Here is a 56571-nt window from a genome sequence, read left to right as displayed (position 1 = left end):
TTTTTCGCCACCAGCAGTACGCCCGAGGTATCGCGGTCCAAACGGTGAACCAACTCCAGGAAGCGGGCTTCCGGGCGCAACGCACGCAGAGCTTCGATGACGCCAAAACTCAGGCCGCTACCGCCATGCACCGCAGTGCCGGAGGGTTTATTCAGCAGCAGCAGGTGATCGTCTTCATACAGAATGCAATGGGCCAGCGCGGCCACTTTATCCAGTTTGGCCGAGACCGGCGCGTCTTCACGCTCAGCAACACGCACTGGCGGCACACGCACCACATCACCGGGCGCCAGCTTGTATTCCGCCTTGATGCGTCCTTTATTAACGCGCACCTCGCCCTTGCGCACGATGCGATAAATCATGCTCTTCGGCACGCCTTTTAAGCGGGCAAGTAGAAAGTTGTCGATTCGCTGACCGGCTTCATCGTCAGAAATCGTGATTAGTTGTACTGCAGGAATGTTCGTTTTCATGGGGCAGGATTCTAAATAGAGCGCGTAAATAGCGCCACTTCTTTTTATGTGCTTAACTGTCTCTCTGACTGCAGGCGAAATCTCAGCGGACAATAAGGCAGCAAGCCGGTTTGAACGTTTGCGATTTCTTCCGCAGTTAAGGAAAAGTCACCTTGCTATAACAGTATCAGCAGTGGAATAATGCGTTTACTTTCCACGTTGATTCTCGTTAAACAGGGAAAACTGTGGAATTATAAAATTTGTCTGATGGCACAAAAACGCAGCAATGGCGTAAGACGTAATGTGAAATCAAACAATTAGCGGGCTGCGGGTTGCAGCTTGGCCGGCAAACGGAATCAGATCTGTCGACGTAAATCAGAGGCTATTCCCCTAGTAAAAGTGCTGTTTTTCACAAAGAAATACAGGCTTACCGAGATAATGCGCCCCTATGCAGGCGACAACCGTGAGGTTGACGGCTTTGCGAGAAGACACGGGGTTTTCGGTTTTAATCCGGCCATGAGGTTATTTTGCCCGCAGCTTTGTCGATAATGTAAAAATAACGAGTAAGTTAAGATGAAAAGAATGTTGATTAACGCAACTCAGCAGGAAGAGTTGCGTGTTGCCTTGGTAGATGGACAGCGGCTGTATGATTTGGATATTGAAAGTCCGGGTCATGAACAGAAAAAAGCGAATATTTACAAAGGCAAAATCACTCGTATAGAACCAAGTCTTGAAGCAGCGTTCGTAGATTACGGCGCCGAACGACATGGTTTCCTCCCTCTTAAAGAAATCTCTCGCGAATATTTCCCAAGTAACTACTCTTCTCATGGTCGCCCAAACATCAAAGATGTGCTGCGCGAAGGCCAGGAAGTGATCGTTCAGGTTGATAAAGAAGAACGTGGTAACAAAGGCGCTGCCTTGACCACCTTCATCAGCCTGGCCGGCAGTTATCTGGTGCTGATGCCGAACAACCCACGTGCCGGTGGTATTTCACGCCGCATTGAGGGTGACGACCGCACCGAACTGAAAGAAGCTCTTTCTTCCCTGCAACTGCCAGATGGCATGGGTCTGATTGTTCGCACCGCGGGCGTGGGCAAATCTGCCGATGCGCTGCAGTGGGATCTGTCATTCCGCCTGAAGCACTGGGAAGCAATTAAAAAAGCCGCTGAAGGCCGCGCTGCGCCATTCCTGATCCATCAGGAAAGCAACGTTATCGTGCGTGCATTCCGCGACTATCTGCGCCCAGACATCGGCGAAATCCTGATCGACAACCCAAAGGTTCTCGATCTGGCCAAAGAGCACATCGCTGCCCTGGGCCGTCCGGATTTCAGCAGCAAGATCAAACTGTACAGCGGCGAAATCCCTCTGTTCAGCCACTATCAAATCGAATCCCAAATTGAATCCGCGTTCCAGCGTGAAGTTCGCCTGCCTTCCGGCGGTTCGATCGTTATCGACTCAACCGAAGCGCTGACCGCTATCGATATCAACTCCGCGCGAGCAACCCGCGGCGGCGATATCGAAGAGACTGCGTTCAACACCAACCTGGAAGCGGCGGACGAGATTGCTCGCCAGCTGCGTCTGCGTGACCTTGGCGGCCTGATCGTTATCGACTTTATCGATATGACCCCGGTTCGCCATCAACGTGAAGTGGAAAACCGTCTGCGTGACGCCGTCCGTCAGGACCGTGCACGTATCCAAATCGGTCGCATTTCCCGTTTCGGCCTGCTGGAAATGTCGCGTCAGCGCCTCAGCCCATCACTGGGTGAATCCAGCCATCACGTCTGCCCGCGCTGTAACGGCACCGGCACCATCCGTGATAACGAATCGCTGGCACTTTCCATTCTTCGTCTGATCGAAGAAGAAGCGCTGAAAGAAAATACCAAAGAAGTTCACGCCATCGTGCCAGTACAGGTGGCATCTTACCTGCTGAACGAAAAGCGTGAATCGGTGAGCGCGATCGAAAAACGTCAGGGTGGCGTGAAAGCGATCATCGTGCCGAACGATCAGATGCAAACCCCGCACTACTCGGTACTGCGCGTGCGTAAGGGCGAAGAAACACCAACCCTGAGCTACCTGTTGCCGAAACTGCATGAAGAAGAGATGGCCCAGCCGCTGGAAGATGCACCGATGGAGCGCAAGCGTCCGGAGCAACCTGCACTGGCTTCGTTCTCTCTGGCTGCAGATGCCCCACCACCAGCAGAAGAACCTGTTGTGGCTCAAGCTACCGTCGCCGCTACTGCTACCAAGCAAACCGCACCAGCCGCTGCCAAGCCGGGCTTGTTGGGCCGTCTGTTCGGTGGTCTGAAAGCGCTGTTTGCCGGTGAAGAGCAGCCGGTTGTCGAAGCCAAACCTGTGGTTGAGGCGCCGAAGTCTGAAGGCAACGGTGAAAACCGCCGTCAGGATCGTCGTGGTCAACGTCGTCAGGGTACCGGTCGTAAAGATCGTGGGGAGCGCGGAGAACGTGGTGAGCGTGGCGATCGTCCAGAACGTGGCGAGCGTAAAGAGCGCGGTGAAGGTCGTGATAACCGTGAGCCGCGTGAAAATCGCGAACCTCGCGACAACCGCGAAGGCCGTGAAACACGCGAAGTGCGTGATGAGCAGCGTCGTAACCGCCGTAATGCGCCACAAACCACTGCTGCCGTAACCGAAGAGCCGCTGTCTGAAGAAGCCGCCAAGGCACAGCGCGAAGAGCAGCAACAGCGCCGTGACCAACGTGCCGAACGCCAGCGTCGTCGTCAGGAAGAGAAACGTCAGGCTCAGCAGGAAGTGGCCGCGCTGGAAAGCGTAGAAACCGCAACCCCTGCCAACGCCAGCGTTGACGAAGATCTCGAAGAACGTCAGATGCAGAACATGCAGCGTCGTCAGCGTCGTCCTCTGTCGCAGAAAATTCGCGTGCTGTCTGCGGAAGAAGAACTGCATCGTGCAGCGGAAGAACTGCTGGCGCCAAAAGCACCGGTAGTGAAAGCCCAGGACGTGAAGCCAGCCCAGGTTGAAGACAGCGTTAAACTGCTGCCGGAAACCCTTGAGGCACAGGGCGAAGATGATGCACAGGATAACCGCGCTAACGGCGAAAACGGCATGCCACGCCGCTCACGTCGTTCTCCACGCCACCTGCGTGTCAGCGGTCAACGTCGTCGCCGTTACCGTGACGAGCGTTACCCGACCCAGTCACCAATGCCGCTGGCAGGTGCTTTCGCCTCTCCAGAGATGGCTTCCGGCAAGGTGTGGGTGAGTTACCCTGTCACACAAGCCGCGCAAGTGATTGAAGAAGCAGAAGTTCAGACTGAGGCTGTTGAAATCGCTGCCGACAACGTCATGGCACAGGAAGCCGTCAGCGTAGCCGCTCCGGTTATTGCCCAAGCCGTTGCGCCGGTGATCGAACCAGAAGTTGTGGCCCCGGCAGAAGAACCAGCCCAACCGGTTGTTGAAACCGCTGAGCCTGCAATGGCTGCCCAGGCAGAAGAAACCCCGGCAGCACCGGTGGCTGAAGCGCCTGCAGTGGTAGAAGAAACCGCGGTGGTTGAAGCTGCACCGGTGGTAGAGGAAGCCCCTGCGGTTGAACCTGCCCCAGTGGTTGAAGAAACGCCGGTCGTTCCAGCAGCAACCGTTGCTGAAGAAACTGTCGCTGAACCAGCTCCGGTGTTCGTTGAGCCCGTCGTTGAAGCCGCACCAGTGCAGGAAGTTGCTGCCGCGGTAGTGGTCGAAGAAAAAGCGCCGGTTGTGCAACAGCAACCAGTACCGGTGGCAGATGTGCTGTATAAACACATCGCTACTGCGCCAATGACCAAGGCTCCTGCGCCGGACTATGTACCGGAACAGCAGCAGCAAAGTGATTGGCAGCGCCCTTCCTTCAACTTCGAAGGCAAAGGTTCTGCGGGTGGTCATGCGGCGGCAAACCAGGCTACCGCACCGGCAACCAAACCGCAGCCGGTTAACGATTAAGTTAATCTGCTCCGATAAAAAAACCCGCCAACTCGGCGGGTTTTTTATTGCCGAAAAATCGGCTCAGGCTATTTTCTTCAACTGTTTGATATCCAGCGAGTCCAGCTTACCCTCTAACTGGCTGACGAAATGCTTGAAATGCTCGGTGGCATTGTGTTTTTCCAGTGCCTCAGCGCTTGCCCAACGCTCAAAAAATACGAAGGTACCCGGCTTTTCCAGATCGCGGTGCAGATCATATTGCAGGTTACCCAGTTCCTGGCGGCTTGGATCGATAATCGCATGCACTACATCGCTGACGGCGGACACAAACTCGGGTTTAGCCTGTAAGGTGGCAATAACACGTACTTCCATTTCTCTCTCCCATTCCACATGATTAACGTTGATAACCTGACAGTTATGACGCAGGTATCATTCAAATCCCTGTCACTATGCCCCCGAAAGCCAACTGATTTCAACTTGCCGTGAACAAACAGATGCATCGCAAGCGCTTTACGCTTATCCTTACACCCCGGCGTGAATAACCCCCATTATTCGCTTTTACGTAGACCCGTTTCTAACCGCCGGAGCCTTGCAACATGACCGCACAACCTCAAGCCCTAAAAATTCGCCGCCCTGACGACTGGCACATCCATCTGCGCGATGACGACATGCTGAAAACGGTATTGCCTTATACCAGTCAGGTCTTTGGCCGGGCGATTGTGATGCCGAACCTGGCTCCGCCAATTACTACCGTCGCCGCGGCTTGCGCTTATCGTGACCGTATTCTGGCAGCGGTTCCTCAGGGACATGATTTCACCCCGCTGATGACCTGCTACCTGACCAATTCACTGGATGCAGCCGAACTGGTCAACGGGTTTGAGCAAGGCGTGTTCACCGCCGCCAAGCTGTACCCGGCCAATGCCACTACCAATTCCAGCCACGGCGTCAGCGATGTTAAAGCCATTTACCCGCTGTTCGAGCAAATGCAGAAAATCGGCATGCCACTGTTGATTCACGGTGAAGTGACCGATGCCGCCGTTGATATTTTCGATCGCGAGGCTCGCTTTATTGAGCAGGTCATGGAGCCGATTCGTCAGCAGTTCCCAGAGCTGAAAATCGTCTTCGAGCATATCACCACCAAAGAAGCGGCGCAGTACGTGCAGGAAGGCAATCGTTTTCTTGGCGCGACCATCACCCCTCAGCACCTGATGTTTAACCGCAACCACATGCTGGTTGGCGGTATCCGTCCGCACCTGTTCTGCCTGCCAATCCTGAAACGCAATATTCACCAGGACGCGCTGCGCAAAGCCGTTGCCAGCGGTTCGGATCGCTTCTTCCTCGGCACCGACTCCGCACCACATGCCAAACACCGCAAGGAATCCAGCTGCGGTTGCGCCGGCGTATTCAACGCTCCCAATGCGATCCCGGCTTACGCCAGCGTGTTCGAGCAACTCGGTGCGCTGGATCATCTGGAAGCCTTCTGCTCATTGAACGGCCCGCGTTTTTATGGCCTGCCGGTCAATACCGATTTCATCGAGCTGCAACGCGTAGCGACGACTCAGCCGGAAGAGATCGCCATGGGCAGCGAAACGGTCATTCCATTCCTGGCCGGGGAGAGTCTGAGCTGGTCGGTGAAAGCATAATTATCTTTTTTTAATCCAGCCTCTTGCCCCCGCGCACGGTTAACTGTATAAATATCCAGTAAATCGCTTCGGGGGCAATTATGCGTGTTGAAGTCACTATAGATAAAACCAAACCGCTACCGTCAGGGGCCATCGAAGCTCTGACCAGTGAGTTGAGCAAGCGGGTAAACCGCCAATTTCCAGACACTGTGGTTCAGGTCCGTTATGCCGGTTCCAATGGGCTTTCGGTTCTGGGCGGCCTGAAAACAGATAAAGATCTGATCGCGGACATTCTCCAGGAAACCTGGGAAAGTGCTGACGATTGGTTTAGCGCAGAATAATACTGCAATGTAGTTTTTGCCGGGGGTCGCTCTCCGGCTTTTTTGTATTTGGAACCCGGCACAACGCGGTTTAATTTTCCGCTGGAAGAAAAGCCTTATCTGGTCTGTACTGAATGCTTTAACAGGAGGTATTTAAGATGGCCCCGGACAAGGTAAAAACCGAAGAAGCGATGACCTTTGGCGAGCTGCTGGCGCTGATTGCCGACCAAAAACGGCGTTTGAGCGTGCTGGAGGTGGCATTTTCCTATCTGGCTTTTGGTCTGGACGACAAAGCCAATCAATTGCTAATTCACAGTTTGAAGCTGGAATCGCAAAACCAAAATCGTGATGCCGAAACCCAGCAGCACTTTGCCCATCTGGCCCTCGAGCTGGAAAAACGATTGCACAGTGTTCCACGCCCCCCCGATGTTGAATGAATGTGATGTCTCCGTTCTCACGTCTTTGCGTACCGACGTGTCGAGTAATCACTCAAATAAATAATTATTTTGCAAAAGAAGGCAGGAAAGTCTCCACCGCTGTAGCCAGATGCGTATACTGTAATTGCTCACATGATGATGGGCCGCATTGATCCTCGTTAGTCACTCACGGTAGTCACTACTCAATAAGGGGTCTTTATGGACAGAAATGATGAAGTAATTCAGACACACCCGCTTGTTGGTTGGGATATCAGTACTGTCGACGCTTATGACGCCATGATGATACGCCTTCATTACCTGTCTTCACGAGATCAGACACCCGAAGATGCCCAAGTAGACAGAACGCTTTGGCTCACCACAGATGTCGCACGTCAATTAATCAATATATTAGAAGCCGGCATCGCCAAGATTGAAGCAACGGATTACCAGGACCTTGATCGTAAAAAGCACTAATTCACTGTACCAAAATGCCTAAGGCGCCAGCGATTATCTCTGGCGCCTTTTTCTTTGTCTGCGAGCGGCACAACGGGTGCATTGCGGCTTCCAACCTTTTATCATAACGAAATAGCAACGTATAACAGAGAAGGTATGGCACGTGGAATATGACTTAATTGTTGTGGGCAGCGGTTCGGTAGGCGCGGCGGCAGGTTACTATGCGACACGGGCCGGCCTGAAAGTATTAATGATCGACAGCGCCATGCCCCCACACCGTAACGGCAGCCACCACGGCGATACCCGCATCATCCGCCATGCTTACGGTGAAGGCGAAAAGTATGTGCCGCTGATCCTGCGAGCCCAGGCCTTATGGAATGCCCTGATTAAACAAACTGGCGAAGAACTGTTCCAGGACTGCGGCGTTCTGAATATGGGGCCGCTGGATTCTGAATTTATCAACAACGCCCAGCACAGTGCACAAAAATTCCGCCTCAATACGCAAAGCCTTAGCGCAGAACAGATTAACCAGCGCTGGCCGGAATTCAATGCACCGGAAGGCTACGTGGGGGTGTTTGAGCCTGACGCCGGGTTCCTGCGCTCGGAACAGGCCGTTGCCAGTTTCATCAAACTGGCTAAGGATGCCGGCTGCGGCCAGTTGTTTAATTGCCCGGTTAGCGCAGTCCAGCCGATTGACGGCGGTGTGGAAGTGATCACCCCAGAAGGCCGCTTTCAGGGGCGTAAAGCCGTGGTCACCGCAGGGACCTGGGTTAAAACTCTGCTGCCACAGTTACCGATCGCGCCACTGCGGAAAGTTTTTTCCTGGCATCAGGCGGATGGCCGTTACAGCGTCAACAACCGTTTCCCGGCATTTACCGTCGAAGCGCAGGACGGCAACCATTATTACGGGTTTCCTGCCGACAATGACGGCTTGAAAGTGGGTAAACACGATGGTGGCCAACCAATGGAGACACCGGAGCAGCGCAAACCTTTTGGCAGTTTCACCACGGATGGAACTGAGGTTTTCCATTTTCTGCGCCAATTTTTACCGGGTGTAGGGGTATGTTTACACGGTGAAGCATGCAGTTATGATATGAGTCCTGATGAAGATTTCATTATCGATACCCTGCCAGGATGCGACCGCTTAATGGTCATCAGCGGCCTGAGCGGCCATGGTTTCAAGTTTGCCAGCGTGTTAGGTGAGATCGCCGCACTCTTTGCTGAAGATAAAACCCCACCGGTGGATATCACTCCTTTCTCACTGAAACGCTTCATTTAACCCTTTCTTGCTGACTTAATCGCAGCCGCCAACTCGCGCTGGCTGCGGCTTAGCCTTTTAGTTACACACCGAAATCATCATAGTAATCTGAAATCTATCGTAAAAAATATTTCAACGGAAATTTCTGGCGTAAGTATCCGGATTTCCGAATTGATCCCCTGTGGTGTAAGTTCTATTTTACAGTTGATATGCCCCTGCTAATTCTTCGAACAACAAGGACGTCACCATGAAACTGCTTGTCGTGGACGAATGCTGCTTCACTCGGGTCGGGATCGATAACTATTTTACGGACAATGTTTTCGCCCAGATAAAGTGTTGTCACAGCCTGGAACAGGCGACTCCCCTGCTGGAGCACTACCGACCCAGTCATATCCTGGTCAACCTGACCAAACATTGCCGTCATAGTGAAGATGATGCCCAACTGCAGGCTTTTATTGAAGCCACCCCATCGGCATTGCTGTTCATTTACCTGGACACCCCCTATCCCTATAGCGAAGCGCCAATGCGTATCGCCGATCATGCTTTCCTGTTCAATAAAGCCACGCTGCCGGTGACATTACGTATGATGCGGGAAAAACCGGTGTCACTGATGGATTGCAGCGTTGAACATTCGCTGTTCAGCCCGCAGGAATTGACGGTAATGAAGCACTGGATGGCGGAAATGCCCAATTACCGCATCGCAAAAAAGCTGCAAATCAGCTCGCACACCGTCTATGTTCACAAGCGGCACATCACAGAGAAAATCAACGCCCGCAACCGGCTGGAATTTTATTCGCTGTATAACGTGCTGCGTTACTTCTATCCGCCAAGTGTTTCTGCCAGCCCAATGTCATTGTCCTTACTGGCGGTTTGATCAAGGTAGGCTGATTTTAGCGGTGAAATTGGCCTATCTACACGCTTTGCACTATCGGCAGTATTAACGCTGTCCGCAAAAATCTATACTCTGCCAGTCCCTATCTTTTGGCTGGTGAGAATGCTAAACAAAATACTGTCGGCGATCGTCAACAACGTACGCGAACATCTGGTGCTGTATATCTGCCTGTGGCTGGTTTTGTTGGCGCTGGACGTCTATTTCTTCTTTATGCCTTAATGCATGTCGCCCACGTTTCCCCGCTTGCGCTTTAACCGTTTTGCCCCCCCGGAGCAGGTCCCTGGCTATGAAGGCCTTGGTGTCGTGATAAGTCAGGGAAAAGTTTTCTTTACTCCGGAGTAAGCGGTTTACCCGGCTGGCCATCACCGAGAATCACCGCCAGTTTATGCCCACCTTCGGTGGTCTCCAGTGCGATACGGGTAATAATGGTCAGGGGCACCGACAGCAACATCCCCACCGGCCCCATCAGCCATCCCCAGAAGATCAATGACAGGAACACCACCAGCGTTGACAGCCCCAGCCCGCGCCCCATCACACGCGGCTCCAGCATATTGCCAATCACCAAATTGATGGTGATAAAGCCCGCAGCCACTACCAGAGCATCACCAAATCCGTTAAATAACAGAGCCTGAATCAGCGGCGGAACGGCGGCGATCACCGAGCCAATATTGGGAATATAATTCAGCAGGAACGCCAGCAGCCCCCAGATGAAGGCAAAACGCACATCAATAACCGCAAGGAAGGCCCATACGATAATCCCAGTCGCCAGACTGATCGCCGTTTTGATCAGCAGATAACGGGTAACGCCGTCCAGCGCACGCTGTATATTGGCCATACCTTCACTTGGCTTATCCAACGCCTGCTGCAATTTGTAAGGTAATAGCTGCACTTCGAACAGCATAAATACCACGGTCATCAGCAACAGGAAGATATTGGTCATCGCGCCGGAAAACCGGCTCAACAGGCGAGTGATCAGATTCATCGCCGCACTGGGATCGACGTACTGCAGCATCGCCTCGGTGGAAATGGTAATGTTGAAACGGTCGGCGTAGTGCTGTAGTTCGCTCAACTTTTCCAACATCAAGCCGCGATACTGCGGCAATGAGCGAGCAAATTCGTTCAGAGATGCCCCCAGCACACCGACAAACAGCATCAGCAACACCACCACAACCACCACCAGCAAGCTCACACCCAGCACCCGGGGTACCCGCCAGCGCTCGAGCTGTGCCACCAGCGGATTCAGCACCATCGCGAGGAACAGTGCCAGCAGGAAAGGCACCACAACATCCACGGCCGCTTTCACGCCGGCAAGAATAATCACTAACATCGCCAGCATAATGGCCAGCCGCAGGCTGCGATCGGTCAACAGGGTTCGGCCCATACATTTCCTTTGCGTTAATAGCGCAGGCCCAAAGGGCCATCAGATGAGTGTTATGTTAGCAAACTCTCCCTTCAGGCCGCAGAGGTATTACTCCGCGAATTAAAATCCCCGTTTTGCCAAATCCTGACTGGAAATAATCGACAATCTTGACTAGGGTTTATTTGTTAAAAAAATTCACAGCACTTACGCAACATGACAAAAGTTGACAATAATATATAAATCCCTTTGTTTTCAACTCATAACATAAAAATAATATGTCTCCACAGTAATCACTTCAACGATTTCACTGATTGACTTAACGCTATCTCAGCCAAATTCTCTGATTAATATTATTAAGAAGTAACATAGTTAAATTTATTATTGATTTTATGTTTCTTAAAGTTTAATTATTGCAGCCGGATAATGAGGAAAGTAAGGAAACAGGATGCTGTGGAAAAATACCGCCAATCGTTTTGGTCATATTTCAGTGCTGATCCACTGGCTGGTCGCACTGACGGTGTACGGCATGTTTGCCCTGGGCCTATGGATGGTCACGCTGGGATATTACGATGTCTGGTATCACCAGGCACCGGAGATTCATAAAAGCATCGGGACACTGCTGTTTATCGTTATGGTGGTTCGGGTCATTTGGCGTTTCGTTTCACCGCCGCCCAAACCTTTGGCCAGCTACGGTCGTTTTACCCGCGTCAGCGCGATCCTCGCCCATCTGGCGTTATATGTCGTGCTGTTCAGCATTCTAATCAGCGGCTATCTGATCTCTACCGCTGACGGTCAACCGATCAGCGTTTTCGGTTGGTTCGACATCCCCGCCACCGTCACCGGCATGGCGGAACAGGCCGATACGGCCGGTACCATCCACCTTTACCTGGCCTGGGTCGTGGTAGTGCTTTCAGTTCTGCACGGTCTGGCCGCGCTTAAACATCACTTTGTTGATCGTGATGTTACTTTGAAACGGATGCTGGGTAGCAGCGCCGATTAACCTTTGGATTTATGGAGATAGCTATGTTGAAGAAAACCGTACTGGGCCTGACCGCAGGCGCAATGCTGCTGAGCGCCGGTTCCGCGCTGGCTGCCGACTACAAGATTGACAAACAGGGGCAGCACGCCTTTATCGAATTCCGCATCCAGCACCTGGGTTACAGCTGGCTGTACGGCACCTTCAAGGATTTTGACGGCGGCTTCACCTTCGACGAAAAAGATCCGTCCAAGGACAAGGTTAACGTCACGATCAACACCGCCAGCGTCGATACCAACCACGCTGAGCGTGATAAACACCTGCGCAGCGCCGAGTTCCTGAACGTGGAAAAGAACAAACAGGCCAAGTTTGAATCCACCGAAGTGAAAAAGAACGGCGAAGGCTATGCGGTGGTTGGTAACCTGACGCTGAATGGCGTGACCAAGCCGGTCACACTGGATGCCAAGCTGATCGGCCAGGGTAATGACCCGTGGGGTGGCTACCGTGCCGGCTTTGAAGCCAACGGTAAAATCAAGTTGAAAGACTTTGGCATCACCACCGATCTCGGCCCGGCATCGCAGGACGTGGAGCTGATTATTTCTGTGGAAGGCGTTCGCGCGAAGTAATGCTTACTAAAGCGCGGCAAGGCTGCCGCGCTTATCAACAACTCAGTTTGCCGAGTCTTTATCTTCTTCCGGTGCCGGAATGTGCATCGTGGTCTGCAATAACCCTTTCGACTTATTGAAAATTTTGATGCCATTTTCACGGCCGGCTCGGCGCGCGCGCTGTTCTTCACGCGGCAACTTCAGCTCTTCGCGGCAGATCTCGCTGCAGCAACCTTCAAATTTGGCCGCACAGCTCGGGCACTGAATAAACAACAGGTGACAGCCGTCATTCAGGCAGTTGGTGTGAGTATCGCAAGGCGCACCGCACTGATGACAATTGGCGATCACATCGTCAGAAATTCGCTCGCCCATACGCTCGTCAAACACAAAGTTTTTGCCAACAAACTTCAGCGGCAACCCCTGTTCTTTTGCCTTACGCGCATACTCGATAATGCCGCCTTCCACGTGATAGACGTTCTTGAAGCCGTTATGCAACATATAGGCACTGGCTTTTTCACAGCGGATCCCGCCGGTGCAGTACATGACAATATTTTTGTCTTTATTGTCCTGCAGCATCTCAACCGCCATCGGCAGCTGATCACGGAAAGTGTCCGACGGCACTTCGATGGCGTTTTCAAAGTGGCCGACTTCATATTCGTAATGGTTACGCATATCGACAAACAGCGTATCCGGATCGTCAATCATCTGGTTAACGCGATCGGCTTGCAGATACTCACCGACGTTCGCCGGGTTGAAGCTCTCGTCATCGAGGCCGTCGGCAACGATGCGTTCACGCACTTTCAGGCGCAGCACCCAGAAGGATTTTCCATCGTCTTCCAGGGCGATATTCAGCCGAACCTGGTCCAGCGCCGGATGTGAGGCAAAGAGTGCGGCTTTGAACGCCTCGAATTTATTCTGCGGCACGCTGATTTGCGCGTTGATCCCCTCTTTCGCCACATAAATGCGGCCGAACACCTTCAGCTTGTCGAACTGAACGTACAGGCTGTCGCGAAACGCTTTGGGATCTTCGATGGTGAAGTATTTATAAAAAGAAACTGTGGTGCGCGGCTCGGTTTCCGCCAGCATGCGCGCCTTCAGTTCCTCATTAGAGATTCGGTTATGTAACACTGGCATGGTGTACTTTCCTGTCTTTCGGGAGGTGACTGATTTAAACACGCGCCGACCGCCGGCCCACGCGCGGCGCACATAATACCCGATGATGTGAAGCGCTGGCAACTTGACGCTGCTCGCAAATCCCGATACTCCTGACAGGAGTTTCCCCCCTATTTATCACGGTTCAGGAGGACGTCATGAGGCAGCTATTTACCCCCATTGCGCTGGGAAAACTGAATTTACCCAACCGTATTATTATTGCACCGATGTGCCAATATTCTGCCGACCACGGCAAAGCCACCGAGTGGCATACCCTGCATCTTGGGCATCTGTCCTTGTCCGGTGCCGGCCTGCTGATTGTCGAAGCCAGCGCGGTCGCCCCCGAAGGGCGCATTACGCCCAGCGACCTCGGTTTGTGGGGCGAGGCTACCGGGGCGGATGCTCAGCGCCCGCCCCGGCATTCGGTAAAACCGGAAATCACCGTTCCCGCAGCCAGGGCGATCCCCGCCACCAGCAGCAACGGATTAAACTGCAGATGCGCCCCCAGGCTGCCCAGCAGTGCTCCGCTGACCAACAATCCTGCACTCAACCATGTAGCCAACATAAGATCTCCCTAATAAATTGCGCAAGATAATACGCGTCTGTCGAGTATGAATTTTATCCTTTAGAGCCATTTAGCTTAATTTCCAGCCACTTTATATCCGTTCATCATTAAAAATGATGTTTTAATGCGGTGCCTTTTCACGTTCTTCGATAAAAATGCCACAATAGCCGGTTATAAACGGCAGAAAATAAACGTTTGGTCAAAAATCCTTCGCAGGAGAGACCATTCGAGAACTCTGTTATTATCATTAAATGACTGCTTCTAAGCTGAGAACACATGACTCAAGTTCCTTCTTTTAATCGCTCTTTACTGCATCCGCGTTATTGGCTCACCTGGCTCGGCATTGGTTTGCTTTACCTGTTGGTCTTGCTGCCTTATCCGATTATCTATCGCCTAGGCACCTCGCTTGGCCGTTTTTCCATGCGATTTCTCAAGCGCCGCGTGGCAATAGCCCAACGTAATCTGGTGCTGTGCTTCCCGGACATGCCGCAAGCCGAACGCGATGCGTTGGTGGTGCAAAATTTTGAATCCGTCGGTATGGGCCTGTTTGAAACCGGTATGGCGTGGTTTTGGCCAAACTGGCGTATCGAACGCTGGTTCCAGGTTAGCGGGCTGGAACATATTCAGAAGGCACGAGACAACCATCAGGGGGTTTTGCTGATCGGTCTGCACTTCCTGACGCTGGAACTGGGTGCCCGTATCTTTGGCATTCATAATCCAGGCATCGGCGTTTACCGGCCGCATGACAACAAGCTGATGGACTGGCTGCAGACCTGGGGCCGCATGCGTTCCAACAAATCGATGCTGGACCGTAAGGACGTAAAAGGCATGATCCGCGCGCTAAAGCAGGGGGACATCATCTGGTACGCCCCGGACCATGACTATGGCCCACGTAGCAGCGTGTTCGCCCCACTGTTCGCCGTAGAGAAAGCCGCCACCACCACCGGCAGCTACGTGCTGGTGAGAATGGGCAAGCCAGCCATTATTCCCTTTACCCCGCGCCGCCTGCCGGATGCCAAAGGGTATGAGCTGATTATGCAGCCGGCGGTGGAAAACTTCCCGCTGGATAATGAGCTCGATGCCGCCGCCTTTATGAATAAGGTGGTGGAGAAGGAAATCCTGATGGCGCCGGATCAGTACATGTGGCTGCACCGCCGCTTCAAAACCCGCCCGGAAGGCGAGCCTTCACTCTACTGACTTCTGACCCGCCGTTTGGCGGGTTAGTTTTTTATGCCGCAGAGCTTGAGAATCGGCAGTAACGGTGGGATGGTAAAGCCTTCGTAGTTCATCCTGGAGCCGTTATGTACATCGTTAGCCTGACCTACCATCGCCCGATAGAAGAAGTCGACAGCCACCTCGAGGGGCATATCGCCTGGCTGAAAAAATATTTCCAGGACGGTACCTTCATTGCCTCCGGCCGTAAGAACCCGCGCACCGGTGGTGTGATCCTGGTAAAAGGTATCGAGCGTGCGCAGTTGGACATCATTGTCGGGCAAGATCCTTTCAACGCCGTAGCCCACTATGAAATTACCGATGTCGCCCTCTCCACCACCTCCAGCGGTTTTGAACTGCTTGCCGGGCTTTAAATTCGCCTTTTTCCGCGCGTACAGCGCGGAATACTGCCAATATTCTATTTTTAAAACTTTATTTCATTTCCGGTATATCTCACCCCACATCAATTGATGCCACCTATAATTAAGCGCATACTTACCAGGCTAACTTTTTTTGCTTTGCACGATTGACTGCTCTTGCAAACATAGCCCTCTACCTTACGCAACAGGAACTTATGGCTCCGGCACCCGAACTCATCAACTGGAAACGCAATCTTTTTGTCGCCTGGCTGGGGTGTTTCCTCACCGGTGCCGCCTTCAGTCTGATCATGCCATTCCTGCCGCTGTATGTAGAAACCCTCGGTGTTACCGGCCACCAGGCACTGAATATGTGGTCTGGGCTGGTATTTAGCATTACCTTCCTGTTCTCTGCGATTGCCTCCCCATTCTGGGGCGGTTTGGCCGATCGCCGTGGGCGCAAACTGATGCTGTTACGATCGGCATTGGGCATGTCGATAGTGATGCTGCTGATGGGCATGGCGCAGAATATTTGGCAGTTTTTGGCGCTACGCGCGGTGCTGGGCCTGCTCGGCGGTTTTATCCCCAACGCCAATGCGCTGATTGCCACACAGGTGCCGCGCAATCGCAGCGGTTGGGCACTGGGTACCCTGTCCACCGGCGGCGTCAGCGGTGCATTGATTGGGCCGCTGATTGGCGGCCTGCTAGCCGACCAGTATGGCCTGAGGCCGGTGTTCTACATTACCGCCGGTGTGCTGCTGACCTGCTTTGTGCTGACGCTGCTGTATGTCAAAGAGCAGTTCACCCCGGTGCAGAAAAAAGACATGCTGCACGCCCGTCAGGTCTTCGCGGCGCTAAAAAGCCCCAAGCTGATCCTCAGCCTGTTTGTCACCACCATGATTATTCAGATTGCCACCGGATCCATCGCACCGATCCTGACGCTGTACGTCCGTGATTTGGCCGGTGACATTCATAATCTGGCCTTTGTCAGCGGCCTGATCGCTTCAGTACCGGGCGTCGCCGCGCTAATGAGTGCGCCACGGCTGGGCAAACTGGGCGACAGGATCGGCCCGGAGCGCATTCTGGTGTTTATGCTGATCGTATCGGTGCTGTTACTGATCCCGATGGCGTTTGTGCAAACCCCGTGGCAACTCGGCGTACTTCGCTTCCTGCTAGGCGCTGCCGATGGCGCACTGCTGCCGGCGGTACAAACCTTGCTGATCTACAACTGCACCAATCAGGTTGCCGGGCGGATCTTCAGCTATAACCAATCGTTCCGCGATATCGGCAACGTCAGTGGCCCGTTAATGGGGGCCGCCGTCTCCGCCAGTTATGGCTTCCGTGCAGTATTCTGCGTCACTGCTCTGGTGGTGCTGTTCAACGCCGTTTATTCCTGGTGGTGTTTGCAACGTCGCCCGACGCGAATGAGAGAAGACACCCTGCAGGAAGAGTAATAGCCGTATTTATCACCACTTCCTTCACTAAAATGGGTCGACGGCCCGTTTACCCTACTTTTAGTATTGATACCTTTCACACCCGCCTTGCCGGCCCCCTTCAGACAAATCTTAGTTTAATTGATTGTTTTTAAAAAAGTTATTAACTTTTAGCGCAATAAACCATCTGTCAATAACATTCCCTCCGCAACCAACATAAAAACCAGGAAAGGAGATGTTTGTCGACTTTTCATCTAAAAAATGGGATACAGGGACTAGACAAAACCACCATCCAGTTATCAAATGGTTAAATAATATCACGCTCAATGTAAACCATTGGCCAAGTGAAAAAAGGCCGACGCGCTTTCCACGGTTAACGGGCGCTGCGGCTGCGGTTTTGTCGGGTAATCCGCACTGGGTGGATCACCTTCCTTAAATACACATACATACCACAGTATAAGCTGCATAAATGCGGCGCATTTTATTGGGAAGACGTTATGCAATCCTCTGTTAATAACCAAGAAAGCCGGACCTTCTTCGGCCACCCTTATCCGCTGGGATCCCTGTTCTTTACCGAAATGTGGGAGCGGTTCTCGTTTTACGGCATTCGCCCATTACTGATCCTGTTTATGGCCGCGACGGTCTACGACGGCGGCATGGGGCTGGCACGTGAGAATGCCTCGGCAATTGTCGGTATTTTTGCCGGCAGCATGTATCTGGCGGCCCTGCCGGGCGGCTGGTTGGCCGATAACTGGCTGGGCCAGCAAAAAGCGGTCTGGTACGGCTCGATTCTGATCGCTCTCGGCCACCTGTCGATCGCACTGTCCGCCTTTATGGGCAACAACCTGTTCTTTATCGGCCTGATGTTTATTGTGTTGGGTTCCGGCCTGTTCAAAACCTGTATCTCGGTGATGGTCGGTACGCTCTACAAGAAAGGCGACAACCGCCGCGACGGTGGCTTCTCACTGTTCTATATGGGCATCAACATGGGCTCGTTTATCGCCCCGCTGATCTCTGGCTGGCTGATTCGTTCCCACGGCTGGCACTGGGGCTTCGGCATCGGCGGTATCGGTATGCTGGTGGCGTTGGTGATCTTCCGCGTCTTTGCCGTACCGGCAATGAAGCGCTATGACAGCGAAGTGGGCCTGGACTCCACCTGGAACAGCCCGGTCGCCAAGAAAAACGGTGTCGGTGCCTGGTTGATTGCGCTGGCGGTCGGCGTGGCGGTGGTTATCACCCTGATTGCCCAGGGCATCATTGTGATTAACCCGGTAGCCGTGGCCAGTATGCTGGTTTACGTGATTGCTGCTTCGGTCACCCTGTACTTCATTTATCTGTTTGTGTTTGCCGGCCTGAGCCGTAAAGAGCGCGCCCGCCTGTTGGTCTGCTTTATCCTGCTGGTGTCAGCGGCCTTCTTCTGGTCAGCCTTCGAGCAGAAACCGACCTCGTTCAACCTGTTCGCCAACGACTATACCAACCGGATGATTGGCGACTTCGAGATCCCGGCGGTGTGGTTCCAGTCCATCAACGCCCTGTTCATTATCCTGCTGGCACCGGTATTTAGCTGGGCATGGCCGGCTCTGGCGCGTAATAAAGTGCGCCTGAGCAGCATCACCAAGTTTGTTATCGGTATTCTGTTTGCCGCTGCGGGCTTTGGCCTGATGATGCTGGCCGCACAGAACGTGCTGAGTAACGGTGGTGCCGGCGTATCTCCGTTGTGGCTGGTGGGCAGTATTTTGATGCTGACGCTGGGCGAACTGTGCCTTAGCCCGATTGGGCTGGCAACCATGACCCTGCTGGCACCGGAAAGAATGCGCGGCCAAATGATGGGCCTGTGGTTCTGTGCCAGCGCACTGGGTAACCTGGCGGCCGGTCTGATTGGCGGCCATGTTAAAGCCGACCAGCTGGACATGCTGCCTGACCTGTTCGCACGCTGCTCGATTGCTCTGCTGATCTGTGCTGCGGTGCTGACCCTGCTGATCGTCCCGATCCGCCGGATGATGGAAAACACTCAGGGTAAAAGCGCACAGAAACCGGCAACCAACGCCTGATAACCGTTTCGCTTTACCCTTCAGCCAGCGCCCGGTGCGCTGGCTTTTTTATTGTTCCCACGCCCGCTGTTGTAACACCGCGTTGGCTATTGGCATTATTTTCTCCGTATCAAGATGAATTCATACAGCGCCATGCCCACCAGCATGGCCGCCACGAACTGCCAGCCGGCCGAAGAACCGGCACCGGCGAGTATCCAGGCCGGTCCGGGGCAAATACCCGCCATGCCCCAACCGATACCAAACAGCGCGCTGCCTGCCAGCAAACGGCCATCGAGGCGGCGGTTGGCTGGGATCTGCATCTCTTCCCCCAACAAGGTGCGCTGTCGCCTGCGCGCCCAGTAAAATGCCGGAGCGGCCACCGCAATGGCGCCCACCATCACCAGAGCCAATGAGGGATCCCAGTGGCCGGTAATATCGAGAAACGCCAATACCTTGGCCGGATTGGCCATCCCGGCAACGATCAGACCGAGGCCAAAAATGGCGCCACTCAGCAAAGCAAACAGGTATCTGAACATGCGATTAGCCTCCCACCCAGTGACGGACTACCCATACCGTGGCAAAACCCAACAGCATAAATACCGCCGTGGCCGCCAGCGAACGCGGTGCCAGTCTCGCCGTGCCGCAAACCCCATGGCCGCTGGTGCAACCGCCACCCAACCGGGTACCCAAACCAACCAACAAGCCGGCCAGCATCAGCCACAGACTGCTGCCGCTGACCGCCATGGCCGGTAAGGGTGCGGCGATACCATACAACCAGGGTGAAGCCAGCAACCCGACAAGAAATGCGACTCGCCAGGCTTTCTCTTTACCCTGGGGTGTCAACAGACCGCCGGTAATGCCGCTAATACCGGCGATACGGCCGTTAAACATCAGCAGTAGTACCACCGCGACGCCAATAATGCCTCCGCCGGCCAGGGCAGATACGGGCGTAAAATGCAGCCAGTCAATGGTCATGATGTCTCTCCCGGTTGTGGGCAATAGAGTTGGTACAGGGTGTTAAGTACTGCCAATGCCTTTTCATCACTTACGGCGTAGTAAATTTGCTTGCCTTCACGACGGGTTGACACCAACCCTTCCTGACGCAATACGCCTAGCTGCTGTGAAAGCGTCGGCTGACGAATTTCCAACGCTTGCGCCAACTCCCCCACCGACATCTCGCCCTGGCTGAGCTGGCACAGTAGCAGTAGGCGATCCTCATTACCCAGCGTCCGCAGTAATGCTCCGGCCTGCGCCGCTGCCTGCCGCATGCTGTCGATATCCATTACTTTCCTCAACAATTTATAAAATAATATATTGTATATTTATAAACTATATTCCTCCACCGCACCATAGGCTGGTGCGAAAGGTTTCAGCATGGCATGCTGCCGTTACGATTTTTCCGCAGACAGGGGATGCCCCGAACAATGCTGCTTTTCCATGACGCTGTGCCCGCCAACCGGTCGATTGTGCCGGTTGCCAAAGATTATCAGCACGGCGATTTCGAGCCGCCCCACTACCATGACTGTGCGCAACTGATTCATAGCCTCAGCGGTGTGGTGCAGGTCAATACTCGTCAGGGAAGTTGGGTGGTGCCCCCCGGACGCGGCGTCTGGCTACCGGCGAGGGTTGAACACAGCCTGCGTATCACCGGCAAGGTGGCCGCAAGAGCGCTGTTGGTCGATCCGCTGGCGCGTGCCGATCTGCCGGCCTGTTGTGAAGTGGTACAGGTTTCCCCGTTACTGCGTGAGCTGATTATCTGCGCGATGGATATCACGGCTGATTACCCCGTAGGGGGACGTGAAGAGCGAATAATGGAGTTGATCCTGGATGAGCTGCGCGTGCTGCCTATCTTACCGCTGAATTTACCTGAGCCGCGTACTGAGGCCCTGCTGAGGCTGTGCCGGCATATTCAGCAATCGCTGGCCCATCCCTGGGAATTAGAGCAGGCAGCCGGTTATATCAGCGTTAGCGGCCGCACGCTGTCACGGCGCTTTCAGCGTGAAACCGGACTGCGCTTCGGTGACTGGGTGCGCCGCGCCCGTTTGCTGGCGGCATTGAACGCCCTGGCCGCCGGGCATTCGGTGCTGGAAGTGGCGCTGAGTCTGGGTTACGACAGCCCCAGTGCTTTCAGCGCCATGTTCCGTCGCCTGCTGGGCGTTGCGCCCAGTGCTTATTTTGCCAAATAGCGTGCGGCAACGTTGAACAGTGCCTGCAGCGAGGCGCTGGCGGAATCGACGTCGATGCCCACGCCATAAGCCGCCTCACCGTGCGCTAGCGTACAGCGGATATAGGCAACGGCGCGACTCTGGCTCTGATGTCCCAGCGTGTGCTCGTGGTAATCCTCTATCGCCAGGCTCAGACCAAAGCGCTGGCGCAATGCATCTACCGCGCTGGATAACAAACCGTTCCCTACCCCCAACAGCCGCTGCTGTTGCCCATCGAACAAAACCCTGGCGCTGAAGCTGTAGGCTTCGACGCTGTGGCTCTCGGTCTGGTAGCTCAGCAATTGCAGGCGCGGTTGCTCAACCAGCCCGTAGCTGAGGCGAAACAGCCGCCACAGCTCTGCCGTGGTCATCTCTTTGCCGCTGCCGTCGGTAGATTGTTGCACCACCTTGCTGAAATCAATCTGCAGGCCACGCGGTAACGACAACCCATGGTTCTGTTCCAGCAGCCAGGCCGCTCCGCTTTTGCCCGACTGGCTGTTAACCCGGATCACCGCTTCATAACTGCAACCGACGTCCGCCGGATCGAGCGGCAGATAAGGCACCTGCCACAGACCGTCCTGCCGTTGCTGTTGGGCGGCGAAGCCCTTTTTGATTGCATCCTGATGCGAGCCGGAAAAAGCGGTGAAAACCAGTTCACCGGCATAAGGATGACGCGGATGTACCGGCAGCTGATTGCACTGCTCTACCACCTCCACCACCTGCTTCAACTGGCTGAAGTCCAGCCCCGGCGCGATGCCCTGGGTATACAGATTGAGCGCCAACGTCACCAGGTCAACATTGCCGGTGCGCTCGCCGTTGCCGAACAGGCAACCTTCCACCCGATCGGCCCCCGCCAGCATCGCCAGTTCGGCACAGGCCACCCCGGTGCCGCGATCGTTATGCGGATGCACGCTGATGGTCACCCGATTTCGCTGACTGAAGCGCCGACAAAACCATTCAATCTGGTCGGCATAAACGTTCGGCGTACTGACTTCCACCGTCGCCGGCAGGTTGATGATCATCGGTCGCCCTGGGCCAGGCTGCCAGACATCCGCCACCGCTTCGCAAATCTCCAGTGCAAACTCCAGTTCGGTAAAACAGAAGGTTTCCGGCGAATACTCGAAGGTCCAGGCAGTTTCCGGCTGCTGCTCGCACTGCTGACGAATACGCAGCGCGCCATTGACCGCCAGCGCCACCGTCGCCGCCTTGTCCTGTTTGAAGACAATGTCACGGAACATCGGTGCGGTGGCGTTATACAAATGCACAATAGCCCGTGGTGCCCCTCGCAGTGCCTCAAAGGTGCGATCGATCAGGTCGTCACGCGATTGGGTCAAGACCTGAATGCTGACATCGTCCGGGATCAACTGTTCATCGATCAACGAGCGGACAAAGTCAAAGTCGGTTTGTGACGCCGAAGGAAAAGCCACCTCAATCTCTTTGAACCCGCACTGCAACAGCAGTTGGTAGAATTGGCGCTTGCGGGCGTTATCCATCGGCTCCGCCAGCGCCTGATTGCCATCACGCAGATCGCTGGAACACCAGCGCGGTGCCTGCTGCAAGGTGCGACCCGGCCACTGACGCTCCGGCAAAGCCACCGGTGGGAACGGACGATATTTAATTGAGGGGTTGGTTAACATGGCACTCTCCTGGGCTGTCATAAGCGATGCCTTATTATTTCCTACCGGGAAATAGCTTGCTCTCGCCTGGCAGACAACCATCGTCGCAAAACGGACAACAAAAAAATTTGCATCCTGCGCCAGTGCAGCAACAATTAATTTTGACGTCAGTCATGACAGTTTGGCCCTGCCAAAATCCTTTCGTTACCCTCACCCCTGGAGACGACTATGAGCCTGTATGCAACCCTGGAAGAAGCAATTGAAGCGGCGCGCGAGGAGTTTATTGAATCCGCCGAGAGCGGTAGCGACGATCAACCGCCGGCAGTGCAACAATTCAATCTGCAAAAATACGTGATGCTGGATGGTGATACCATGTGGCAGGCCGAGTTTTTTGAACAAGAAGGCGAGTCGGTCGAATGCCTGACACTACGCAGCGGTGCGGCGGCTCAGGCTATTTTTGACGGTGATTATGACGAAATCGAAATTAGTGCCGAATGGATAGAAGAAAACACGCTGCACGAGTGGGAAGAAGGTGATTTCCAACTCGATCCGCCGTTGGATACCGAAGAGGGCCAAACCGCCGCCGACGAGTGGGATGAACGTTGAATGATAGCGGGCGGGAGCGAGTAAAATCCCGCCCATAAACTCCCCATAATTTTCAGAGAGGCAGCATGATTATCCGCCAGGCGCAACCCGAAGATTACCCCGCCATTTTGCAACTGCAAACACAAAATACCCCCGCAAATTTAAGCGATAGCCAAAAGCGTCAGGGTTTTATTGTTTCGAGCATGAACGAAGCTCAGTTAGCCCACATTAACCAGGGCCTCGGTATTCTGGTGGCGGTCGAAGACCAAACGTTGGCCGGATTTGTTTGCCTGATGACCACGGACGCACAGCCGCGCCCGCCGGTAGTGGATGCGATGCTGGAAAAACTGGCCGGCGAGTCATTCAACGGACGGCCTTTGAGTGAACAACGGGTGTTTATGTACGGGCCGGTGTGCCTGGATCCCGCCTGGCGCGGTAAAGGCGTACTGAAGCAGTTGTTCGCCGCCGTCAAAGCGCACACCCGGGAGAAATTCGACGTTGGCGCCCTGTTTATTGACGACAGCAACCCGCATTCACTGGCTGCCCACCAGCAAGGATTAAAGATGACGGTGCTGGCGCCCTTCCACTGCGGCCCACAGGGGTACCAGCTGCTGGTGTTTACCACTCGGGAACAGACTTATTCGTAAGGCCCGTGCTGTGCATCAAACGGCAGCATAAAAGTATCCACCACCATCGACAGCGGCACATCGATCACCGTGACATAACGCCAGGGAGTATCGCGCAGATCCCATTGCACACCCGGGTAATATTGATGGCCGTGCCCGGCGCCTGGCACAGTGCGGCTGATAATACTGCCGCAGCCGGTTAACAGCGCCACGCCTGTTGCCAATAATGCCAGCCGAAGAAAAGAAGAGAGATTCACCAAATTGACTCTTAGCCCTGGTTGTTCTGAAAGTAAACAACGCCCGGCGCGAATGTTAACATAGTTTTTTCCTTGCAGATCGTCAGCATTGCGTCAGCGAAGAGCCAAAAAAAACGGGGAACACGCTGTGCGCATTCCCCGTTTGGGCTACCCGGTCAACGCTTAGCGCTGACCTTGCGGATGAGCCCGTTCATTGTGTGGCAATTGCTGGTAATGCTCACGCCAGGCGGCACCTTCCGGCAACAACCAGACACGTTGATGCAGGCGCGACAAGGCAACGGGATCGCTCAACAGTTCCAGGCGTTTGCCCTTCACCAATTTCTCCGGCCCCAGTTGCAACGCCTCATTCACCCGCTCTTCACGATTGCGCTCGATAGCACCACGCAGATGGTGACGCGCAGTCGCCAGCGCAGCCGCCAAAGCATTGAACGACGGGTTAACCACGGCGTGCATAAAGCCATTGGCCAGTGCACGTTCACGGTTAAGCTGCAGATACTCTTCGGTCGCCAGCAGTTCACGCGGAGGAGAATACTCTTCCGGGATCAGGAACAGTTTGGCGCGCTTGCTCTTGATCCCCAGCGTCGCACGGCTCGACAGAGACGAAACGATCGGTGACAGGATCAGTGAGAAGACGATTGGCGACAACCACCACAGGAAGCGCAGATCCAGCCAGGCCATACCACCCGCCCAGACCAGACCGAGCAGCATCTGTGAACCATGGCGCTTAAAGGCTTCGCTCCATGGCGTGTCATCATCGTCACGCTGCGGAGAATTCCACACCACTTCCCAACCGAGGAAGGCGCTGACCACGAACACCGTGTGGAACAACATCCGTACCGGTGCCAACAGCACCGAGAACAGCATTTCCAACAGCATCGACAGGAACAGACGCACACCACCGCCGTATTCTTTGGCGCCTTTCGCCCAGATCAGCACGATACTGAGCAGCTTGGGCAGGAACAACAGCACCAGAGTGGTAGAGAACAGCGCTATTGCCAGTTCAGGACGCCACTGCGGCCAGACCGGGAACAGCTGACGTGGCTGCAGGAAGTACTGCGGCTCCATCAGGGTATGCACCACCTGCAACGCGGTGGACAGCGCCAGGAACATAAACCACAGCGGCGCCGACAGATAGGACATCACACCGGTCAGGAACACCGCACGGTGCACCGGGTGCATGCCCTTCACCAGGAACAGACGGAAGTTCATCAGGTTACCGTGGCACCAGCGACGGTCACGCTTCAGTTCATCCAACAGGTTAGGCGGCAATTCTTCGTAGCTGCCCGGCAGATCATAAGCAATCCACACGCCCCAACCGGCACGACGCATCAGTGCGGCTTCCACAAAGTCATGCGACAAGATGGAACCGGCAAAAGAGCCTTCACCCGGCAGCGGTGCCAGTGCGCAGTGCTCGATAAACGGCTTCACGCGGATAATCGCGTTGTGACCCCAGTAGTGCGACTCGCCCAATTGCCAGAAATGCAGGCCAGCGGTAAACAGCGGCCCGTAGACCCGGGTGGCAAACTGCTGCACACGGGCATACAGCGTATCCATACCCGAAGCTTTCGGCGCAGACTGAATGATGCCGGCGTTCGGGTTGGCTTCCATCAGGCGCACCAAACCGGTGAGACACTCGCCGCTCATCACGCTATCGGCGTCCAGGATCACCATATAGCTGTACTCGCCACCCCAGCGACGGCAAAAGTCGTCGATGTTGCCGCTTTTACGTTTCACACGGCGACGACGACGGCGATAGAAGATACGGCCATGGCCATCTACGTCACGGCACAGTTCCATCCAGGCCTTCTGTTCCGCCATGCAGATATCCGGGTCGTAGCTGTCACTCAGCACGTAGATATCGAAATGTTCAAGCTGGCCGGTGGCGGCAACCGACTCATAGGTCGCGCGCAGGCCGGCGAACACCCGTTCGACGTCTTCGTTACAGATCGGCATGATCAACGCGGTGCGGTGCGCCGGATTGATTGGCTCATCGCCCTTGATGGTGGAGGAGATACTGTATTTGTCTTTGCCGATCAGCAGTTGCAGGAAGCCCATCAGCGCAGTCCAGAAACCGGCCGATACCCAACAGAACAAAATGGCAAACAGGATCAGAATGCCGGTTTGCAATACGTAAGGCAGCAGTTGCAACACAGACTGCATCAAATCCTGATCCAGCATCGCCATAGGATCGATCAGCGCCCAGCCCTGATACGGCAAGATGGTTTTCATGTACCAGGTAGCGATGCCGGTCTGCACCAGCATCAGCACCAACAGCACATAACGGCGCATCGAACCGACCACGCGCCAGCGGTTTTCCGCGGCGGCTTCCTCTTTGGAAGCATGGCGGTTGTGCGGTGAACGCCCCAGCAGAGAATCCCAGAAGCGCGCCACCGGATTGGTACGCCAGGCTTCGGGGAACATGCTGGTACGTTTAATCGGTGGCGTGGCCTTCAAAATACTCCGGCCTTCCACGTCATTGTCAAAATCGTCGTCGCTGACCGCATCCGGCCAGGCGCTTTCGATACGCGCCTTGACCGAGGCCAACGCCACGTCATCCGCCGACAGCGTATTAACGTTGGCATCGGCGGCACCCATCTTGCGATGCAGTGCCTCCAGTGCCTCGGCGTCATCCGCTCCAGGCTGGGGGTTAAGCGCCTCCGACCGCTCAGCGGTCAGAGGCATTGCCGCAAGATAATCCTGGGCAAGTTGAGTAGGCTTATTCATTGGCAGGTAGCTGATAGCTCCAGGTTTCCGACAGGGTCTTATCACCATTGACCAGCGCGGCGCGCATTTCTACCGGCTTCTTGTCGTCTTTCACTTTCAGACGCAGCGTCAGGCGCCAGCCTTTGGTCACTGGATTATAGCGGACATTGTTTTCTACCATTTCACCGTTATCACCGATGCTTACCTGAGCGGCAACCGGCGTAGCACCATCCAGGCCTTTCAGTACCGGCCCGACGAAGTCGACCAGGAATGCCACGCTGCCGTCTGGCTCGCGGATCAGGTTAGACTGCTTCACGTCACCGGTAGAGCGCATGGTCTGGCTGACGTAGGCAATATCCTGTGAATGCAACTTGTCTTCGTCACGGGTGAAATGCAGGCGATAGTTCAGCGCCAGCGGTGTCTTGGCATCCGGCAACACGTCTGGAGTCCAGAAAGCAACGATGTTGTCATTAGTTTCATCCGCCGTTGGGATTTCCACCAATTCAACTTTACCTTTGCCCCAGTCGCCACGCGGCTCAATCCAGGCGCTTGGGCGCAGATCGTAACGATCGTCCAGATCTTCGTAATCCTTGAAGTTACGACCACGCTGCAGCAGACCGAAACCTTTAGGGTTCTCGACCTGATAGGTGCTGACGGACAAATGCTTCGGATTATTCAGCGGACGCCAGATCCACTCGCCGTTGCCGGCATGGATAGACAGACCGTTGGAATCATGCAACGCCGGACGGTAGTTCAGAGTTGGTGAAGGTTGGTTCGGCCCGAACAGGTACATGCTGGTCAGCGGTGCCATGCCCAGTTTGCCGACCTTGTCGCGCAGGAACACTTTAGACTCGACGTCTACCGTGGTATCGCGGCCCGGATAGACCACAAAACGGTAAGCCCCGGTAGCGCGCGGTGAATCCAGCAGCGCGTAAATCACCAGGTGCTTGTCGCCCTGCTTCGGACGTTCAACCCAGAATTCGCGGAAACGCGGGAACTCTTCACCGGATGGCAAGGCGGTATCAATGGCCAGACCACGGGCGGAAATCCCGTAAACCTGCCCTTTACCTACCACGCGGAAATAGCTCGCGCCCAGCAGGCTCATAATTTCGTCGTTCTTATCCGCACTGTTGATCGGATAAATCACCTTGAAACCGGCGAAGCCGAGGTTTTTTACCGAATCCGGATCGTGCTTCACCGAACCAAAGTTGAAGTAGTCCGGGCTGTACTTGATCTGCTTGACGGTGGTCGAGGTGACCTCGTTGATTTTCACCGGCGTGTCGAAGTACATCCCCTGATGATAAAACTCAAGCTTGAATGGGGTTTTCAGCTTGCTCCAATAGGCTTTATCGTGATTGAACTGAATTTGCTGATAGTCCGCGAATTTCATCTCACGGAATTGAGAAGGAAGGTTGCTTTTCGGAGCCTCGAAGCCTTTCCCTGCCAGATCCTGCGCCTGCTTGGCCACATCATCAATAGAAAAAGCCCATGCTGGCGAAGTCAACAGCGTGAACAATACGGTCGCACCTAACCAACGTACGCTCGCGGCGCGTGGTTTCTTGGATAATATATTAACTAGCACATCCCCCCCTATTCGTGTGCTCAAATCATTTAAATCCATATTAATGGATTATTCAGCTTTCCGACAACATGATAAATGGATGGTTCATGTTTATGGCTCATTGTTTAAGCAGCTGACTAAACACCAGCGTAGCAAGCCCCGCAACAAGACGCTATGGAAAAATGTGAAACGCTATAGTAGGGTTTGAGGTTCGATTTAACCATTGCCGACTTATTAAGCGTGTTAATGACCATTCGATAAAATCATCAGCGGTAAACTATGACTAAAGGCAGCAACCAACGCGAGTTTTTCCTCGATTCGATCCGGGCTTATTTGATGCTGCTCGGCATCCCTTTTCATCTGTCCCTGATCTATTCCAGCCATGCCTGGGCGGTGAACAGTGCTACCCCTTCCTTCTCGCTGACAGTGCTGAACGACTTCATCCATGCCTTCCGCATGCAGGTGTTCTTTGTGATTTCCGGCTACTTCTCATACCTGCTCTATGAGCGTTATGAACGCCATAAGTGGTTGAAGGTAAGGCTGGAGCGGGTGGCGATCCCGCTGCTGAGTTCGATCCCGTTAATAACGGTGCCGCAGTTTTTCATGCTGAAATACTTCACCGATAAATTAAACGGCTGGGAAAATTTTTCGCTCTACCAGAAAATAAATGTAACAGTTTGGGAGCTGGTTTCTCACCTGTGGTTTTTATTAACGCTGTCATTACTGACGACCCTTTGCTTTTACCTGTTCAAAAAAATCAAGGCCATTAAAAGTAATACCCCACCCTATCCAATAAATAAAATGACTGGATTAGGAAATATCTCACTGTTCTTTCTTGTTTATGCTTTATTCTATTCGGCCGGGCACCGTATTATTTTAATTTTTGCGCCGTATTTACTCTCCAATGGCCTGTTCAATTTCGTGGTCATGGAGACGATGTTCTACCTGCCGTTCTTCATCCTTGGCGCTTACGCCTTCAAGTACGTGTGGTTGAAAGAGATTTTCCTCAAACCCTCTGTCTGGTCACTGCTCGGTTCACTGCTGCTGTTCATTGCCTACATGCTGAATCAGAAGTATCTGGCCCACAGCAGCTATATGTTTGAACTGGAAGTGCTGATCAAAACTCTGCTGGGGATCCTGATGGCCAACGTGGTTTTCTCATTTGGACATAACCTGCTGAATTATCACTCGCCACGAATCACTTATCTGGTCAACGCCTCGCTGTTTATATATCTGGTGCACCATCCACTGACCCTGATATATGGTGCGTTTGTGACACCACATATCGACAATAACCTGCTGGGCTTCGCGCTGGGTTTGGTGTTTGTCTTCTCCTGTGCCTTCGCCTTATATGAGCTGCACAAACGCGTCCCATTGCTCCGCTTTCTGTTCTCCGGAAAACCGCAATAACTCCACCGCCCGGCCAGAGTTGCGACTTGCCGGGCCAACTCACTGTCATACTCCTATAGATCAGTACCAGTATCATTCGCTCTCCCCCCTGAACTTCCATTTCAGCCGTTGAGCACACATTGCTCACCCCGCTGGTGAAAGTTAAGGCAAAGTTATGCTGGAGCATATTGCCGCTAGTTGTTATAACTGCAATGCATAAGTGGAAATCCACATCCCTGCCTTACGGTAGCGATTGGGCTCAATGAACCCTGAGGGACGGCGTTGTCGTTTTCATTGCGGCAATGTTTGCAGTATCTCCCTTCCGTCACGACAGAGAGGATTTTTAATGACTGATAAAGACACTTCGGCTCCGGAAGCCGTACCAGAAAATGCCACCCTGCTGAAAATTCTGGGTCGGTTGCTTTCCGCACTGGATGCATCAATCAGCGGCAAGGACCGCAGCATTCTGGTCACCGAGCTTTCCAGCCTTAACCTTGACGGCATTTCAGAGTCAGAACGAAAACTGGCTGCCGAGCTGATCAAGCGGGCTTTGCAATCACTCGATCATTAATAACACCACGCCTGCAAACCATTAAGCCTCCTCGCGGGGGTTTAATGGTTTTTCCTTCTCGCCAGTTTATTGTTCGCATAGAACCACAGTAAGCTGATAACTATAGATAAAAGCGAGAAGTTCATCGTTTTCTCCCCACTTCCTCACACTTTCTCCCTTAAATGACAATAAATGCCAAACTGTTTTCGAATCACCCTTGGCGTTTTACCTAAAAAACAGGCTATCATCATGGGGTATCTGCGCCCGCGCGCAACGCCTTTCCCCCAGCCTGCAGGAGAACGTTATTTTGGATGCCAGCACCATTAACAGTTTGTTCATCATCGGTGCCGTGTTGGTGGGAGCAAGTATTCTTCTCAGTTCATTTTCTTCACGCCTGGGTATTCCCATTTTGGTGATCTTCCTCGCTATCGGCATGCTGGCGGGGGTCGATGGTCCGGGCGGTATCGTTTTCAGTAATTACCCGGTGGCCTATCTGGTCAGTAACCTGGCACTGGCCGTGATCCTGCTCGATGGCGGCATGCGCACCCGCGTCAGTTCATTTCGTGTGGCACTTTGGCCGGCACTTTCCCTCGCCACCGTTGGCGTGGTGATCACCGCCGGGCTGACCGGGCTGGCTGCCGCCTGGTTGTTCAACCTCGATCTGCTACAAGGTATGCTGATTGGTGCCATTATCGGCTCCACCGACGCCGCAGCGGTATTTTCACTCCTCGGCGGTAAAGGGCTTAACGAACGCGTCAGCGCCACGCTGGAAATTGAGTCCGGTAGCAACGATCCGATGGCGGTGTTTCTTACCATTACCCTGATTGCGATGATCTCCGCCGGCGAAACCACGCTGAGCTGGATGTTCCCTGTCCATCTGCTTCAGCAGTTTGGTATGGGCATTGTCTTTGGGCTGGGCGGCGGCTGGCTGCTGCTGACCTTGATCAACCACATCAAACTGGCCGAAGGTCTCTACCCACTGCTGGCCGTCAGCGGCGGCATTTTGATTTTTGCGCTGACCACTGCGCTGGATGGTAGCGGCATACTGGCGGTGTACCTGTGTGGGTTGACGCTGGGCAACCGGCCAATCCGTAACCGACACGGCATTGTCCAAACCTTTGACGGTCTGGCCTGGCTGAGCCAGATCGGCATGTTCCTGGTGCTGGGGTTGCTGCTCAACCCGCACGAGTTGTTACCTATTGCCATCCCTGCCCTGCTGCTGTCGTTATGGATGATCCTGTTCGCCCGGCCGCTTTCCGTGTTTATCGGGTTACTGCCGTTTCGCAGTTTTACTCTCCGTGAACGCAGCTTTATTTCCTGGGTCGGTCTGCGCGGCGCCGTACCGGTTATTTTGGCCGTATTCCCGATGATGGCCGGGTTGCCAAATGCGCAGCTGTTCTTCAACGTGGCCTTTTTTGTGGTGCTGGTTTCACTGTTGTTGCAAGGCACGACACTGTCGTTCGCCGCGAAGAAAGCCAAGGTTATAGTACCGCCGGCCCTGGCGCCTATTTCACGGGTCGGGTTGGACGTACACCCGGAAAACCAATGGGAACAGTTCGTTTATCAGCTCTCGTCGGAAAACTGGTGTGTGGGTGCTGCACTGCGTGAATTGAAAATGCCACCCGGCACGCGTATTGCCGCACTGTTCCGTGGCAAAGAGTTGTTGCACCCTAGCGGGAGCACGCGGTTGCGCGAAGATGACATTCTGTGCGTTATCGGCCACGAGCATGACCTGCCAGTGCTGGGTAAACTGTTTAGCCAGGCGCCGGTGGTCACAATGGATGAGCGTTTCTTCGGCGACTTTATCCTGCAGTCGGACGCACGCCTGAGCGATATTTCGCAGGTGTATGGGCTTAACCTGCAAGAAGGTGTGGACGAACAACAAACACTGGGCCAATTCGTCATTAAACTGATTGGCGGCGAACCCGTGGTAGGCGATCAGGTCGAATGGGATGGCCTGACCTGGACCATCGCCGAGATGGATGGCAATGCCATCAGTAAAATCGGCGTAAAAATTGTGACTGACTGACCCGCCCTCGACACCGGTCGCTGTGTGGCAATCCCCGCAGCGACCGCCTCAAAACAGACGGAACTTATAGACCCGGAAAGGTTCTTAAACTCTGTGATTATCAAAACCGGGCGTTTAGCCCCGACGTTTTAGCCTTTACTCTGGGAACGCTGCATAGCGGTGATGGGTATTGATTTGAACAGTAAAACTCGATTTCTATCGGCCATGCTGGGGATCGCACTGACGGTCATTGTGCTGGATCTGGGTATCGCCGATTTGGTCCACAGGCTCTTAATTGGATAATTTTAACGTGGCACAGCAGCAGCAAGAACAAGACATTCTGGGCAAGATACTGATTACCGTCTCCGCACTCTGCCTGATTACCGTGGCGGCGTTACTCATTTGGGGTTTTGTGCTGGATTAACGCCCCGCCTGACGAGCGCAACTTCGCCAATAAAAAAACCGCCGCAGCGGTTTTTTTATTGGCGATGGCGATCAGATCTTGCAGCCTTCGCAATCTGCCTCATCCTCAAGGATCTCGGGCAGTTCTTTTACTTTCTGCGCCGCTTTCTCTTCTGCCTGCGCCAATTCGGCATCGATATCAAAATCGAAAATATCATCACTCATGGTAAATTCCTCACGCTTAACTGGCTTCAATGCATGAGTATAATCGACAACTCTTCAGCCGCAAACCCTTCAGTTGAGCACCGCCACCTGCGGCTGTTCATCCTGTGGCTTCTTTGAATACGCCAGATCGTAAACGTCATAGAAATCAATTTCGCCTTTATTGGCGATGATTTCCTGCATACGTGTTTTCATCGCTGTCCCGATCGAGGGTTCATCCAACAACGCCTTCACCGACTGCGGCGACAGTGCGCGAGTGAAATACCACTCGCCGTTATAGCATACGCGCAGATCAAGCACGCCGATGTCCTCGAAGCGATACACCGGTTTGATTTCAATCAGCAGCATGGCGAACATGAACAACACAAAGGCGGTGAAAGCCAGGAAGGAGATGAAGCCCATATAGGGAACCTGATACATCACGGCGATCACGGCAAAATAGCCGGCAAACATGGCGAGACACAGATAACGGTGATCGCGGGCAAACTCACTGTTAAAACGCAGTTTACCGTCGCGCCCTTCCTGCCTGTTGATCCGCTCGATTTCTTTTACCAAGATGCTCTTAATCGCGTCCATCGCTACAACCTTATGCCTGGGGGACATTATTGCCATCAATAATCATTCCTCAAACTAACACAAGTACAGTTTGCGCAGGTAGATCAGTTAAGCAATTTTAAATGGGTAACTGTTATACCTCTAATGGCTAACGTTGCAGGGAATTTTTACCTTGGGCAAACATAAACATCCGCTGAGCGATATCGTCAGCCTGTTTGATTTTTTGCTTTTGCGGCTCGTTGCAGCGCTGGATGGCACGAGCATAGGCCAGCTCATGCGCCTGGTCGATCATCGCGATAATCTTGTCGCGATCCTGTTTATCCAGATTGCCGAGCATGGTGGTGATAATCGCCTGATAGGCGTTGGAGGCGGCGGTCAGCGACTTTTCTCTGGCTTCAAGTATCGCTACGCGTTGCATTAATTCCTGCAGTTGATCGGACTCTGACATAGCGATCTCCTGTTGCCGGGCAGCATACCTGCCTGATTACAGTTTAGCAAAGATCGCTGGAACGGAAGAAAACATAAAGAAAGGAAGATAAACGGTTACGGTAAAGCACACCCGAAAAACCCAATAAGGAGCCGATAGTGCAAATCAACCCGGGTGCACTTTACGGTAACGGTTCACAAAAGGAAGCTGGCGCGCTATGCAGGACTCGAACCCGCGTCTATCAATTTTGTAGCCAATAAAGCATTTTAAAACCAACCACTCTGCCAACTGAGTTAATAGCGCATTCCTTTGCTTCGGGATGTCATTATCCATATTAATGTTATGGATTCAAGTTTTGGTACTATGAACCGCTGCATTTGCAGAGAAATCTTATATTTTTGACTATTTCGCACACAGATGGATGATTACTTTCATTTTGTGATAGTTGACCATTGAAACTTTTATTTGGCCGTCTGCGGCATGTTTATTGTTAGTTAAAGCGCTGGATGCCACTATAGCGCCTTCTGGGATCATCGTTTTCTGTTATGGATAACACTATGAAAGTCACTCCGCGCCGCTTGGCGTTTATCCTGATCGGTGCTCTGCTGGTCATTATTGCCCTGGTGGTATTCTCTTTACAAAGCCCCCCGCAAGCCGCTTCGGTGACCGCGCCGGTTCGTCTGGGCGATATTGAAAATGCCGTACTGGCCACCGGCAAACTTGATGCGATAGAACGGGTCAACGTCGGGGCACAGGTCTCCGGCCAGGTCAAATCCCTGAAGGTCAAACTTGGCGACAAGGTCACCAAAGGCCAACCTATTGCCGACATCGACGATCTGCCACAGCGCAACGATCTGCGCAACGCCGAAGCGGCGCTGAACGTCGCCAAGGCAGATTTGCAGGCCAAACAGGCACTGTTGAAACAGGCCGAGTCCCGCTTTAAACGCCAAAAGCGCATGTTGAGTGATGAAGCCGGCTCCCGCGAAGATTTTGAGACCGCAGAGGCCACGCTCGCCGCCACCCGCGCCGAACTGATCGCGTTGAATGCTCGCATCGTGCAGGCACAGATTGAAGTAGACAAGAAAAAGGTCGACCTGAGTTACACCCGTATTCTGGCGCCGATGGATGGCATCGTTATCGCGGTGATTACTCAGCAAGGCCAAACGGTGAATGCCAACCAGAGCGCGCCCACCATCGTCAAACTGGCGCAGTTGGACGTAATGACCATCAAGGCGCAGATTTCCGAGGCCGACATTACCCGCGTTTCTCAGGGGCAAAAGGCCTACTTCACCATTTTCTCCGAACCCGATAAACGTTACGACGCCACGCTGCGCACCGTTGAACTGGCGCCAGAATCGGTGATGAAAGACGATTCAGTCTCCGGTAGCAGTTCGTCCTCCGGCTCCGGTAGCTCCAATGCTTCGGTGTATTACAACGCCTTGCTGGACGTCCCAAACCCGGATAACCGGCTGCGGATTGCCATGACGGCGCAAGTTTCATTGCTGCTCGGCGAGGCGAAAAACGCACTGTTGGTGCCGATCCAGGCGGTACATAAAACCGCAGATAATAAGCAACAGGTACAAGTGCTGACCGGGGACAACCAGTTGGAAATGCGCGAGGTGAAAACCGGCATTACCAATAACGTCGATATTCAAATCCTGTCCGGATTGAAGGCAGGTGAAAACGTGGTGCTGGTACAGGAAAATACCAAACCTGGCGAGGAAGGTCTCTCACTGTGAACGCTATCATTGAGCTGAAAGGCATCGGCCGCACCTACACCAACAGCAGCCAGCCGCTGACCGTCCTGAAAGACATTAACCTCAGCATCGCTGCCGGGGAGTTGGTCGCTATCATTGGTGCTTCTGGCTCCGGCAAATCCACACTGATGAACATCATTGGCTGTCTGGACGTGCCGGACCAGGGCGACTATTACATCAACGGCCAAAACGCGGCTCATCTATCGCCGGACCAACTGGCCAGGCTTCGCCGCGAACACATTGGTTTTATCTTCCAGCGTTATCATTTAATGCCGGATATCAGCGCGCTGGGCAACGTCGAGATCCCTGCGATTTACGCCAACAGCAAGCGAGACCAACGCCGACTGCGTGCGGCGCAACTATTGGCGCGACTGGGGCTGGAAGGTCGTGAACACCATAAACCCGGTCAACTCTCCGGCGGCCAGCAACAGCGCGTCAGTATCGCTCGTTCGTTAATCAACGGGGCTGAAATTATCCTTGCGGATGAGCCCACCGGCGCCCTGGACACCCGATCGGGTCAGGAAGTGCTGGAGATCCTCAGCGAACTTAATCAGCGTGGCCATACGGTAGTGATCGTCACTCACGATATGAAGGTGGCGCAGCACGCACAGCGCATTATCGAACTGCAGGACGGCGAGATAGTCGCCGACAGTGGTCGTAAATCGGCACTTCCTCTGCCGGTAATGAAAAAGGCCCCACCGGTTGCTCAAGGCTACTGGCAGAGTCTGCTCGATCGCACCCGCGAATCGTTACAGATGGCGCTGAAGGCCATGAATGCCCATCGCTTGCGTACCGCACTGACCATGACCGGCATCATTTTCGGCATTGCTGCGGTGGTGACGGTGGTCGCGCTGGGTGAAGGTGCCAAGCAGCGCACGCTGGAGAGTATAAAAAGCCTGGGCACCAATGTGGTCAGCATCTACCCCGGCCGTGATTTCTTTGATGATGCCATCGACAGCATCCGCACTTTGGTACCGGCGGATGCCGACGCGCTGGCCCGCCAAAGCTTTGTCGATAGCGTCAGCCCTGAGGTCACTGCCTCAGACAGTATCCATTTTCGCAGTAAATCAGCCAACGCGTCGATCACTGGTGTTGGACGCGATTATTTACGCGTTAACGGGCTCACTCTGCTGCAGGGTCGCAATTTCCAGGACGACCGCAACGCTTTACAGGAAGTGATCATTGACGAAAACGCACGCCAGTCGTTGTTCGGTGATTTCGGCGTTGAGCCGCTAGGCCAGATCGTGTTTCTTGGCGCAGTACCGGCCCGGGTGATTGGCGTGGTTAAAAGTAATCAGGACTCTGCCCCCAACCGCATCAGAGTGTGGATGCCCTATACCACCGTCATGTACCGCATGGTGGGCCAAACCAAGTTGAGCAGCATTAGCGTAAGGTTGAAAGATGACGTTGCCAACGAAGCCGCAGTCACCGCCATTGAGCAGCTGCTGACCCAGCGTCACGGCGTTAAAGACTTTATGTTGTTCAACCTCGATAAATTCCGTAAGTCGATCGAACGAACTTCGATGACTCTCAGCCTGCTGATCCTGATGGTGGCCTCAATTTCCCTGATCATCGGCAGCCTCGGCGTGATGAACATCATGCTGGTCTCAGTGACCGAACGGACGCATGAAATCGGTGTGCGTATGGCCGTCGGCGCTCGTCGCAGCGACATTATGCAGCAATTTATGATCGAGGCGGTGCTGGTCTGCCTGATCGGTGGCGTACTGGGCATTTTACTGTCTTTCGCCGCCGGCTCGCTGTTCACTCTGCTGGCGGGCGGCATGCTCACCGCCATCTATTCCTGGCAGGCCGCCGCCGTGGCCTTTTGCTGCTCTACTCTGATCGGCATGATCTTCGGTTATCTCCCGGCCCGCAAAGCGGCGCGGATGGATCCGGTCATTTCACTGGCCAGCGAGTAACTTATGAAAATTTTATCTCCCCTGACGTTATGCCTGGCAGCCCTGCTTAGCACCGGCTGCGGCAATGCGTTGAAAAGCGAATATCAATCTCCGAAGGTGGACTATCCGACCCAATGGCAACCCAGTGCCGATGCCGCTACGTCAGTCCCTTTTGCCTGGCATGATTTCCACGATCCCCAGCTAGAACGCTGGCTACAACAGGTGATGCTGGCTAATAACGATCTGGCCGCTGCCGCGTTGCGTGTCTATCGTGCCCAGTTGATGGCCCAACGGGTCGACATCGGCACCGCTCCCAGCGTAAACGCGACGCTCAATACCGGCGCCAGCACCGCCCTGTCCAATTCGTCCCCGTGGAATAAAAACAGCAGCGCCAGCCTCGGCGTCAGCTATGAAGTCGATCTGTGGGGCAAACTGGCAAGACAGCGTGATGCCGCAGAATGGGCCAGTCAGGCAACTCAACAAGATTTGCAAAGTGCGCGTTTGGCATTGCTCGCCAACGCCAGCAAAAATTACTGGCGTCTCGGTTTTATCAATCAAAGGATCGGCGTCAGTCAGCAAAATATCGCTTACTCCAGGCAGACCTTAGAGTTGGTCAATGCCCGCTACCGTGCCGGCAGCATCTCTTCACTGGACGTGGTGGATGCCGAGCAGAATCTGATCAATCAGGAGAGCAGCCATCTGGCGCTGTTACGTGAGCGTCAGCAAGCCTTGAACGAACAAACCGTGTTATTGGGTTCACCACCGGGCAAGGCTTTGGTTGAACCCGCCCGTTTACCCACCGGCCCGCTGCCGCAAATCAATGCCGGTATCCCGGTCAACGTGCTGCGCCATCGGCCGGATATCAGCGCCAAAGAGTTGCGGCTGCGTGAAGCATTGGCCAACGTCGATGTAAAGCGTACCCAGTACTATCCGGCATTTAGCCTGACCGGTTCATTGGGTGCCAGCAGTACCGCCTTGCTGGAATTTTTGCGTAATCCGTTGGCCTCGGTGGGGGCTGGGTTGTCATTGCCGTTCCTTGAATGGCGGCAGATGGATGTGGATATCAAAATTGCCCGCAGTGACTACGAGTTGCAGGTGCTGGAATTCAAACAGGCGCTGTATAAGGCCATGGCCGATGTGGCCGATGCCCTGTCGTTGCGTAGCCAATTGATAGCTCAGGAAAAACACTTACGGGCTTCGTTAGCCTTGGCGCAAAAATCTGAACGTTTGAATGAGAGCCGCTACCGGCAAGGTGCCGTCCCCATCAGCTTCTGGCTGGATGCGCAAAATCGCCGCAGGCTGGCAGAACTGGCGCTGGATGAAAACCGTTTCGGCCAATATCAGAACCTGGCACAGCTCTATCTGGAATTTGGCGGCTCAGCTCAATAACTCTCTCCGGCCTGACGTCTGCGTCAGGCTTTTTTCAGCCGCAGAACGCATTAATTTTGCCGGTTTTTACCACAATTCTTCCTATACTTAACCCATCCCTCACCAGACAAAAAAACATCAATATGCACAATAGTTAATCTATTTATGCGCTAAATCGGTGCAAATCCATTAGATAAACTGCTAAATTTGATCGCCGCAAGATATAACGTTAAGCTATAGATGCAAAATAATTAGTCACCTAAATGACATATTCCCGGTGAAAATTGAAACATTACGTGATTCGCATCACACAAAAAATGGCAATGGCCGATCTCTGCGCATAGCGCTTAGATTAACCAAACTGATAACTGGGCAGAAGGATCGCGAATCTACGTACGACTAAAATTGATTAAGGGATGATTATATGAAGTTAAGAAAAAAACGTCATAAACCGATGCATATTAATGACATCACCATTATCGACGACAGCAAGTTGAAAAAGGCAATAACCGCGGCGGCATTAGGCAACGCGATGGAGTGGTTCGACTTTGGTGTTTATGGCTTTGTGGCCTACGCCCTCGGACAAGTATTTTTCCCTGGCGCCACGCCCGGCGTACAGATGATTGCCGCACTGGCAACCTTTTCCGTTCCCTTCCTGGTTCGTCCGTTAGGCGGCATCTTCTTTGGTGCGATGGGCGATAAATTCGGTCGTCAAAAAGTCCTCTCCATCACCATCATTATCATGGCGGTGAGCACCTTCTGTATCGGGCTGATCCCCTCTTACGCTTCGATCGGTATTTGGGCACCGGTGCTGCTGCTGTTGGCAAAATTGGCGCAGGGCTTCTCGGTCGGTGGCGAATACTCCGGCGCGGCAATCTTTGTCGCCGAATACTCACCGGACCGCAAGCGTGGCTTTATGGGCAGTTGGCTTGATTTCGGCTCGATTGCCGGCTTCGTGCTGGGTGCCGGCGTTGTAGTGCTGATTTCCAGCATTGTTGGGGAAGCCAACTTCCTCGACTGGGGCTGGCGTATTCCGTTCTTCATCGCCGCGCCGTTGGGCCTGATTGGTCTGTACCTGCGACATGCGCTGGAAGAAACTCCGGCATTCCAGCAGCACGTGGAAAAAATGGAAAAGGAAGACCGCAACGCTATCGAAAACCCGCCAAGAACTTCGTTCAAAGAGATTGCGACCAAGCACTGGAGAAGCCTGTTGGTGTGCGTCGGTATCGTGATTTCGACCAACGTGACCTATTACATGTTGCTGACCTACATGCCGAGTTACCTGTCGCATAACCTGCACTACTCGGAAGATCACGGCGTTCTGATTATTATCGCCGTCATGATCGGCATGCTGTTCGTACAGCCGGTGATCGGCATGACCAGTGACCGCATTGGCCGTAAGCCCTTTATTATTGGCGGCAGTATCGGCCTGCTGGCGCTGGCGATCCCGTGTTTTATTTTGATCAACAGTAATGTGATTGGTTTGATTTTCGTCGGGCTGTTAGTCCTGGCGGTGCTGTTAAACTGCTTTACCGGCGTGATGGCTTCGATTCTGCCGGCAATGTTCCCAACGCACATTCGCTACAGCGCATTGGCAATTTCGTTCAATATTTCGGTACTGGTGGCCGGCGCAACGCCAACGGTGGCCGCCTGGTTGGTCGAGTCGTCCGGGAACCTGTATATGCCGGCTTACTACCTGATGACAGTCGCGGTAATAGGTCTCGCCACCGGCCTGTACATGAAGGAAACCGCCAATAAACCGCTGCGCGGTGCTACCCCAGCCGCTTCGGACCGCTCGGAAGCCAAAGAGCTGCTGCAGGAGAACTACGACAACATCGAACAGAAAGTCGAAGATATCAACGAGCAGATCGCCGAGCTGGAGAAGAAAAAACAGACGTTGGTCGACCAGCATCCAAAACTGGACTAAAACCATGCTCTAGTAAAAAGCCACCTCTTGAAGAGGTGGCTTTTTTATTGCGGAAAATGTGCTCCTGGTACCCCATCCCTGGCGGTTGGTTTAGTTAACCTGGCACCAGTTATGCTGTTTCACAATACCGCCATCCGGCGAGGTATAACCAATACAGCCGAGAATACTGTCGAACAGTTTCTCGTGGAATACCGGGGTTTTTGCCTTCTGCAGCGCTTTTAACTGATTAAAGGCCGCCTGATGGTCGGGCTGGCTAAGAAACTTGTCAGATGCCCAGACCATAATAGGAATGGTGCGCTGCGCCTGCGGTGCATGGTCACGCGGGGTACCGTGGAAATGCATATTTTCCGAGATCGACTCGCCGTGATCCGAGGCGTAAAACACGATGGCATTACGATCGCGCAACTGATTGAAAACCTGCTCGAGGACATAATCGGTATACAGCAGACTGTTGTCGTAAGAGTTAATCATTGATTGCGTAGAACAAGTATCATCAATACCCTGACATTCCGGCTGGTAACGGGCGAAAGCGCGGGGATAGCGCTCGGTGTACATATAGTGCGAGCCTTTGGTATGCAGGATCACCAAATGCTTGCCCTGCGGGTGGCGGTCTAACGAATCTTTTAGCTCATCAATCAACGCAATATCATCCACGGGTTTGCCGGCATTGCGTTTTTCCGCCTGGATGCTTTCTCTCAGCGCGTAATCATCCGCCTGGGTTTTGTTGTAAAACCAGGCTTCGCTCTGCATTGAAAACAGCTCCGAGGAAAACCCCTGCTTTTTCAGCACGGAAAATACGTTCATTTCCTTCAGGGTCCGCTGTGGTTCTTCAGACGCACCACCTTCTCTCACAAACATGCAACGTAGCGAGAGCTTGGTCGAGGTGTCGCAGGAATAGCCCTGCAGCACCGCAAGGTTGGTTTCCTTATCCAGGTTAGGCGTGTTGTCGCGCTGGTAGCCGTAAATACCCATATGATCGCGTCTGGCACTCTCACCAATCACAAACACCACATACAGATCATTCACGTCTTTTGGCGGTTGATAAGTAAAGTGCGCCGCCGGATCAAACAGATTACGGCTGTCTTCTGCCTGACTGTATGAGCTGTAAGTCAACAACCCCAAGGCCGAGAGCCAATTGGACGGTGAATAACTGCCGGCCACCACCCCGCCATAGCTGGCCATCATTTGATTATTTTCCCGATCGTGACGATCCTGTACCTGCCCCATTAGCTTCAGGGGTAGCCAGCACAGCAGCCCGGCGGCCAGCATCACGCCACCTTTTTTGTACCATGCCAGATGGTTAGCGCGCTTATAACTGGCTTCGTGCATCGGCGCCAGCCAAATCAGCAGTAACGGCAACAGACTCACCAGCACCACCCACACGCCAAAATGCCAACCCACCGACTCCTTGGAAAGATCGACGTCAGTGGTCATCACCGCCGCCAGAATGCCGTAGCCAATATCAACGTGGAATAACACCATGTAGTAGCTGGCGGCAACCGAACTCAGCACCAATAACGATGCCAAAACACGGAACAACCTGCGCCCCAAAAAAGAGATCAGTAGCGTGATAAAACACACCAGGCAGAAGGCTGCGAGCACCTCAATGCCGATCGACAAGGAGTTGTCATAATGAAGTTGCTGATAACGGCGGTAAAATATGGGGATATTGAGCAACACACCGAGATAAAAAGCGATAAAGAAAGAGACCTGCAACTGGGTCCAGCGTCGGAACTTCTGCATTATTGATACCATTCTTGCCAAAGTGAATTCATAACCGTTTGCCAGATACAGGTTATTGTTGAGAGTTTTCTCTCTCCTGCTGCTGGATGGTTATCTGACAGGCAATTTAGGCGGGTGTTGCTACGAAGAAGAAATTTAACTTTGTTATAATGTAACAATTCATGTGCGAGACCTTTTTCACTCCCTTTCTGCGGCGGCAATAACTCAACACCGCCGCAGAAAGTGCACATTTATGGCGTCTGCGGTTGCTCATCAGTCGCGGCATTTTGTACTGGCATCGCCGCCTGATTTTCTTCGCGGTATTTTTGCTTATCCCAGGCGCGGAAGAACGGATAGTAAATCGCCATTGAAATCAGCAAATTGACCACCTGGATCACCGTTCCTGAAATATGGCCGCCGGTTGCCAGATAGCCACTAATGAAAATCGGCGTGGTGAACGGCAAGGCAATGCCAACCGGAGGCGTCACCAACCCGGTAGCCATCGCGCTGTAGGTCACGATCACCAGCACCACCGGAGTCAGAATAAACGGCAGGAAAAAGTACGGATTCATCACCAACGGGATGCCGAACACCATGGGTTCGCTAATGTTAAACAGACAACCCGGCGCGGCGATTTTACCCAACTGTTTCATCTGGGCGCTACGGCTGCGCAACAGCATAAAGATCACCAGCCCCAGCAGGGCGCCCGTCCCGCCCGGGGCAATCCAAAGGTCGTAGAATTGCTGGGTGATAATGTGCGGGATCGGCTGATTACTCTGAAACGCCACCAGGTTTTCTGACATATTCGCCAGCCACACCGGTTGAATAAACACCAGTACGATGGCGTCGCCATGCAGCCCCAGCGTCCACAGCAAGCCGATCAGGATCACCGAGAAAATCATCCCCGGAAGTGTCCCACCCACGTGATGCATCGGGATACCGATAAGCGTAGCGATCATGGTGTTGATATCGCCAAACGGCGTAGCCTCAACAATCAAACGCAGCAGCAAAATCACTGCCAGCACGCAGAACCCCGGGATCAGGGCCAGGAAGGATTTGGCTACCGCTGGCGGCACCCCTTCCGGCATGTTGATCACCAGATTGCGGTTATGCACGAAACGGTAGATCTCCGTCGATAACAGCGCCACTACAATCGCCACAAACAACCCCTGACTGCCGATAAAATTCATCGGCAGCACGCCTTTAACAATTTGCTCTGCGGCCCCTTTCACCGGTGTAAACAGCGTATGCTGGGGAATGGTCATGATAAACGCCACCAGCGAAACCGCACCGGTACTGAGCGGATCCATTCCACGGTATTTCTCCGCCAGCCGGTAGGCAATGCCAAAGCTGGAGATTATCGCCATGATGTCGTAGGTCGCCTTGACCGGGTACAACAATTTATCCCGCCACGCCGCACCAAACACCTCGCCCATCAGATTGGCGTAGCTGGGGATCGGTAAGTAAGCGAAGATCAGGAAAAATGACCCGATTAACATAAACGGCATGTTGAGAATTATGCCGTCCCGCACCGACAGAATATGTTTTTGCCCGGCAATTTTTAACGCCGTCGGCAACACGTAACGTTCCAGAATGCTATTTAAACCCGCCATCATCCCCCCTGCCCGGCAAAGCCGGCCGTCGTGATTGTTATTATGGAATATCGACTTAATTAAACTGCGGCAGATAGGCCTGGTTCAGGCTCAGTACCTCATCGAGCAAGGGCTGCGCAATACCGACACCGCCAATCAGCGGGTTCACCACCAGCGCCAACAGCGCACTCTGACGATCGCCATGCACCGCCGCCTCTATGGTCAGGCGTTCAAAATCTTTAACCTGTTGAGTCAGCCCGTTCATGGCCAGTGGCAGCGGGCCGAAACTCAGCGGATGCGCCCCCTGGGCATCGATCACACAGTTGGTTTCAATCACCGCATCATCGGGCAAGCCCTGAATGGCACCGTTATTGCGAGTATTCACCACCAGCACCTTGCCGCTGTTATTATGAATGGCGCGGATCAATTCGACCGCCACCTCAGAATAGAAGGCACCACCGCGGAAACTCAGTTGCTCCGGTTTTTTATCCAGCGTCGGATCGGCATATAAGGCAAATAACTCCGCTTCTACCTTCATCACCTGCTCGGCACGGGTTCCCTGCGCGGCAGCCGCTTCCAGCTCTTCTTCCAGCATGCCGGCGGTCTGATAAAAATAGCGGTGATACGGACAAGGGATTGCCCCCAGCGCTTGCAGAAATGCCGGAGGCCACGGCAGGTCTTTGATGTTGTTCATCGACAACGTTTCGCCATTGCTTAACATTTCCAGCACTTTGGCGGTCACATCCTTACCGCTTTGTGTCACCTGATGCACCCACACCATATGGTTCAGCCCGGCAAACCGCAGGTCTACCTGATCGTGTGGCGCTTTCAGCATATCGGCGATCATGTGATGCATGGTGATCGGCACGTTGCACAACCCAATAATCTTCGCCTTGCTGTAACGCGAAACCGCTTCGGTAACGATCCCCGCCGGGTTAGTAAAGTTGATAATCCAGGCATCCGGCGCCACCGCCTCCACCACGCGTGCCACCTCCAGCATCACCGGAATGGTGCGTAACGCCTTGGCAAAACCGCCGACACCGGTGGTTTCCTGACCCAGACGCTGGTATTTCAGCCCCAGACGCTCATCGGCCGCGCGGGCGGCCAGTTGCCCCACTCGCAGCTGAGTCAGCACAAAGCTGGCACCGCGAATGGCCGGCTCCAGAGTGAAATGCACCGAAACCACTACCTGCTCCAGCCCATTGCGCTTGAGCATTCTTTTGGTCAATTCGGCAATGATGCCCACTTTCTCACGGCCGGACTCCACATCGACCAGTGCCAGCTCGGTTAATGGAACATCCTGATAATGCGCAATCAATCCTTCGACCAACTCCGGCGTGTAGCTGCTGCCCCCGCCGATTACGGTGATTTTAGTCATTGCCTGCCCCCTGGGGTAAACGACGATAAAGTTCGATCATGTCAGTAGCCAGATCCTGGATCAGCATCGCATTCATCAAATGATCCTGCGCGTGCACCAGAATTAAACTGACCGGTACCTTTCCACAGCCTTCATCCATACCAATCAGCTCCGTCTGCATACCATGTGCCCGGCCAATACCGGCCTTCGCCTCTTCCAGCCTGGCGCTGGCGGCTTCAAATTCACCGCGACGCGCCAACTGCAATGCAGAAAGCAGCGAGCTGCGCGCGCTACCGGCATGAACCAGCAATTCCATCACGCTAGTTTCCAAATCCATCATCACCTCCCCCGGCCTGGTTCCAGACACGGCGATCCCACCGCGGGTTAATGAAATAACCCGTGGTAATTCAATAAATAAAGGAATATGGGGAACTGCGTCCCCAGAGTGTTATCAGGCCAGCAGGCTAAGCGCCTTGTCCAGCACCTTATCGCCGCGCATGGTGCCGTAATCCATCATGTCGATAACCGCTACGGCTTTTCCCAATGGTGCGGCCAGTTCGGCCAGCCGCGCATGTTCATATTTCACCTGCGGCCCCAACAGGACAATGTCTGCCCGCCCCAGGATGCGTTCAAAATCTGCCACCGGAACGGCTTCGATCTCGATATCCAGCGCCCGTTTTTGCGCTTCGTTTTTCATTTTTTGTACCAACATGCTGGTCGACATTCCTGCGGCGCAGCATAAGACGATTGTTTGCATTTTTCAGTGTCCCGGTTGTTAGCCACCACGGCTGTTCAAATATAAAACAGCTCTGTAACACGCTTGTAAATACCCTTAAACCATACGATTTGATTATGCTTTTTACTTAGTCATTCAAAAACAATCAGTTAACATAAAATTTTCATGAAAATTTTTTTCAACACTGTGATCGGCGATCTAATTCCTGGTCTGCCAATAACAGGAATATTTTAAAATCCTTTAAAAACAAAAGGATAAAAACACAACGAATAAACACCGTGGTGAGTGTCGTGTTTTACAACAGAGCGCATTGAAAATTATTTTCATTGGTTTATTCTGCCGGTCAGGGCTTTATAGCGTGCGAAAAACAGGCTAGTTTGAAGCACCGGGCATCGGTTGGCATAACAGAAGGGACACTGCAGTTATGGATCTCGTTTACCACATTCAATTCCGTCAGGATCCGTTCAACCGGCAGGAGGCAAAAATTGCCCGAACCATCCTGGACAATCCCGGATTCACTTCAACCGCGACTATTGAACAGTTGGCTGAACGGGCCGGCGTCAGTACCGAGATCGTCGCGCATTTTGCCCAGTCTCTTGGTTGTCAGGATCTTAACGACTTTATCTCGTTGATGCGCACTCAGCCTGTGCCGGTAAACCCGCCGGCAGCCGTGGCGCAACCGGTTCTGGGCGGCATGGATATCGCCTTCGCTTCCGCCGCCGGTATCGGCAAACTGCCCGGTGTCAGCCCCACGACTTTGAGTCGCTTCGCCAAATCCATCGGTTGTGAAGATATCGGCGATATCGTCTATCAAATCCGCGCGCGGCAAAACCAACTCAGTCAGCAGGAAGCCAAGGTTGCACAGACCATTTTGGACGATATAGCCTTTGCCTCTTCCGCTACCATAGAGCTGCTGGCCAGTCAGGCAGGGGTCAGCCCGGCGACCATCACCCGTTTCGCCAAAACCATAGGTTGTGATGATATTCGCGATCTGCGCATGAAGCTGGCACAGGCCAGCGTCAGTGGATCACGCTATTTGACTGCCCAAACGACGCCCAATGGGCCACCTCGTTTGTGGCTGCAACGCGTCAACGACGTGGAAACCACACTGCATCAACAGCTGCAACAGGTAGAACATTCGGCATTAATCGACGCCAGCCAACAGGTAAGCCAGTGCAAAAGCGTGCATATTTTTGGCGTAAACAGCATGGGGTTGTACGTCAACGAGCTGCAACAACGCCTGGTGGGTTTGGGCTATCCCGCTTTTGCCTGCCAGGATGCGGCACTGATGCGCATGACGGCCTCCACCCTAAGTACGCAACAGTGTGTGATACTGCTCTCGCTGAGTGGGGAAAATACCGACTTGCTCAATGCCGCCAGGCTGGCCGGCGCCACTGGCGCTTATCGCATCGCGTTGGCCCCAGCAGACAGCACTCTGGCATCACTGGCCGATAAGGTCTTGCCCCTGAGTGGTGGGAGTGCCGCACGCTATGGGCTGATGCTGACGCTGGATCTATTGCTGGCGCAGTTGCTGCCAGAAAGCCTCGGTGCGCAAGCGGAAGATTAAATCAACAAAACAACCCTTAACTAGGGCGAACACCTGAGGTTTTTCCTAATTAGCCATCCAGATTGCCACTCCCTATTGATAGGAATATTCTTACTACGTTATCGTTAACATCCCACTTAGGTAGTGACCTAAGTGAAATTTGCACGACTTTAATTTTTATATGGCTTCTCTGCCAGCTTCGGCTGGCACTTTAAATTTCATCAGCGGTAAAATTCCATGATCGATTACTCCCTTTACGGTCTCAACGATAAAGATATCGAGACGTACCGTGAACAAATTTACAGCCTGCTCGGCAAGGGCGTTATTCAGGTGCTCTCCGCCAACAAGCCCATCAGCAAACAAAGCATTCTCGCTTACCTGATCAAAGAGATCGAAACACAACCCGATGACCATTGCCAAAAGTTGCACAGGGCCGCAATCGAAGTCATTGGTGTCACTGGCCGCTAAGGAACTGCATGCGAAAATCGGATCTATGCGCCATCATCTCTATCATCGCCGTGGTGGCCCTGATGTGGGTGGCGAACTGTAGCGCTGAACCAGGTATTCACTAGTGTGGTAAGGACTTTGAGGAGGAATAGATAAGTACAGCCCCGGCTCAACAGCCGGGTATCCGCGCCAAGCCAGGATGGTTACTGTCGCTGAGCGGAATATTATGAAGTGATATGACAAAGCAAATTTCAGGCACAAAAAAACCGCCTTCCGGCGGTCACGACATTACTACTTATTGCTTGTTATTCTTGAATTTATTTTCCTGGTACCCGGGGCGGGACTTGAACCCGCACAGCCATAAGCCGAGGGATTTTAAATCCCTTGTGTCTACCGATTTCACCACCCGGGCTCGGGAAAATTGGAGGCGCGTTCCGGAGTCGAACCGGACTAGACGGATTTGCAATCCGCTACATAACCGCTTTGTTAACGCGCCTAAATTCTGTTTGCCTTTTTCAGGCTAAAGCTCGTAAAACACCAGCTTTATCAAATTTGGAGCGGGAAACGAGACTCGAACTCGCGACCCCGACCTTGGCAAGGTCGTGCTCTACCAACTGAGCTATTCCCGCATTAATCAGAACTTACTGATTTTTTTGCTATCTTTCGGCAAATCACTGCTGCCGTCTGATGCGATGCATTCTACTTACCTGACGTAATGAGTCAATAAAATTGTTAGCTCATTACGTTTGTTTGACGATTTTTGCAGCGCTTTGATCAGGGTTCCAGCAAATCTTTGCGGGCAGCGTTCAAATATTGGAACATTGACCAGAAAGTCAGCACCGCAGCGATGTACAACAAACCAAAGGACACATACTCAACGGTACGGTCCGGGCGCCACAGCAGGCCGACCAGCGACATCATCTGCGCCATGGTTTTTACCTTGCCAATCCAGGACACCGCGACACTGCTGCGCTTACCAATCTCCGCCATCCACTCACGCAGTGACGAGATGATAATTTCACGAGCAATCATGGTCGCCGCCGGTAGAGTGATCCACCAAACGTGGTAGTGTTCAGCCACCAGCACCAGTGCCACCGCGACCATCACCTTGTCCGCAACCGGGTCGAGGAAGGCCCCGAAACGGGTAGTTTGCTTCCAGCGACGGGCGAGGAAACCATCAAACCAGTCGGTTATGGCAGCAAACACAAAGATGACGGCGCAAACCATCGGAGCCCAGGTGAACGGCAGATAAAATGCCAGAACAAAGAATGGGATCAGAACTACGCGAAACAGAGTAAGCCAAGTCGGTATATTCAATTGCATAATGCTAGGGTAACTATCTGGCTGGAGTGGGAATTAAGAGTATGTTGCTACATTGCCCTCAGTGTTTCAATGCATTGTAGATCTTTTCTGCCAATGCTTGTGAAATACCCGGCACTTTTGCAATTTCCTCAACGCTGGCGTTCAATAATGGTTGAAGTCCACCCATATACTTCAACAGCACCTGTCGCCGTTTTGGCCCAACGCCGTCGATCAGTTCCAACGCGCTGGTATTTCTTACTTTTGCCCTTCTCTGCCGATGCCCGGTGATCGCGTGGTTATGCGAATCATCGCGGATGTGCTGGATCACATGCAGCGCCGGTGAATCCGATGGTAAAGCAATCCCCTCACCTTCAGGAACAAAGAACAGTGTTTCCAACCCGGCTTTACGGTCAGCGCCTTTGGCGATACCGATCAGCAAGGGCTTGTTTTTATCCCAGCTCACATTCAGCGAGTTAAACACGTCAATCGCCATACCAAGCTGCCCCTTACCGCCATCAATAAAGATAACGTCGGGGATTTTCTTCTCTTCCAGAGCCTTACCATAGCGGCGTTTCAACACTTGCGCCATCGCCGCATAGTCATCCCCTGGCGTAATGCCGGTGATATTATAGCGCCGATACTCGGAACGCAGCGGCCCATTAGCGTCAAACACCACGCAGGAAGCGACGGTTTGCTCGCCCATGGTATGGCTGATGTCGAAGCATTCCATGCGGTTAATCTCGGAAAGATTCAGCACCTTGGTTAATTCGGCCAGTCGCTGATGAATGGTCGACTGCTGGGAAAGCTTGGTGGTCAGAGCGGTCGCCGCATTGGTACGCGCCAGTTTAAGGTAGCGTGCACGGTCGCCTCGCGGTTTACTCTGGATCTGGATTTTGCGACCGGCCAGCTCAGACAGGGACTCGGCCAGCAGCTCTTTTTCCGGCAGAGTGAAATCCAACAGGATTTCCGCCGGCAAGGTTCGCATCTGGCTACCCTGTAAATAGAACTGACCGACAAACGTCTGCACCACTTCGCTCATTTCGGTGCCGCCTGGCACTTTGGGGAAGTAGCTGCGGCTACCCAACACTTTGCCCTGGCGAATAAACAGGACGTGCAGACAGGCCATGCCGGCCTCGAATGCCACGCCGATCACATCCAGATCGTCGCTGTTACCGGACACGAACTGACGCTCCGTCACCCTGCGTACCGCCTGGATCTGATCGCGTATCCGCGCTGCCTCTTCGAAGTTCAATGCCTTGCTGGCGATTTCCATCCTTTCGATCAACTGATGCAGTACCTGTTGATCCTTACCAGACAGGAACAGGCGCACATAGTCCACCTGCTGACGATATTCGTCTTCACTCACCAGCCCGGCGACACAAGGCCCCAGGCAACGGCCGATCTGGTACTGCAAACAAGGGCGCGAGCGGTTGCGGTATACGCTGTTCTCGCACTGACGTATCGGGAACAATTTCTGCAGCAGCGCCAGTGTCTCACGCACGGCATAGGAATTTGGGAATGGACCGAAGTATTCCCCCTTGGCATGTTTGGCACCACGATGCACGGCCAGCCGCGGGTGACTGTCCGCACTGAGGAAGATCAGCGGATAAGATTTATCGTCTCGCAAAAGAACATTATATCGCGGCTGGTATAACTTTATGTAGTTATGTTCCAGTAATAGCGCTTCTGTTTCGGTGTGCGTAACAGTAACGTCTATTTGCGCGATATTTTTAACCAGCGTCTCAGTTTTACGGCTTCCCACCTGCTGGCGGAAGTAACTGGCGAGGCGTTTTTTCAGATCTTTGGCTTTACCGACGTAGATAACCGTGCCAGTAGCGTCGTACATTCGGTAGACGCCAGGCTGGCTGGTTACAGTGCTTAGAAATGCTTTGGCATCAAAACGGTCACTCACTGCTTAACAAAGTCTCCGCATTGAACAATCCGTGTCGGATAGCCAGGTGTGTCAATTCAACATCACCGCTGATATTCAGCTTGCTGAACATGCGGTAACGATAACTGTTCACCGTTTTGGGACTGAGACTCAGTTGTTCCGAGATCTCGTTAACCTTTTTGCCTTTGGTGATCATCAGCATAATCTGCAGCTCGCGCTCAGACAGGCAGCTAAACGGCGTTTCCGTCTGCGGCTCCAATTGGCTCAATGCCATCTGTTGGGCAATATCGGACGCGATATAGCGCTGCCCGGCCTGCACGGCGCGAATGGCATTCACCACATCCTGTGGCGCCGCGCCCTTGCTCAGATAACCTGCAGCACCCGCCTGCATCACCTTGGCCGGCAATGGATTTTCAGTATGGATAGTCAGCATGATGACTTTAACGTCGGGCGCATAACGTACAATTTTGCGCGTGGCTTCCAGCCCGCCAATACCCGGCATGTTCATATCCATAAGAACGATATCTACAGCATTGCCACGGCACCATTTCACGGCGTCTTCACCGCATTGGGCCTCCCCGACAACTTTTATACCTTTGATATCTTCAAGAATGCGTCGTATCCCTGCGCGCACCAGTTCGTGGTCATCAACAAGAAGAACGCTAATCAAGGAAAAATCTCCAAAAAGAAGGGAGTAACGCAATCAGCCTCTGTTATAGGCAGAGATATTACTTGTTTTTCAGCCAAGAATGAACACAGATTAATACTTACTCCCGATTAACTTTGCGCAATGGGCCAGATTTTTGAATTTTAGTCACCCAACGCAGCCCGATAAAACCGTTGTTTGTCGATAAAAACCGACGATGTGAATATTACAATGCAGACCTCTGCCCTCATGATAGTGCGTCTAACCTAAACCGCAGGTAAAATCAGTGTAAGCAATCGCAACACAAATAATATCGACACCAGCATGATCATCTTGTAATTCATTGAAACCAAACAAAATGGCAAGATTGTCTTTATCTCACATGGTGAAATTCATTGCAAAAGAAATTATTCAATCCATGCCAAGCCAACGTCAGGCAAGAGACTAATGTTGATCATTTAAATAACAGGAACAAGTTAACAATAACCTGCCAGACAAATACTTATTAACTCAAAAAAAATAACTTGGCGGTATTGTTCAGCAAGCCGATTAATTCATCAATAGTGAGTATGCACTATAATGTGAAGTTGCTTAAACCCTGGAACTGACCTCAGCTAATGGTACGGACACTGCGACAGCGCTATCAGTGAAGATGGATACCTGCATGCTATGCTATACTCCGCGCCCAGTTAAATACGCATCTGCAGATTCGAGTGAATGAAATCGGTGTGGGTGCGCATCAAAATGCACTTTGTTTCAGGCTTCGGCCTCAAAAATCAGGAGAGAAAATGAGCAACGTTGATTTCACTACGTCTGCAAACCCGGAAACGCTGGCAACAGAAGTTGCCTGCCTTAAAGCCACGCTGACGCTGATCCTGAAATCGATCGGTCAGGCCGATGCCGGGAAAGTCATTATCAACATGGAGCGCTTTATCGCGCAGATTGAAGACCCGAGCCAGGCCGAGATTTTTAAAAACAGCATCCAACAGATTAAGCACGCTTACCGTCAATAGTCTGCTGCCCTTATCGCCGGCCACCATTCCCTCCAGGAGAATGGTGGCCAGCGTCGCTGATAGCCCCCCGCCAGGCTTAAGGCTTACCGGCCTGCAATACAAACCCACGCTGCATATCGCCGGCAACGCGGAAATAGCGGCTCTCACCGGCGCGTAGCGTCATTGGCAGTCGCCCGCTGGTATCACGCCAGATGCACAGGCTGTTTTCGATCATATCCTGCCCAATACTGATTTCGTTATTGCCTACCGGCACCCGAAACTCGGCCTTCTCTTTGGATGCCAGCGAGGCGGCGAACTCGCCGTTGATATATACCCCAGTCCGGCAACTTCCCGCCAGCATCCCGCTGTCGCGGACCACCACTATGGTGGCAAATGGCGTTTGTGGCACATTCTGATAAAGCATCAACCGGCTGGGCGGCGCTGATTCAGCCTGCTGCAACGGAACGGCCTGAGTAGCACAACCAGACAACAGCACGGTGGTAACAAGTAACGCGGCGTAATGCTTCATCCTTAGCTCCTGAAATAAACCAACCCTCATACTAGCAAGAGAATAGCCGCTGGCTGTAGCGCCGGGACATCACCAATAGAAAAATAAGATAACTTCCAGTGGGCTGAGGAAAATCAGGTCAGGAAAATTCCTATCTCTGCCGACGCTATTGCTGCAGGGCAGGACAGCCCTCAGCAATAAGAATATTCTGTAGTTAGTATATTGAAAAGAATGAGATTTTTATGGTTTCCCTTAAATTTTTACCATGCGTTTTTGTATGTCATCGCGAAAGGCGTTACCCACATAGTTAAAACCATCTTGCGTCACATAGACCCGCGAGTAACCGTTTTCTGACAGCGTAGTCACCATATAACCGGCGTTAATCATCTCCGTAGAGGGTGCATTCATCAGGGTAAGAAAACCGCGGCCACGGCACCATTGATAGAAGCGAGTACGGCCATAACCAAATGTATCACCGACATCAGAAAGATTTCTCAGCCGATCACAATCCTCTGATAATGAAGGTAAATCGCCATTATTTTCAGGTGTTTCAGGTTTATTCGCCAAAATATAACTCCCTTTAATGTCTTCATCATCATGACTGTCATTCATCGATCCTGAATCTAAAAAATTTACACCTGAATTGCAATCGCATTCCCGGCAAATTCAATAATGGTTTTAATTGTGAGCATTTATAAAAAGCAATATAAAGATACCTGGTTTAATTCCACAGAGTATAAATATCCTTATATAGCCAATAATAAGAATAAATCCTTAGGTAAATATCTTAATAAATAAACAAAAAACAAACACAAAAAAACCTTAGCATGAATATTATAACCAATAAGTATTATTCTACTTATCAGCAACGCCTCTTCCTCACACATGACCGCCAGCCTCACCTCAACCTCATCTAAACAATAACTATTATCATTTCCAATTTTAACAGCAGTTTATTACACTCAGGCTCCACCTAAGAAGATTCTTAGCGTGTGCATATAGGACGAAAGGAAGAGTCAGGGATACCATGAAGAAGTATAGAGTTTTGATTTTATTACCATTAGTAACATTGACCGCCTGTACCCAATGGGAACGAGCCGGCGCCGGTAACGCCACCCGCGAGGCGGAGTATGCAGAATGCAAGGGACGGGGATACGAGCGTTTTCCACCCGATGTCGTCCGCGACTTTGAGTTCAGCTACGAGAACCAATACCACAGCTGCGAGAAAGACAAAAAAGACTGCCCGAAAGGCTACCGTTACGATAAACAACCGTCGTTTAAAACGGTGCAAAACGATCGCAATGAAGGGGCACGAACGGCGACTATCGAATCTTGTATGTATGGCAAAGGCTGGCATGAGAAAACCTATTACTGGCCACAGTAGTCTCAGCGGCAGCAAGATTGACACTTGGCTCAACTGACGCAGTTTGCCGCCGGGGATTATTCATTATCACCGTGCGGCATGTCTGAGTGTTACGGGCTTATCCCTCGCTCTCGCTACCTCCCAACCGGGCCAGGGTGGCCGCCCTGGCTGGCGTTAAAGGTATCCGTGGGGCGGGCAGTGACCAGTCGAACAAATGGCGCGCTGCCGCCGCACAAATCTTGCCCTGGCAAGCGCCCATACCACAGCGGCTGCTCAACTTGGCCGCCGTCCAGTCCGCGAATCCACTTAACTGATGCAGCGGCACATCCTCACAACGACACAATAGCGTTTCTGGTGTCGCCAGCGTTTTCAGCACCGGGTTAAGCACAAAGGTTCGCGCTACCGCGCCGGCAAATTGCCGCCACTTGTCACGTTGCGCCGTTAATGCCTGTACCTGCATCAGGTTGCCGGTGGCGGCATAACCGGCAATCGCCCCCTCAGCCAGCGCCAACTCGCTGCCGCCGATCCCGGTACATTCACCGGCAGCATAAACCTGCGGTTGACTGGTTTGCTGGTAAGGATCTACGTCAACCGCATCATTTTGGATACGGCACCCCAGCAACATCGCCAGTTCGATATTCGCCACCAGCCCAAACCCACAGGCCAGACGATCGCACTCTAAGGTTACTTCACGCCGCCCTTTTTGCATCCTGATCGCCGTCAGCCGCGGGCCACCTGACGCCTCCAACACGTAGCTGTCAGGACGATAATGCCGGTTAAGCAGGCTAAAGGATTGACGTAACTTCACCGGCCAACGCCACAATCCGCCGGCAAAAGCCGCCAGCCGAGCAGCGGGGGCCTGTTCCGCCAGCATCACCACTTCGCCACCGGCTTTAACCACGCTGGCGGCAACGGCCAGCAGCAATGGCCCACTCCCGGCAATCGCCACCCGCTCCCCTTTAATAGACAACCCCTGCTTAATCTGCGCCTGCAGCCCACCGGCACCGGTGACTCCGGGCAGGGTCCAGCCGGGAAACGGCAACAAAAGTTCACGGGCACCACAGCACAGGATCAACGCTTGATAATCCACAATCCCGCAGCCCGCCGCATCTTCATAGAGAATTTTCTGCGGCCCGCACTGGGCCACAATCTTCACGCCGTTAAGCAGCGCCACATTATTCAGCGCCCCTACCGCCTGTCGGAATTGCTGCGCCAGGCTCGGCAACGCCACGTTCGGCCCGTCACGCCAGATCTGCCCGCCGGGACGCAGGTTATCGTCAAGCACCAACACGGACTGGCCACTCTGCGCCGCCGCACGGGCTGCCGCCAACCCTGCCGGACCCGCACCAATAATCAGCACATCGCACGCGAGATCACTCATTTTCTGTCCTCTCAAT

At 53.2% G+C, this 56571-nt stretch carries 55 protein-coding genes, 4 tRNA genes and 1 pseudogene (2 of these 60 only partly in view); 30 read left to right on the top strand and 30 right to left on the bottom strand.

What is annotated here, in order from left to right; translation table 11 throughout:
• A protein-coding gene (rluC, locus tag ACNT1W_RS11585) for a 23S rRNA pseudouridine(955/2504/2580) synthase RluC (RefSeq protein ID WP_012006324.1) crosses the window boundary here: on the bottom strand, positions 1-467 show its beginning. 496 nt of this gene lie to the left of the window's left edge; the window shows 467 of its 963 coding nt (coding positions 1-467); its start codon is at positions 465-467; its stop codon lies off the left edge, out of view.
• Positions 468-1019: 552 nt separating this feature from the next.
• On the opposite strand from rluC, the gene rne reads away from it, so the two are divergent.
• Complete coding sequence (gene rne / locus ACNT1W_RS11580) at positions 1020-4388, top strand: ribonuclease E (protein ID WP_419246792.1); 3369 nt, start codon at positions 1020-1022, stop codon at positions 4386-4388.
• A gap of 63 nt (positions 4389-4451) precedes the next feature.
• Here rne and ACNT1W_RS11575 read toward each other — a convergent pair whose 3' ends face one another.
• On the bottom strand, positions 4452-4739 hold the full coding sequence (locus tag ACNT1W_RS11575) for a putative quinol monooxygenase (RefSeq protein ID WP_012006322.1): 288 nt from the start codon (positions 4737-4739) through the stop codon (positions 4452-4454).
• A gap of 224 nt (positions 4740-4963) precedes the next feature.
• Here ACNT1W_RS11575 and pyrC point away from each other — a divergent pair, with 224 nt between their 5' ends.
• The 7 genes from pyrC to ACNT1W_RS11540 all read left to right on the top strand — a co-directional run bounded on the left by pyrC (position 4964) and on the right by ACNT1W_RS11540 (position 9547).
• Entirely contained in the window at positions 4964-6010 is a 1047-nt protein-coding gene (gene pyrC, locus ACNT1W_RS11570; RefSeq protein ID WP_017892415.1) for a dihydroorotase, read from the top strand.
• A gap of 80 nt (positions 6011-6090) precedes the next feature.
• Positions 6091-6330, top strand: coding sequence for a DNA damage-inducible protein I (dinI, locus tag ACNT1W_RS11565; RefSeq protein ID WP_012006320.1), 240 nt, complete (start codon positions 6091-6093; stop codon positions 6328-6330).
• A 137-nt stretch (positions 6331-6467) separates the two neighbouring features.
• Positions 6468-6746 (top strand): hypothetical protein, encoded by a 279-nt coding sequence (locus ACNT1W_RS11560; RefSeq protein ID WP_012006319.1) that lies wholly within the window; start codon positions 6468-6470, stop codon positions 6744-6746.
• Between the two features lie 198 nt (positions 6747-6944).
• On the top strand, positions 6945-7199 hold the full coding sequence (bssS, locus tag ACNT1W_RS11555; RefSeq protein ID WP_012006318.1) for a biofilm formation regulator BssS: 255 nt from the start codon (positions 6945-6947) through the stop codon (positions 7197-7199).
• A 142-nt stretch (positions 7200-7341) separates the two neighbouring features.
• A complete protein-coding gene (gene solA / locus ACNT1W_RS11550; protein ID WP_261129444.1) occupies positions 7342-8457 on the top strand; it encodes an N-methyl-L-tryptophan oxidase in 1116 nt (371 codons plus the stop codon).
• Between the two features lie 226 nt (positions 8458-8683).
• Positions 8684-9310 carry a LuxR C-terminal-related transcriptional regulator gene (locus ACNT1W_RS11545; protein WP_012006316.1) on the top strand — a complete coding sequence of 209 codons (627 nt, stop codon included), beginning with the start codon at positions 8684-8686 and terminating at the stop codon, positions 9308-9310.
• Positions 9311-9430: 120 nt separating this feature from the next.
• Complete coding sequence (locus ACNT1W_RS11540) at positions 9431-9547, top strand: DUF2770 family protein (protein ID WP_012006315.1); 117 nt, start codon at positions 9431-9433, stop codon at positions 9545-9547.
• Positions 9548-9656: 109 nt separating this feature from the next.
• Here ACNT1W_RS11540 and ACNT1W_RS11535 read toward each other — a convergent pair whose 3' ends face one another.
• A complete protein-coding gene (locus ACNT1W_RS11535; RefSeq protein ID WP_259188542.1) occupies positions 9657-10709 on the bottom strand; it encodes an AI-2E family transporter in 1053 nt (350 codons plus the stop codon).
• A 424-nt stretch (positions 10710-11133) separates the two neighbouring features.
• Here ACNT1W_RS11535 and ACNT1W_RS11530 point away from each other — a divergent pair, with 424 nt between their 5' ends.
• Together ACNT1W_RS11530 and ACNT1W_RS11525 are read left to right on the top strand one after the other, a co-directional pair.
• A complete protein-coding gene (locus ACNT1W_RS11530) occupies positions 11134-11688 on the top strand; it encodes a cytochrome b (RefSeq protein ID WP_012006313.1) in 555 nt (184 codons plus the stop codon).
• A gap of 23 nt (positions 11689-11711) precedes the next feature.
• Positions 11712-12290 (top strand): YceI family protein, encoded by a 579-nt coding sequence (locus ACNT1W_RS11525; RefSeq protein ID WP_012006312.1) that lies wholly within the window; start codon positions 11712-11714, stop codon positions 12288-12290.
• 42 nt (positions 12291-12332) lie between these two features.
• Here ACNT1W_RS11525 and ACNT1W_RS11520 read toward each other — a convergent pair whose 3' ends face one another.
• Entirely contained in the window at positions 12333-13403 is a 1071-nt protein-coding gene (locus tag ACNT1W_RS11520; RefSeq protein ID WP_012006311.1) for a rhodanese-related sulfurtransferase, read from the bottom strand.
• A gap of 176 nt (positions 13404-13579) precedes the next feature.
• Here ACNT1W_RS11520 and ACNT1W_RS11515 point away from each other — a divergent pair.
• The 5 genes and pseudogenes from ACNT1W_RS11515 to ACNT1W_RS11495 form a co-directional block, all read left to right on the top strand.
• A pseudogene (locus ACNT1W_RS11515) lies at positions 13580-13855 on the top strand (oxidoreductase); the annotation flags it as partial.
• A 407-nt stretch (positions 13856-14262) separates the two neighbouring features.
• Complete coding sequence (locus ACNT1W_RS11510) at positions 14263-15183, top strand: Kdo(2)-lipid IV(A) acyltransferase (protein WP_012006309.1); 921 nt, start codon at positions 14263-14265, stop codon at positions 15181-15183.
• 104 nt (positions 15184-15287) lie between these two features.
• Positions 15288-15572, top strand: coding sequence for a YciI family protein (locus ACNT1W_RS11505; protein ID WP_012006308.1), 285 nt, complete (start codon positions 15288-15290; stop codon positions 15570-15572).
• A 200-nt stretch (positions 15573-15772) separates the two neighbouring features.
• Positions 15773-17008 (top strand): multidrug efflux MFS transporter MdtG, encoded by a 1236-nt coding sequence (gene mdtG / locus ACNT1W_RS11500; RefSeq protein WP_112362292.1) that lies wholly within the window; start codon positions 15773-15775, stop codon positions 17006-17008.
• A gap of 476 nt (positions 17009-17484) precedes the next feature.
• A complete protein-coding gene (locus tag ACNT1W_RS11495) occupies positions 17485-19038 on the top strand; it encodes a peptide MFS transporter (RefSeq protein WP_017892406.1) in 1554 nt (517 codons plus the stop codon).
• Between the two features lie 95 nt (positions 19039-19133).
• On the opposite strand, the gene ACNT1W_RS11490 is transcribed toward ACNT1W_RS11495, so the two are convergent.
• From ACNT1W_RS11490 to ACNT1W_RS11480, 3 genes are read right to left on the bottom strand one after another with little or no spacing between them, the layout of a single operon-like run.
• Positions 19134-19553 carry a DUF6691 family protein gene (locus ACNT1W_RS11490; protein ID WP_419246791.1) on the bottom strand — a complete coding sequence of 140 codons (420 nt, stop codon included), beginning with the start codon at positions 19551-19553 and terminating at the stop codon, positions 19134-19136.
• Positions 19554-19557: 4 nt separating this feature from the next.
• Positions 19558-19992 carry a YeeE/YedE family protein gene (locus ACNT1W_RS11485; protein WP_419246790.1) on the bottom strand — a complete coding sequence of 145 codons (435 nt, stop codon included), beginning with the start codon at positions 19990-19992 and terminating at the stop codon, positions 19558-19560.
• Positions 19989-20300, bottom strand: a complete 312-nt coding sequence (locus tag ACNT1W_RS11480) for an ArsR/SmtB family transcription factor (protein ID WP_218216174.1) — start codon at positions 20298-20300, stop codon at positions 19989-19991. The genes ACNT1W_RS11485 and ACNT1W_RS11480 overlap by 4 nt, the downstream gene beginning before the upstream one ends.
• Before the next feature lie 141 nt (positions 20301-20441).
• Between ACNT1W_RS11480 and ACNT1W_RS11475 the strand changes: the two genes are divergently transcribed.
• Positions 20442-21203: an AraC family transcriptional regulator gene (locus ACNT1W_RS11475; protein WP_012006301.1), complete on the top strand. Its 762-nt coding sequence runs from the start codon at positions 20442-20444 to the stop codon at positions 21201-21203.
• Here the strand turns inward: ACNT1W_RS11475 and leuA are convergent.
• On the bottom strand, positions 21188-22858 hold the full coding sequence (gene leuA / locus ACNT1W_RS11470) for a 2-isopropylmalate synthase (RefSeq protein ID WP_017892401.1): 1671 nt from the start codon (positions 22856-22858) through the stop codon (positions 21188-21190). The genes ACNT1W_RS11475 and leuA overlap by 16 nt on opposite strands.
• Positions 22859-23065: 207 nt before the next feature.
• Between leuA and ACNT1W_RS11465 the strand changes: the two genes are divergently transcribed.
• Both ACNT1W_RS11465 and ACNT1W_RS11460 read left to right on the top strand, forming a co-directional pair.
• Positions 23066-23443, top strand: a complete 378-nt coding sequence (locus ACNT1W_RS11465) for a MysB family protein (protein ID WP_261408106.1) — start codon at positions 23066-23068, stop codon at positions 23441-23443.
• 65 nt (positions 23444-23508) lie between these two features.
• On the top strand, positions 23509-24069 hold the full coding sequence (locus ACNT1W_RS11460) for a GNAT family N-acetyltransferase (protein WP_261129477.1): 561 nt from the start codon (positions 23509-23511) through the stop codon (positions 24067-24069).
• On the opposite strand, the gene ACNT1W_RS11455 is transcribed toward ACNT1W_RS11460, so the two are convergent.
• The 3 genes from ACNT1W_RS11455 to mdoG all read right to left on the bottom strand — a co-directional run bounded on the left by ACNT1W_RS11455 (position 24060) and on the right by mdoG (position 28590).
• Positions 24060-24305 carry a YceK/YidQ family lipoprotein gene (locus ACNT1W_RS11455; protein WP_112362287.1) on the bottom strand — a complete coding sequence of 82 codons (246 nt, stop codon included), beginning with the start codon at positions 24303-24305 and terminating at the stop codon, positions 24060-24062. The two genes, ACNT1W_RS11460 and ACNT1W_RS11455, sit on opposite strands and share 10 nt — an antisense overlap.
• Before the next feature lie 162 nt (positions 24306-24467).
• Positions 24468-27029: a glucans biosynthesis glucosyltransferase MdoH gene (gene mdoH, locus ACNT1W_RS11450; protein ID WP_012006296.1), complete on the bottom strand. Its 2562-nt coding sequence runs from the start codon at positions 27027-27029 to the stop codon at positions 24468-24470.
• A complete protein-coding gene (gene mdoG, locus ACNT1W_RS11445; protein WP_012006295.1) occupies positions 27022-28590 on the bottom strand; it encodes a glucans biosynthesis protein MdoG in 1569 nt (522 codons plus the stop codon). The genes mdoH and mdoG overlap by 8 nt, the downstream gene beginning before the upstream one ends.
• A gap of 258 nt (positions 28591-28848) precedes the next feature.
• Between mdoG and mdoC the strand changes: the two genes are divergently transcribed.
• The 4 genes from mdoC (at position 28849) to ACNT1W_RS11425 (ending at position 32940) form a co-directional block, all read left to right on the top strand.
• Positions 28849-29979, top strand: a complete 1131-nt coding sequence (gene mdoC / locus ACNT1W_RS11440) for a glucans biosynthesis protein MdoC (protein ID WP_419246789.1) — start codon at positions 28849-28851, stop codon at positions 29977-29979.
• Between the two features lie 325 nt (positions 29980-30304).
• Positions 30305-30529 carry a hypothetical protein gene (locus tag ACNT1W_RS11435; RefSeq protein ID WP_017892394.1) on the top strand — a complete coding sequence of 75 codons (225 nt, stop codon included), beginning with the start codon at positions 30305-30307 and terminating at the stop codon, positions 30527-30529.
• Between the two features lie 286 nt (positions 30530-30815).
• A complete protein-coding gene (locus ACNT1W_RS11430; RefSeq protein WP_012006292.1) occupies positions 30816-32537 on the top strand; it encodes a potassium/proton antiporter in 1722 nt (573 codons plus the stop codon).
• 274 nt (positions 32538-32811) lie between these two features.
• Positions 32812-32940 (top strand): hypothetical protein, encoded by a 129-nt coding sequence (locus ACNT1W_RS11425; RefSeq protein WP_041418527.1) that lies wholly within the window; start codon positions 32812-32814, stop codon positions 32938-32940.
• Positions 32941-33011: 71 nt separating this feature from the next.
• On the opposite strand, the gene ACNT1W_RS11420 is transcribed toward ACNT1W_RS11425, so the two are convergent.
• The 4 genes from ACNT1W_RS11420 to ACNT1W_RS11405 form a co-directional block, all read right to left on the bottom strand.
• Positions 33012-33143 carry a hypothetical protein gene (locus tag ACNT1W_RS11420; RefSeq protein ID WP_012006291.1) on the bottom strand — a complete coding sequence of 44 codons (132 nt, stop codon included), beginning with the start codon at positions 33141-33143 and terminating at the stop codon, positions 33012-33014.
• A gap of 69 nt (positions 33144-33212) precedes the next feature.
• On the bottom strand, positions 33213-33716 hold the full coding sequence (locus ACNT1W_RS11415) for a YlaC family protein (RefSeq protein ID WP_017892390.1): 504 nt from the start codon (positions 33714-33716) through the stop codon (positions 33213-33215).
• Positions 33717-33843: 127 nt separating this feature from the next.
• A complete protein-coding gene (locus tag ACNT1W_RS11410; RefSeq protein WP_012006289.1) occupies positions 33844-34143 on the bottom strand; it encodes a hypothetical protein in 300 nt (99 codons plus the stop codon).
• A 187-nt stretch (positions 34144-34330) separates the two neighbouring features.
• Positions 34331-34425: transfer RNA gene (locus ACNT1W_RS11405), tRNA-OTHER, on the bottom strand.
• A 254-nt stretch (positions 34426-34679) separates the two neighbouring features.
• Between ACNT1W_RS11405 and ACNT1W_RS11400 the strand changes: the two genes are divergently transcribed.
• From ACNT1W_RS11400 to proP, 4 genes are all read left to right on the top strand, one after another.
• Positions 34680-35861 (top strand): efflux RND transporter periplasmic adaptor subunit, encoded by a 1182-nt coding sequence (locus ACNT1W_RS11400; protein WP_419246788.1) that lies wholly within the window; start codon positions 34680-34682, stop codon positions 35859-35861.
• Complete coding sequence (locus tag ACNT1W_RS11395) at positions 35858-37798, top strand: MacB family efflux pump subunit (RefSeq protein WP_135344399.1); 1941 nt, start codon at positions 35858-35860, stop codon at positions 37796-37798. Before ACNT1W_RS11400 ends, ACNT1W_RS11395 begins: the two co-directional genes overlap by 4 nt.
• A 3-nt stretch (positions 37799-37801) precedes the next feature.
• Positions 37802-39166, top strand: coding sequence for a TolC family protein (locus tag ACNT1W_RS11390; protein ID WP_419246787.1), 1365 nt, complete (start codon positions 37802-37804; stop codon positions 39164-39166).
• A gap of 403 nt (positions 39167-39569) precedes the next feature.
• Positions 39570-41072: a glycine betaine/L-proline transporter ProP gene (gene proP / locus ACNT1W_RS11385; RefSeq protein WP_012006285.1), complete on the top strand. Its 1503-nt coding sequence runs from the start codon at positions 39570-39572 to the stop codon at positions 41070-41072.
• A 90-nt stretch (positions 41073-41162) separates the two neighbouring features.
• Here the strand turns inward: proP and eptB are convergent, their stop codons facing one another.
• The 5 genes from eptB to ACNT1W_RS11360 all read right to left on the bottom strand — a co-directional run bounded on the left by eptB (position 41163) and on the right by ACNT1W_RS11360 (position 46500).
• Positions 41163-42815, bottom strand: coding sequence for a kdo(2)-lipid A phosphoethanolamine 7''-transferase (gene eptB, locus ACNT1W_RS11380; RefSeq protein WP_112362279.1), 1653 nt, complete (start codon positions 42813-42815; stop codon positions 41163-41165).
• A gap of 230 nt (positions 42816-43045) precedes the next feature.
• Positions 43046-44407, bottom strand: a complete 1362-nt coding sequence (celB, locus tag ACNT1W_RS11375; RefSeq protein WP_218216157.1) for a PTS cellobiose transporter subunit IIC — start codon at positions 44405-44407, stop codon at positions 43046-43048.
• Positions 44408-44462: 55 nt separating this feature from the next.
• Positions 44463-45764, bottom strand: a complete 1302-nt coding sequence (locus tag ACNT1W_RS11370; protein ID WP_012006282.1) for a 6-phospho-beta-glucosidase — start codon at positions 45762-45764, stop codon at positions 44463-44465.
• Positions 45757-46083, bottom strand: a complete 327-nt coding sequence (locus ACNT1W_RS11365) for a PTS lactose/cellobiose transporter subunit IIA (protein WP_012006281.1) — start codon at positions 46081-46083, stop codon at positions 45757-45759. Before ACNT1W_RS11365 ends, ACNT1W_RS11370 begins: the two co-directional genes overlap by 8 nt.
• A 111-nt stretch (positions 46084-46194) precedes the next feature.
• Entirely contained in the window at positions 46195-46500 is a 306-nt protein-coding gene (locus ACNT1W_RS11360) for a PTS sugar transporter subunit IIB (protein WP_012006280.1), read from the bottom strand.
• Between the two features lie 403 nt (positions 46501-46903).
• On the opposite strand from ACNT1W_RS11360, the gene ACNT1W_RS11355 reads away from it, so the two are divergent.
• Both ACNT1W_RS11355 and ACNT1W_RS11350 read left to right on the top strand, forming a co-directional pair.
• The gene (locus tag ACNT1W_RS11355; protein WP_261098742.1) at positions 46904-48046 is read left to right on the top strand and encodes a MurR/RpiR family transcriptional regulator; all 1143 of its coding nucleotides are present in this window, start codon (positions 46904-46906) and stop codon (positions 48044-48046) included.
• Between the two features lie 216 nt (positions 48047-48262).
• Positions 48263-48493 carry a biofilm development regulator YmgB/AriR family protein gene (locus ACNT1W_RS11350; RefSeq protein WP_012006278.1) on the top strand — a complete coding sequence of 77 codons (231 nt, stop codon included), beginning with the start codon at positions 48263-48265 and terminating at the stop codon, positions 48491-48493.
• A gap of 305 nt (positions 48494-48798) precedes the next feature.
• Here ACNT1W_RS11350 and ACNT1W_RS11345 read toward each other — a convergent pair.
• From ACNT1W_RS11345 to uvrY, 6 genes are all read right to left on the bottom strand, one after another.
• Positions 48799-48884: transfer RNA gene (locus tag ACNT1W_RS11345), tRNA-Leu, on the bottom strand.
• Between the two features lie 10 nt (positions 48885-48894).
• Positions 48895-48968 (bottom strand) — tRNA-Cys (locus tag ACNT1W_RS11340).
• A 57-nt stretch (positions 48969-49025) separates the two neighbouring features.
• Positions 49026-49101: transfer RNA gene (locus ACNT1W_RS11335), tRNA-Gly, on the bottom strand.
• A gap of 145 nt (positions 49102-49246) precedes the next feature.
• A complete protein-coding gene (pgsA, locus tag ACNT1W_RS11330; protein WP_017892379.1) occupies positions 49247-49795 on the bottom strand; it encodes a CDP-diacylglycerol--glycerol-3-phosphate 3-phosphatidyltransferase in 549 nt (182 codons plus the stop codon).
• Between the two features lie 58 nt (positions 49796-49853).
• Positions 49854-51686: an excinuclease ABC subunit UvrC gene (gene uvrC / locus ACNT1W_RS11325; protein ID WP_368460481.1), complete on the bottom strand. Its 1833-nt coding sequence runs from the start codon at positions 51684-51686 to the stop codon at positions 49854-49856.
• Positions 51679-52335 (bottom strand): UvrY/SirA/GacA family response regulator transcription factor, encoded by a 657-nt coding sequence (uvrY, locus tag ACNT1W_RS11320; protein ID WP_012006273.1) that lies wholly within the window; start codon positions 52333-52335, stop codon positions 51679-51681. The genes uvrC and uvrY overlap by 8 nt, the downstream gene beginning before the upstream one ends.
• A gap of 764 nt (positions 52336-53099) precedes the next feature.
• Here uvrY and ACNT1W_RS11315 point away from each other — a divergent pair.
• On the top strand, positions 53100-53324 hold the full coding sequence (locus tag ACNT1W_RS11315) for a DUF2594 family protein (RefSeq protein WP_012006272.1): 225 nt from the start codon (positions 53100-53102) through the stop codon (positions 53322-53324).
• Between the two features lie 76 nt (positions 53325-53400).
• On the opposite strand, the gene ACNT1W_RS11310 is transcribed toward ACNT1W_RS11315, so the two are convergent.
• Together ACNT1W_RS11310 and ACNT1W_RS11305 are read right to left on the bottom strand one after the other, a co-directional pair.
• Positions 53401-53832: a hypothetical protein gene (locus tag ACNT1W_RS11310; protein WP_017892376.1), complete on the bottom strand. Its 432-nt coding sequence runs from the start codon at positions 53830-53832 to the stop codon at positions 53401-53403.
• Positions 53833-54063: 231 nt separating this feature from the next.
• On the bottom strand, positions 54064-54423 hold the full coding sequence (locus tag ACNT1W_RS11305; RefSeq protein WP_411227437.1) for a hypothetical protein: 360 nt from the start codon (positions 54421-54423) through the stop codon (positions 54064-54066).
• Positions 54424-54838: 415 nt separating this feature from the next.
• Between ACNT1W_RS11305 and ACNT1W_RS11300 the strand changes: the two genes are divergently transcribed.
• Positions 54839-55195, top strand: a complete 357-nt coding sequence (locus ACNT1W_RS11300) for a hypothetical protein (protein WP_012006269.1) — start codon at positions 54839-54841, stop codon at positions 55193-55195.
• 97 nt (positions 55196-55292) lie between these two features.
• On the opposite strand, the gene ACNT1W_RS11295 is transcribed toward ACNT1W_RS11300, so the two are convergent.
• Together ACNT1W_RS11295 and ACNT1W_RS11290 are read right to left on the bottom strand one after the other, a co-directional pair.
• Positions 55293-56555 carry an FAD-dependent oxidoreductase gene (locus tag ACNT1W_RS11295; protein WP_419246786.1) on the bottom strand — a complete coding sequence of 421 codons (1263 nt, stop codon included), beginning with the start codon at positions 56553-56555 and terminating at the stop codon, positions 55293-55295.
• Positions 56548-56571 carry the 3' end of a (2Fe-2S)-binding protein gene (locus ACNT1W_RS11290; RefSeq protein WP_012006267.1) on the bottom strand. Its footprint extends 231 nt past the window's final position, so only the last 24 of its 255 coding nucleotides appear in the window; the start codon falls outside the window, past its right edge; it ends in the stop codon at positions 56548-56550. The genes ACNT1W_RS11295 and ACNT1W_RS11290 overlap by 8 nt, the downstream gene beginning before the upstream one ends.

The organism is Serratia sp. NFX21, assembly GCF_048517035.1.
GTDB classification, from domain to species: domain Bacteria; phylum Pseudomonadota; class Gammaproteobacteria; order Enterobacterales; family Enterobacteriaceae; genus Serratia; species Serratia quinivorans.
The sequence above is the reverse complement of the archived record's forward strand: the minus strand, read 5'-3'. Positions and strand labels throughout refer to the sequence as shown.

Excerpts from the sequence above, each read along its gene's own strand:
- rne (WP_419246792.1), top strand. The coding sequence starts at position 1,020 with ATGAAAAGAATGTTGATTAACGCAACTCAGCAGGAAGAGTTGCGTGTT.
- ACNT1W_RS11575 (WP_012006322.1), bottom strand. The coding sequence starts at position 4,739 with ATGGAAGTACGTGTTATTGCCACCTTACAGGCTAAACCCGAGTTTGTG.
- pyrC (WP_017892415.1), top strand. The coding sequence starts at position 4,964 with ATGACCGCACAACCTCAAGCCCTAAAAATTCGCCGCCCTGACGACTGG.
- dinI (WP_012006320.1), top strand. The coding sequence starts at position 6,091 with ATGCGTGTTGAAGTCACTATAGATAAAACCAAACCGCTACCGTCAGGG.
- ACNT1W_RS11560 (WP_012006319.1), top strand. The coding sequence starts at position 6,468 with ATGGCCCCGGACAAGGTAAAAACCGAAGAAGCGATGACCTTTGGCGAG.
- bssS (WP_012006318.1), top strand. The coding sequence starts at position 6,945 with ATGGACAGAAATGATGAAGTAATTCAGACACACCCGCTTGTTGGTTGG.
- ACNT1W_RS11545 (WP_012006316.1), top strand. The coding sequence starts at position 8,684 with ATGAAACTGCTTGTCGTGGACGAATGCTGCTTCACTCGGGTCGGGATC.
- ACNT1W_RS11540 (WP_012006315.1), top strand. The coding sequence starts at position 9,431 with ATGCTAAACAAAATACTGTCGGCGATCGTCAACAACGTACGCGAACAT.
- ACNT1W_RS11535 (WP_259188542.1), bottom strand. The coding sequence starts at position 10,709 with ATGGGCCGAACCCTGTTGACCGATCGCAGCCTGCGGCTGGCCATTATG.
- ACNT1W_RS11530 (WP_012006313.1), top strand. The coding sequence starts at position 11,134 with ATGCTGTGGAAAAATACCGCCAATCGTTTTGGTCATATTTCAGTGCTG.
- ACNT1W_RS11525 (WP_012006312.1), top strand. The coding sequence starts at position 11,712 with ATGTTGAAGAAAACCGTACTGGGCCTGACCGCAGGCGCAATGCTGCTG.
- ACNT1W_RS11520 (WP_012006311.1), bottom strand. The coding sequence starts at position 13,403 with ATGCCAGTGTTACATAACCGAATCTCTAATGAGGAACTGAAGGCGCGC.
- ACNT1W_RS11510 (WP_012006309.1), top strand. The coding sequence starts at position 14,263 with ATGACTCAAGTTCCTTCTTTTAATCGCTCTTTACTGCATCCGCGTTAT.
- ACNT1W_RS11505 (WP_012006308.1), top strand. The coding sequence starts at position 15,288 with ATGTACATCGTTAGCCTGACCTACCATCGCCCGATAGAAGAAGTCGAC.
- mdtG (WP_112362292.1), top strand. The coding sequence starts at position 15,773 with ATGGCTCCGGCACCCGAACTCATCAACTGGAAACGCAATCTTTTTGTC.
- ACNT1W_RS11495 (WP_017892406.1), top strand. The coding sequence starts at position 17,485 with ATGCAATCCTCTGTTAATAACCAAGAAAGCCGGACCTTCTTCGGCCAC.
- ACNT1W_RS11490 (WP_419246791.1), bottom strand. The coding sequence starts at position 19,553 with ATGTTCAGATACCTGTTTGCTTTGCTGAGTGGCGCCATTTTTGGCCTC.
- ACNT1W_RS11485 (WP_419246790.1), bottom strand. The coding sequence starts at position 19,992 with ATGACCATTGACTGGCTGCATTTTACGCCCGTATCTGCCCTGGCCGGC.
- ACNT1W_RS11480 (WP_218216174.1), bottom strand. The coding sequence starts at position 20,300 with ATGGATATCGACAGCATGCGGCAGGCAGCGGCGCAGGCCGGAGCATTA.
- ACNT1W_RS11475 (WP_012006301.1), top strand. The coding sequence starts at position 20,442 with ATGCTGCTTTTCCATGACGCTGTGCCCGCCAACCGGTCGATTGTGCCG.
- leuA (WP_017892401.1), bottom strand. The coding sequence starts at position 22,858 with ATGTTAACCAACCCCTCAATTAAATATCGTCCGTTCCCACCGGTGGCT.
- ACNT1W_RS11465 (WP_261408106.1), top strand. The coding sequence starts at position 23,066 with ATGAGCCTGTATGCAACCCTGGAAGAAGCAATTGAAGCGGCGCGCGAG.
- ACNT1W_RS11460 (WP_261129477.1), top strand. The coding sequence starts at position 23,509 with ATGATTATCCGCCAGGCGCAACCCGAAGATTACCCCGCCATTTTGCAA.
- mdoH (WP_012006296.1), bottom strand. The coding sequence starts at position 27,029 with ATGAATAAGCCTACTCAACTTGCCCAGGATTATCTTGCGGCAATGCCT.
- mdoC (WP_419246789.1), top strand. The coding sequence starts at position 28,849 with ATGACTAAAGGCAGCAACCAACGCGAGTTTTTCCTCGATTCGATCCGG.
- ACNT1W_RS11435 (WP_017892394.1), top strand. The coding sequence starts at position 30,305 with ATGACTGATAAAGACACTTCGGCTCCGGAAGCCGTACCAGAAAATGCC.
- ACNT1W_RS11420 (WP_012006291.1), bottom strand. The coding sequence starts at position 33,143 with ATGAGTGATGATATTTTCGATTTTGATATCGATGCCGAATTGGCGCAG.
- ACNT1W_RS11415 (WP_017892390.1), bottom strand. The coding sequence starts at position 33,716 with ATGGACGCGATTAAGAGCATCTTGGTAAAAGAAATCGAGCGGATCAAC.
- ACNT1W_RS11410 (WP_012006289.1), bottom strand. The coding sequence starts at position 34,143 with ATGTCAGAGTCCGATCAACTGCAGGAATTAATGCAACGCGTAGCGATA.
- ACNT1W_RS11400 (WP_419246788.1), top strand. The coding sequence starts at position 34,680 with ATGAAAGTCACTCCGCGCCGCTTGGCGTTTATCCTGATCGGTGCTCTG.
- ACNT1W_RS11390 (WP_419246787.1), top strand. The coding sequence starts at position 37,802 with ATGAAAATTTTATCTCCCCTGACGTTATGCCTGGCAGCCCTGCTTAGC.
- proP (WP_012006285.1), top strand. The coding sequence starts at position 39,570 with ATGAAGTTAAGAAAAAAACGTCATAAACCGATGCATATTAATGACATC.
- eptB (WP_112362279.1), bottom strand. The coding sequence starts at position 42,815 with ATGCAGAAGTTCCGACGCTGGACCCAGTTGCAGGTCTCTTTCTTTATC.
- celB (WP_218216157.1), bottom strand. The coding sequence starts at position 44,407 with ATGGCGGGTTTAAATAGCATTCTGGAACGTTACGTGTTGCCGACGGCG.
- ACNT1W_RS11370 (WP_012006282.1), bottom strand. The coding sequence starts at position 45,764 with ATGACTAAAATCACCGTAATCGGCGGGGGCAGCAGCTACACGCCGGAG.
- ACNT1W_RS11365 (WP_012006281.1), bottom strand. The coding sequence starts at position 46,083 with ATGATGGATTTGGAAACTAGCGTGATGGAATTGCTGGTTCATGCCGGT.
- ACNT1W_RS11360 (WP_012006280.1), bottom strand. The coding sequence starts at position 46,500 with ATGCAAACAATCGTCTTATGCTGCGCCGCAGGAATGTCGACCAGCATG.
- ACNT1W_RS11355 (WP_261098742.1), top strand. The coding sequence starts at position 46,904 with ATGGATCTCGTTTACCACATTCAATTCCGTCAGGATCCGTTCAACCGG.
- ACNT1W_RS11350 (WP_012006278.1), top strand. The coding sequence starts at position 48,263 with ATGATCGATTACTCCCTTTACGGTCTCAACGATAAAGATATCGAGACG.
- pgsA (WP_017892379.1), bottom strand. The coding sequence starts at position 49,795 with ATGCAATTGAATATACCGACTTGGCTTACTCTGTTTCGCGTAGTTCTG.
- ACNT1W_RS11315 (WP_012006272.1), top strand. The coding sequence starts at position 53,100 with ATGAGCAACGTTGATTTCACTACGTCTGCAAACCCGGAAACGCTGGCA.
- ACNT1W_RS11310 (WP_017892376.1), bottom strand. The coding sequence starts at position 53,832 with ATGAAGCATTACGCCGCGTTACTTGTTACCACCGTGCTGTTGTCTGGT.
- ACNT1W_RS11305 (WP_411227437.1), bottom strand. The coding sequence starts at position 54,423 with ATGAATGACAGTCATGATGATGAAGACATTAAAGGGAGTTATATTTTG.
- ACNT1W_RS11300 (WP_012006269.1), top strand. The coding sequence starts at position 54,839 with ATGAAGAAGTATAGAGTTTTGATTTTATTACCATTAGTAACATTGACC.
- ACNT1W_RS11295 (WP_419246786.1), bottom strand. The coding sequence starts at position 56,555 with ATGAGTGATCTCGCGTGCGATGTGCTGATTATTGGTGCGGGTCCGGCA.